The sequence below is a fragment of the Mesorhizobium sp. ES1-3 genome (assembly GCF_020164795.1).
Classification (GTDB): Bacteria; Pseudomonadota; Alphaproteobacteria; order Rhizobiales; family Rhizobiaceae; genus Mesorhizobium.
In genome coordinates this window covers 1-57,529 of sequence record NZ_JAIUGW010000022.1, presented here as the reverse complement: position 1 = coordinate 57,529, position 57,529 = coordinate 1, and the positions used below count along the sequence as shown (strand labels likewise).

The window sequence follows — 57,529 nt, the reverse complement described above, 5'->3', positions numbered from 1 at the left end:
GGATGGCCAGTGATAGTCAGGCAACTGCAAGGTGTCGGTAATTTCCCTTCCGAACGCCACACGTGCCAGTCCGGGGATTGCGAATGTCCTTATCACCAGGTTGCGGAATAACAGGCCCAGTCGCGTTCTTGGTGCAAGGGCTCCAGCAAATCGCTCGGCACCTTGCTGCTTCGCATTGATGTAATCCCGCAGGAATTCTTCGTATCGGGGAAAAGCTTCCTCGCACCGCCCGTCGGCCCTGAGCAACTCGCCTGCCAGCACATAGGCGGAAATCAAGGCCAGGGCCGATCCTTGTCCCGCCAAAAGGGACACGCAAAATGCGGCATCGCCGGTCAGGGCAATGCGGCCTCGAGACCAACTGTTCATCCTGATCTGGCTGACGCTGTCGAAATAGAGTTCGTCCGTACGATCCAACTCCTCCAGGATGCGAGGGCATTCCCAGTTTCCATCGCCATAACGCTCCCGCAGCATTTTCTTCTGCATGGCCAGCGCGACTGGCATGGCATCGCTGTCGACGGCAAAGACGAACAGAAAAAGCGTGCGGTTGTCACGAAGCGTGAAACGGCCGACCATTTGCCCAGGCCGCGCGTACATCAAGTATACGTCGTCATCGCGCGGACGATAGCCACCCGCCTCGAAGGCCGCGACAGCGTAGCCGAGTTTCTTCTCGAACCTGGCCTGGGGGCCGAAGGCCAGCCGGCGAACGGCCGAATGTAACCCATCGGCGCCGATCACCAGATCGAACTGACGCTCGGCTCCACCATGTAACCGAACCTTCACCCCGTCTGACTGCTCCTGAAGCCTGACGATCTCATCGTCGAAAATGACCTCGGTCGCGTTCTTGATCTTTTCGAACAGCAATCGCGAGAGATCGCTGCGCCCGAGCGTCACATATCTCCCATCCGTCAGATCGCTGAAGACGCCCGTGCCAAAACCGGCAAGCCGCTTTCCGCGATCATTCACGATGCGAACCTCGCGCACGTGGTAACCTACACGGTCGATGTCGGCACCAAGTCCCATTCGTTCGGCGATGCGGTATCCGAGGCCCCAGAAGTCAATGACATATCCTCCGGTGCGTAGCCTTGGCGCTCGCTCAATCAGCGTTGGCTGGAATCCAGCTGCATCGAGCCAAAAGGCGAGGGCCGGCCCTGCAATTCCTCCGCCGGAAATCAGCACCGTTCGGCTATCCATGCCAAAAAGCTAGCGGGCGCGACGTTCGAGGCAAGGGATCTATGGACCGACGGTCGCAGAAGCGCCTCCGGCCGCCGTCGCCTCTTCAATCATCGCATTGCCACGGTGTCATGATCTCGGCACGCCGATCGCCGTGCCCATCTCGTGGCCTGCTTCGATCACGCAACAACACGTTCGGTTACAATTTCGTGAGGATCCCGCCGATGAGTCGATTCGCCCCATTGGCGCCATAAACGGATCGCTAGTTTTCCTCGTTGCATCAAGCTCCCTAAGGCTTTGCAAGAAAACGACTATTTGCCAACATTGCGCGGGAGGCGGATGTGAATCCTGCATCTATTCGTATGTCTTTTCCCAACCCGACGACACAACTGGCTACAGCTCTGATAGGCCTCGGTCTGCTGTTGAACGTCGTCCCGGCGCGCGCCCAGCAGGCCGCGGCCTCGGGCGCGGCGCTTGCCGGCCAGATGCCGACCGGCCTGTGGCTGACGACGCCCTATCCGGAATTTTCCGCCCAGGTCGGCAAGGAGGTGAGCGTTCCCCTGAGCCTGGCCAACCATGGCCTGCCGCCCCAGCGTGTCGAGTTTGGCGTCGATGGCTTGCCGACCGGCTGGAAATGGGAAATCGACGGCGGCGGCAAACCAGTCTCCGCGGCGATCGCCGGCGCCGACAATACGGTCGGCCTGACACTGAAACTGACGCCACCGGCGGCCGGTGGCGTCAAGGCGATCGACTTCGCCGTCTCGGGCAAGTCCGGTGGCGAGGCCCTCAAACTGCCCATGCAACTGACCCTTGCCAAGACCGAGCCGGCGAAGCTGACACTGGAGCCGAAGCTGCCGGCGTTGCGCGGCACGGCCAAGTCGGCATTCGACTTCCAGGTCGAGATTAAGAACGAGGGACAGGAGGACACGACGGTCAATCTCCTGTCGCGGGCACCATCCGGCTTTCAGGTGACCTTCAAGCAGGGCTACGGATCGCAGGAATTGACCAGCCTGCCGCTGAAGGCCGGTGAGTCGAAGACGCTCTCGGTCGGTGTCCAGCCGCCGGACAATGCCCAGGCGGGCCACTACCCCGTCGACATCGCCGCCAGCGGCGGCAATGTCAGCGCCGATACGAAGCTGGTCCTCGACGTTACCGGCAGGCCAACGATCTCGCTTTCCGGTCCCCAAGGTCGGCTTTCCGGCAACGCCACGGCGGGTCAGGAACGGACCTTCACCTTTACGCTCTCCAACAATGGCTCGGCGCCCGCCCGCGACCTGAAATTGACGGCAAGCCCGCCTTCTGGATGGAAAGTGGCCTTCAGCCCCGAAAAGGTCGACGAGATCGCGCCTGGCGCTACGTCCGATGTCGGCGTCTCGATGACGCCGTCCGCGCAGGCGATTGCCGGTGACTACATGGTTTCGGTCCGTGCCAATGGCGAAGGGACTTCCGACGACGCCAATTTCCGCGTCACGGTGCGCACCTCGACGCTGTGGGGCGTCACCGGCCTCGGCGTCATCGGCGCCTCGGCGCTGATGCTGGCTTTTGCCGTAACCCGGTATGGCCGGCGATGAACACGGTCATCGAAGCGACCAGCCTGGTCAAGCGCTACGGGCGCATTGCCGCCGTCGACGGCATCGATCTTGGCGTCGGCAGGGGCGAGGTCTTCGGTTTGCTCGGCCCCAACGGTTCGGGCAAGACCACCACGATCCTGCTCTTGCTCGGTCTTACCGAACCGACTTCCGGCACAATTCGAGTTCTGGGCCTCGACCCGCTGCGCCAGCCGCTGGCGGTCAAGCGCAGGGTCGGCTATCTGCCGGATCAGATAGGCTTCTACGACCAGCTTACGGCGCGCGAAAACCTGGTCTACTCGGCGAGGCTCGCGGGCCTTGTCGCCGAGGAGGCGAACCGGCGCATCGCCGCGGCTCTGGAGCGTGTAAGGCTGGCCGATGTCGCCGATCGCCGCGTCGCGACCTTCTCGCGCGGCATGCGCCAGCGGCTCGGCCTGGCCGAAGTGCTCGTCAAGCAGGCCGAGATCGCCATCCTCGACGAGCCGACCTCGGGTCTCGATCCGCAATCGACGCAGGAACTGCTGGACCATATCCGCGAGCTTGCCGCCGATGGCGTCACAATCGTGCTCTCTTCGCATCTGCTTGGCATGATGCAGACGATCTGCGACCGTGTCGCACTTTTCCGAAAGGGCCGCATCGGGCTCATCGGCCGGGTCGACGACCTGACCTCGGAGGTACTCGGCGGCACGCATGTGGTCGAGGTGGAAGCCGAGAAAGCCGATCTGCGCCTCGTACTGGCGGGCACGCCGCATGTGTTGGGCGTGACACCTCTGAGGCCGGGGCGATGGCGCGTCCACGCCGACGCCGACATCAGGGCCAACATTGCCCGGCTGGTCGTGGCGGCGGGAGGCGCGCTTCATGCCATGAGCATTCGCCAGTCCGGTCTCGACGAGGTCTATGTCCGCTTTTTCGAGGGAGAGAGCCATGACGCAGCGGCGTGAAGGGTCGCCCTTTGTCGGCCTGTCGACGGTCGCGCTCAAGGAAGCGGCCGATCATATGACCAGCGTCCGCATCCACCTGGTCATGCTCCTCGTCGTCTTGACGGCGATCGGCTCGGTCTATGCGGCCATCGGCCAGATCAAGGCGACGCTGGGCGAGGACCCGTTCCTGTTCCTGCGCCTGTTCACCACGGCGCAGCCGCCGCTTCCTTCGTTTGTCTCCTTCCTCGGCTTTCTCATTCCCCTGGTGGCGATCGCGCTCGGCTTCGATGCCATCAACGGCGAATACAGCCGCCGCACCCTGTCGCGCATCCTGTCGCAGCCGATCTACCGCGACGCGCTGCTTGCCGGCAAGTTTCTGGGTGGGCTCCTGGTAATCGCCATCTGCCTGCTGGCATTGTGGCTGCTGGTCACCGGCCTCGGCATGCTGTTGCTTGGCCTACCCCCGAGCGGCGAGGAAGTCGCGCGCGGACTTGCCTTCCTTTTCGCGTCCTTCGTCTATGCCGGCGTCTGGCTGGCAATGGCGATGGCTTTCTCCACCCTTGTCAGATCGCCGGCGACATCGGCGTTGTGCGCACTCACCGTTTGGCTGCTGTTCACCGTATTCTGGCCGATGCTGGCGCCCCTGATCGCAGGTGTGGTCGTGCCGATCGATCCGCTCGATCCGATGACGGCGGTGCACCAGATCGGTCTCGAGCAGGCGATCGCCCGCGTCTCGCCCAACACGCTTTACGGCGAAGCCACGCTTGCGCTGCTCAACCCGGCGACGCGCTCGCTCGGCCTGCTGTTCGCCGACCAGATGAGTGGCGCCGTGATGGGCGCGCCATTGCCGTTTTCGCTGAGCATGGCGCTGATCTGGCCGCAGCTTGCCGGCATGATCGCGGTGCTTCTTCTGCTGTTCACGATCGCATACGTATCGTTCCAGCGTCAGGAGATAAGGGCATGACGGCGCGAGCGCGGCACTTGCCTTCGAACCGCGCAATACCGGGATATCCGTGAACAGTATCTTGAAGTCGGCGGACCCGACGATCGGCTGCGAAGTCGCGCGGGCGCGCCACTTTGGCGGGCCGCTTCGCCGCATCGCGGCGTCGCTCACCGTCTTCGCGGCCATCGGATTGACCATCGCCGGTTTCAGCGATGTCATCCAAGACCTCGATTACGAAGCTCTTGTCAGGGCGATGCGTCACATGCCCGCCGCCGCCATCGGCTGGTCGATCTGCGCGACGATCCTGAGCTTTGCCGCACTCGTCGCAAGAGACGTCTGTGCGGTTCGTTATGTTGGCGGCCGCACTCCTCTTTTGGCACCGTTTCTGGCGGGGTTCTGCGGCACCGCGCTGGGCAATGCCGTGGGCTTCGGCACCCTCACCGGCGCGGCGGTTCGATATCGTATCTATGGCGCTGTCGGCATCAGGTCGCGCGACATTGCCCGGCTGTTGCTATTCATTGCCGGAGGTTTCGGACTGGGACTTGCCGGGTTCGGCGGATTCGCCGGGCTGATGGAGCCGGTACCGGTCGCGCATCTCTTGGGATGGCGGCCGGAGTTGCTGAGACTGATATCGGCGATGGCTCTCTCGGCGGCGGTGGCCATCGTGTTCTTCGGTCCGCGCGGCACCTTGCGAATAGGCGCGTTTTCAATTGCCGGCCCGAGCAGGATGCTCACGGCGGCGCAACTGCTGCTGGCCGCGACGCGCCTGACCGGTGCCGCGGCGGCGCTGTGGATCCTTCTGCCCGGCGCACCGATCGATTTCTTGACCTTTGCCGCGGTGTTCTCGGCCGCCACCGCCTTGGGCGCGGTGAGCAATCTGCCTGGCGGGATTGGGGTCTTCGAGGCGGTCGTGCTTTGGGCTCTCAAAGGACAGGCTTCTCCCGATTCGATTGCAGCGGCCCTGTTGACCTATCGCGGCATTTATTTCGCCGTGCCGCTGGCGCTTTCCGCGGCACTGCTGGCAATCTTCGAGACCCGCCTTGCCATCGGCCACGAACGATCCCGCGACGATCGCCTTGTCCGAGCCGCCGCCGGTCTGGCACCGCGCTTCATGGGCGTCATATCTTTCGCGGCCGGAGTGATGCTGCTCATTTCCGGCGCAACACCTACTTTCGGGCACCGGCTGGCAATCCTGTCCATGCGGCTGCCGCTGTGGATTGTCGAGACATCGCACTTCCTCGGCAGTCTGTTGGGCCTTGTCTTCCTGTTTGTCGCTCGCGGTCTCTTCGAGCGGCGGGACGGCGCCTGGTGGATTGCACTGGCGCTGGCAATCGCGAGCCTGGGTCTGTCACTCGCCAAGGGGCTGGCCTATGGCGAGGCAGGTTTCCTTTCTTTCCTGATTGCTCTTCTTCTCACGACGCGGCGGCAGTTCGATCGTCCGGCCTCGATGCTCGAACAACCATTCACGATTGGCTGGTTCGTCGCGGTGGCAGTCATCCTGGTCGCTGCCCAACTGATCTTTTTTCTGGCCTTCCGCGACGTCGACTACACGGCTCACGACCTTTGGTGGCAGTTCGAATTCGACGCGCAGGCTCCGCGGGCATTGCGCGCCTTGCTCGGAGCAGCAGTCATCGCGATAGCATTTGGCCTGTGGGAATTGCTTCGGCCGCCCAAGGGCCTTGCCTCGCCGCCCAATGCCGCCGCGCTCGCGCATGCATCGCGCATCATCGACCTGCAGGGCCGCAGCGAAAGCCTGCTTGCGATGATGGGAGACAAGAGCTTGCTCTTTTCCACCTCCGGCAAGGCTTTCATCATGTACGGCAAGCGCGGGCGCAGTTGGATTGCGCTTTTTGACCCCGTCGGCCCGTGCGAGGAATGGACGGAACTGATCCGGCGTTTCATCGGGCTCGCTGACGGCCACGGCGGGCGGGCGGCTTTTTACCAGATACGCCCCGAGAGCCTGCCATATTACCTGGATGCCGGCCTGACCGTCATGAAGCTCGGCGAGGAAGCATGTGTGCCGCTCACCGACTTCAGTCTCCAGGGCGGTGCGAAAGCCCATCTTCGTTATGCGCTCAAACGCGGCGAGCGCGATGGACTAACCTTCGAATTGGTGCCGCCGGATCGTGTGGCTTTCATCCTCGCCGCGCTGGAAACGATCTCGTCGGATTGGCTCGAAACACGGCGGAACGGCGAAAAAGGCTTCTCGGTTGCCGCGTTCGAACCACGCTATCTCGAGTCCCAATGGGTCGCGCTCGTCCGTCAACATGGCGTGCCCACCTCTTTCGTCACCGTGATGACGACCAGTTCGGTTCGGGAAGCATCGACAGGGTTGATGCGGCACGCACGCGGCACGTCACCATACGCGATGGAATTCCTGTTCACGAATCTGATGCTTCAGCTCAAGGAACTGAATTGCCGTTGCCTCAGTCTTGGCATGGCGCCGCTCAGCGGCATCGAGTCTCCGCCCCTCTCTTCCCGCTGGAACAGGCTGGGGGCCATCATCCGGCACTATGGCAGCCCGTTCTACAACTTTCGCGGCCTGAGACTTTTCAAGGACAAGTTCAATCCGATATGGGAGCCGCGCTATCTGGCGGCGTCGGGCACGCTCAGTCCTTTCATGGCCCTTGCCGATGCCACCACTTTGATCGGCAGGGGGTTCAAGAGACCAAAGGAGCTTTCGAACCGTGAATAGGCTCTTCGCCTGCCTGCTTGCCGCAGCGGCAATGCTTTCTGCCACACCAGTCTTGGCGCTTGACGGTGGCCGCTTCGGCGACGTCCATGTCGCCTTGCCCGATGGACCGATGCGCGGATACGTCGTGGTGTTTTCCGATATCGGCGGCTGGAGTGCTGCCGATCAGACTACGTTGGACGCTCTGGGCAAGAACGGGGCACTGGCGGTCGGCGTCGATACAAAGCTCTATCTCGACAGAATCGCCGATGGCGATCGCCCATGTGACAATCTCGTCGGCGACGTGGAGGCACTCAGCCGCCAGTTGCAGCGCACGCATGGCGGCCTTGAATATCACTTTCCGATCCTCGCCGGCGCCGGAGAAGGCGGCACCCTTGCCGGGGCCATTCTGGCGCAAGCGCCGGTCAACACGCTGGCGGGCGCCGTATCGCTGGACCCCAGCATCGGCTTGAGCGGCAAGCGCCCGGTTTGCGCGGGCGCTCCGTCGACGCCCGGCGCCGGCGGCTACACCTATGGGCCGATTTCACCGCTGCACGGCTTCTGGGACGTCGGGCTGACGGCGTCTGAGCCCGCGAGCGCGAGAGAACACTTCGACCGGCTTCGCGCCGCGGCTACGCCATTGACCTTCCAGTCAGTCAACTCCGGTAGTCGGGATGACATGTTGGTTGAACTGGTCGGACCGCATCTGGACCAGGGAACGGCCCAGGGAGTGGCCGCCCTGCCGCTTATAGAATTGCCGGCTTCGAAACCCTCGGGGCTGATGGCGATCGTGCTGTCGGGCGACGGAGGCTGGCGCGACCTCGACAAGACCATAGCGGAGGATCTGCAAGCGCGAGGGGTTTCCGTGGTCGGCTGGGACAGCGTTCGCTATTTCTGGAACGAGAAATCGCCGGAGCAAACGGCGGCCGACCTGGCGAGTGTCATTTCCGCCTACGGCGCGAAGTGGCATGCCGACAAGGTGGCGTTGATCGGTTACTCGTTTGGGGCGGACGTCCTGCCGCTCGCCTATGACAGGTTGCCCGCCGATCTCAGGCAGCGTGTCGCGATTGTTTCGCTATTGGGATTTGCGGGCGAGGCCGATTGGAAGATTACCGTCGCCGGGTGGCTGGGAGCCCCGCCGAGTGCGAAAGCCACTCCTGTTGAACCAGCCATCGGGCGCATGCCGGCTGGGGCCATTCAATGCTTTTACGGTGAGGAAGAGACCGACTCGTTTTGCCCGCAATTGGTCTCCCGGGGCGCCGAGGTCATTCGGACAGCGGGCGGTCACCATTTCGACGGTGACTATTCGAGGCTGGCCGAACGTATCTTGGCTACCTTCGAGCGCCATGCCGCGAAGCAAAAGTAGCTCCCAATGTCGGCGGCTTCGTCATTGTGTACCGGTCAGGCTTTCGTGTGCCCGAAAGGCGGAAGACCAACCCGGGTTCAAAGGCCCAGATAGGCGCGGCGAACTTCGGGATCGTCGATGAGTTCCTTGGCCGCGCCCCGGTGCACGATATGGCCGGTCTCCATGACATAGCCACGGTCGGCGCCCGACAGCGCCAGATGCACGTCCTGTTCGACCAGAAGGATGGTCACGCCCTCGTCGCGGATGGTCGCCAGCACCGCCATCAACTGCTCGACCACGACCGGCGCCAGGCCAAGGCTCATCTCGTCGATCATCAGCAGGACGGGTGCCGCCATCAGCCCGCGCGCCATGGCGCACATCTGCTGCTCGCCGCCCGACATCGATCCGGCGAGCTGCTTCTTGCGTTCGCCAAGCCGGGGAAAGAGGGCGTACATGCGCTTGAGATCGCGTTCCACGGCCGCCTTGTCGCTGCGCCGGTAGGCGCCCATCAAGAGATTGTCCTCGACGGTCATGCGGTCGAACAATTGTCGGCCTTCCGGCACCTGCACGAGCCCTGACGCAAACGCTTCGTCCGAGGTCATCGGCACCAGATCCCGGCCGGAAAATTCGATCTTTCCGGTGGCAGCGATCACACGCGACAGGGCGCGGAGTAATGTCGTCTTGCCGGCGCCATTGCCGCCGACGAGGGCGACGATCTCGGCCTTGTGCACTTCAAGCGAAACGTTCCGCAGCACCGGCATGCCGCCATAACCGGCGCCAAGGTCGGCGACCTCCAGCAGCGGAGCCTGCCCTTTCTTCGCCGCGGCGCTCATGCGCGCCTCTTGCCGAGATAGGCCTCGACCACCGTCTTGTCGGAGAGCACCGCATCCGGCGCGCCGTCGGCGATCTTTTCGCCATGGTGCAGCACCAGCAGCCGGTCCGACAGGCTCTTGATCGCCTTGATGACGTGTTCGATCACCAGAATGGAAATGCCTTGATCTCGCACCTTGCGGATGACGTCGATCACCTCGTCGATCTCGACATGGTTCAATCCCGCCATCACCTCGTCGCACAACAGAAGCTTCGGCTGCATGGCCAGCGCCTTGGCGAGTTCCAGCCGCTTGCGTCCCGGGCCGCCAAGTTCGTCGGCGCGCTGGTCGACGGATTTGCCAAGCCCGACGAAGTCGAGGTAGCCGCGCGCCCTTTCGCGCGCGCGGTTGAGATCGGCTTCGCCACCGCCGTGGCCGAACAGCGCGCCGACGGCGACATTGTCCAGAACCGACAGGCCGGGAAAGGGCCGCATGATCTGGAAGGTGCGGCCAATACCGAGCCGAGCGCGCCGGTAAGCAGGCAGTTTGGCGATCGACTGTCCGGCGAAAATGATATCGCCGGAACTTGGCGCCAGCGTGCCGCTGATCAGGCTGACCAGCGTCGTCTTGCCTGCGCCGTTGGGCCCGATGACGCCGAGGATTTCGCCTTCGTCGAGCGTGAAGGAGACATCGTCGACGGCGATCAGCCCAGCGAAGCGGCGCGTGGCATGGCTGATTTGGAGGATCGTGCTCATATGCGATGTGCCCGGATGTTCTCGATGAAATAGCGCCATCCCGACTTGCGGAAACGACGCACCACGTCGGCCAGCCCACGCGGCATCAGCACCACGGCGGCCACCACCACGATGCCGAAGAACAGGCCGGCGACACTGGTCACCTCGCTCGACAGGAATTCCGACACCGCTGAAAGGGTGAAGGCACCGACGACAGGGCCAAGGATGGTGCCCGGCCCGCCGAATACGGCCATGATGATCATCTTGACGTTGAGGCTGATGTCGAAGGCGCTTTCGGGATCGAGAAAGGTGATCCAGTAGGCGTGAATGCCGCCGGCGAGCGCGCTGAATATGCCGGAGAGGGCAAAGGCGAGCACCTTGTAGAGCGTCGTGTTGACGCCCATGACGGCAGCACCTTCCTCGTTCTCCCGGATGGCGATCAACCCGAAACCAAAGCGGCTCCGTGTCAGCCAGAAGATGGTCAGCGTCGTCAGCACCAGCAGCCCGAGCGCCAGTTCGTAGAACAACGGGTCGTTGTTGAGCGGCGGCAGCACGAGGCCGATATTCTGGCCGGCCAATTCGATATTGGAGACAATGGCGATCATGACCTGCGCCAGCGCCAAGGTCGCGATCGCGAAATAGTGCCCTTTGAGCCTGAGCACCGGCAGGCCGAGCAGAAAAGCGAAGACGAGGGCCAGCGCCACGCCGAATACCAGCCCGATGGCGAAGGGTAGTTCCCACTGGACCATGGCGATGGCGACGCCGTAGCTGCCGAGGCCGTAAAACACCGAATTGCCGAACGAGGCATAGCCGGCATAGCCCCCGATGATGTTCCAGCCTTGCGCCAGAACAGCCAGCAGCAGTGCATTGATGCCGAATTGGACCAGCACGTCCGAACCGAACCACGGCACGGTGGCGAGCGCGGCGATCACGACCAACGCGATGATTATGCGGAGAGCGGTCATGCGGTTTTGCCCAGCAGGCCGCTCGGCCGCACGATCAGTACCGCGACCAGCACGCCGAAGCTTGCCACGTCGGCGAAAGTCGCGCCGATATAGAGCACCGCCAGTGACTCGATGATGCCGAGGAACAGCCCTCCGACCAGGACGCCGAACGGATTGTCCAGTCCGCCGATGATGGAGATGGCGAAACACTTGGCGGTCAATGCCGCGCCAATATAGGGATTTATCTGCGACACCGTGCCGTAAAGCCCACCGGCAGCACCGGCAAGTCCGATGCCGATGCCGAAGGTCACGGCATAAAGGTGACGCGGCTCGACGCCGTAAAGCCTTGCCGCCACGAGGTTCTGCGCGGTGGCGCGAATGGCGCGGCCAAGCTTGGAGCGCAGCAGGAAAGCCCACATGGCGAGCGTCAGCACGATGGCGACGCCGAACGCCATCAGTCGCGCCTGCGGCAGTACGACCGGACCGAGCGCGATGCTATTGCCGGCATAGGGCGGGTTGATGGTGCGGAAGTCGGCGGAAAAGGCAAGCTGTGCCAGATAGGTCAGCACCACCTCCAAACCGAAGGTGATCAGCAACGTGTTGAACATCGGCCCGCGCACGACAAGGTTGAGCAGGCCGCGCTGCACCGCGTAGCCGAGCGTGAACATGATTATGGCCGTCATCGGCAGGCCGAGGAAAGGGTCGATGCCGAGATAGGTGTAGAGATGCCAGGACAGGTAGGCGCCCAGCATGATGAAAGCGCCATGCGCCAAGTTGACGATGTTGAGCACGCCCCAGACAAGGGCGAGCCCGAGCGCCATGATGGCGTAAAGGCCGCCCAGCAGGATGCCGTTGATCAGGATTTGCGCCAGCAGATCCACGCCGTTCCCCTCAGTCCGACCTTGTCAAAGGTCAGCGCTTGTCCCAGGCCGGCATCGGATATTTCGGTTTCTCGACGAAACCGTTGGCGCCATAGATCGCCTTGAGCTCCGTTCCCTGAACCTGGATCACGGTCTGGGACAGGTTGATCTGACCGTTTTCGGCGAAGGCAATCTTGCCGTAAAGGCTGTCGAGGTTGAGCTTGGCGAGCGCATCGCGCACCTTGGCGGCGTCGGTGCCGCCGGCATCCTCGATCGCCTGTGCCAGTGCCTCGACATCGGCCGCGGCCGACGCGGCGTGGTAATCGGGATCGTAGTTGTATTTCGCCTTGTAGTCCTTGGCGAAGGTAGCGGCATCACCGAACCATTTGTCCTTCAGTTCCGCCGAAGGCAGCCAGGCGGTCATGCCGAAGGCATAGTCGGCGTCGGCGCCCAGCGCCTTGCGGAAGTCCTCGCTCGGCACGCCGACGGTGAAGGAGTAGAGCTTTGGCGCGACGGCGAGGCTTTTCGCCTGGCGCACGAAATTGAGAATTTCGGTTTCGTGGCCGGCTACCAGGACGACCTCGGCGCCATTGCTCTTGATCTGTGACAGCAGCGAATTAAAGTCGCTGGCGTTGGAACTGTATTTCTCGTCCATGGCAATCGTCAGCCCCGCATCCTTCAGCAATGGCCGCGTGCCATCCGCTACCGAGACGTCGAAAGCATCGTCGGCATAGAGAAGCGCGACGGATTTCGGTGCCGGGTCGAGTTCCTTCAGCATCTTCACCGTCGAGCCGAAATAGTTGCTCGCCGGCGCCAGCGTGCCGAATATGTATTTGAACTTGCGCGAGAAAATCTGGTCGGATGCGCCGCCGCCCTGAACCATCGGTATCCGGTACTTTTCCGAGACGGCCGAATCCGCCAGCGCGAAATTCGACGCGAACGGCCCGAGCAGCAGGGCGACCTTGTCCTGCGAGACCAACTGCGTGTACTGCCGCACGCTCAAATTCACATCCGACTGGTTGTCGTAGATTTTCAGCGCCAGCTTGTGTTTCTCGCCGCCCACGGTGACACCGCCGGCTGCGTTGATCTTGTCGATCGCGAACTCGTAGGCGTCCTTGTAATAGCGGCCGGTATTGGCCGAGGCGCCGGTCAACTGCACCGATGCGCCAAGCACGATGTCGTCCGCGGATGCCGCGCCCGATGAAAATGCGAGGGCCGCGCCGGCCAGCAAGGCGCCGGCCAGATGAAGCATGCTGTTTGACATGGTGTCTCCTCCCTAAGCGTCTTTTGTTGTGCCATCGGCAATGAGCCGCAGGCTGGTGGTGGCATCAACCAAAGCCGTTCGGGAACGCCATTGGCTAGAGCCTGAAACTGGAGTTCAAGCGCTCCGGGGCAAGAGGGGCGATACGACATTCGTTTGACGCGCGACCGTAGCCAGGCGTGGCCTCTATCGTCAGCGGTGCCGTTCCAGCAAGGGGATCGGCACGAGGTTCTGCGGCTGATACTGGGCCAGTTGTCGCAAACCCGCGGGATCGCTCAACGCGATGAGCCGCGCTTTGCTGGTGATCAGCTGTTCGGCGCGCAGCTGCTGCATGACCCGGTTAAGATGTGGCACGCTCAGCCCGAGTGCGTCCGCCATGACCTCCTGCGAGAAGGGCAGATCAAAACTCGTCTCTGGCGCAAGTCCTACCTCGACAAGGCGCGCATGAATCTCGAGAAGAAGGTGGGCCAACCGTTCGATCGGTGTGCGGCGGCCGAGATTGACAATGTGCTCCGCGTAGTTCGCTGCCTCCTGCGCGGCGAGCCAACTCAAGACCAGTCCGAATTGCGGCTGCTCGTAGCAGAGACGGATATAGGAATCGAGCGAGCAGACGGTGCACGTCAATTCCGTCAGTGCCACGACAGCATAGGTGGACCGATCGAAAAAGCTGACCGGAAACCCGATCACGTCGCCGGGCAGGATGAGCTTGAGGATCTGTCGCTTGCCGCTCCGCAGCAGTCTGTAGCGGATCGCGTAGCCCTCTTTGATAAAGCACAGGCTCCGGAACTGCGACCCATGGATGACGAGTTCCTCTCGCTTCCTGACAGTCACGTCGCGTTCGAAGATTGCTTCAAGACTGGCGAGGTCGGCCGCGTCCAGTTTCATGACGCGCGTCAGTCTGGTCATGATCGCGTGACCGGTCAGCGGCATACCAATGTTCCAAACTGCGAGAGGCCGATCGTCCACAGCATCCTGCGGTGGCTTGTTAATCTAGATCATTAATCCAAATCATCCAACGAAAGTTGCATTGACCGAACCGCTCCCGCGGCTGCGAATGCCAGTGCGATCCGGCTCGTTTCCACGGCCGGTGGAAAATGGGGCAACAACGAGTGCCCCTGGAGGTCTTGCCGAGGGAGGAATATCCGATGCTATTCGACGATCATAAACCAGCCAACCTGTCTCGCCGTACCTTGCTTCATGCTGGTGCCGGCTTTGCCGGCAGCTTCATGTTGCCGGCTTCCTTCATTCGTCCGGTTTATGCCGCGGACGACAAGCCCGCGATCGGCACATGGCCGGCAGGCTCACAGGGCGACACCGTCTATATCGGCGCCACCGTGCCGCGCACTGGCGCCTATGCCGTACAGGGTGAGGACGAGCTCAAGGGTATGCAGCTAGCCGTCGAGCACATCAACGCCGGTAGCGATCTGCTCAAGCAGATCGCGCCGAAGGTCGACAAGGGTGTGCTTGGCAAGAAGGTGGAACTTGTCGTCGCCGATTCCGGTGCCAAGCCCAACAATGCCGTGCAGTCTCAGCAGACGTTCATCAACGACCACAAGATCATCGCCATGACGGGGTCGACCTCGTCGGCAGTCGCGGTGGCGCTGAACAAGTTCGCGGAACGTGAGAAGATCCTCTATCTGGTGGCCATATCCGGCTCGAACGACACCACCGGCAAGGATTGCGCACGCTACTCGTTCCGCCAGTGCGTCTATGGTGAGACTTGCGCCAACGCGATAGGCCCGGTGCTGTTGAAGAACTTCGGCAAGGGCAAGAAAGCGGCGTTCATGACGCCCGACTACACCTATGGCCATACGGTAACCAAGTCGGTCAACGACTATCTGACAGCCAATGGCGGCTGGGAAATGGTGACCAATCAGATCTCGCCACTGGGCACGCAGGACTTCAGCCAATATCTCACCAACATCGCCAATTCCGGTGCCGAGTTCATCATCAACGTCAACTGGGGGCGTGACGCCGTGCTGTCGGTGCAGCAGGCCAAGCAATTCGGCCTGACGCCGAACATGAAGATGGTGATCCCTTACCAGATTCCGTTCCTGGCCAAGGAAGTGGGTGCCGAACTCACTGAAGGCGTGTTTGCCGCCACTGATTTCTGGTGGACGATGGAGGACAAGTATCCGCTCGCCAAGATGTTCGTCGACGAGTTCCAGAAGAAGTACAACTACCGGCCGGAATGGGGCGCCGAGAACAGTTACATGCAGTTCGCCATCTGGGCGCGCATGGTCTCGGAAGCCGGCACCTTCTATCCGCCGGACGTCATCAAACAATACGAGAAGGGCGAAACCTTCCCATCCATGGTCGGCGACGTGAAGTTCCGGCCCGAGGACCATCAGCTGATCCGTCCCGTCGTCATCGTCCGCGGCAAGGCGCCGAAGGACATGAAGAACGAGGAGGATTTCTGGGAGGTGCTCGACGTCGTGCCGGGCGAAGGACTGATGCAGAAGCCGGACGCCTTCGGCTGCAAGCTTGGCGATTACACCTGACGGTCACAACTGCCTTCTCCGCGTCATCGATGCGGAGAAGGACTTCATCCCGTATATGGCAGACCAAAGAGGGCGCGAAGCAGTGTCTTTGCGGCTTGAGGTCTGGCCGATTAACTATCGCATGGCAACGGATTGCCTGTCATTATGGCGGGCTGGACGGCGACGCGACAGGCTATTCATCAACCTCAAAGCGGGCGGCAGCGTGGTCAATTGGGCTAATTTCATTTCGCAATGCTTCAACGGGCTGGTGCTCGGCGCGCTTCTGGCGCTGATTTCCTCCGGTCTGACCATCATCTACGGCACGCTCGGCGTGCTCAACCTTGCGCATGGCGCGATGTTCATGCTCGGCGGCTATGCCGGTTGGGTCGCCTATGACTATACGGGCTCCTTCATTGTTGCGCTCATCGCCGGCTCCCTCTTCGTCATGCTAGTCGGCGTCCTTATGGAGCGGCTTATCATCCGCTACTTCTACGCTCGTCCGCAGGAGGATCAGATCCTCGTCACCTTCGGACTGGGCATCGTCTTCGTCGAGGGGGTGCGCTTCTTCTTCGGCAGCCTGTCAAAGACGGTGCCGCCACCGAGCCTGTTCCAAGGCATCACCAATCTCGGATTCATGGTCTACCCGACCTATCGTCTGGCGTTGCTCGGCATCGTTGCCGTGGCGTTGCTGGCGCTCTATTTCGTGCTCTACCGTACCCGCATCGGCATGATCGTGCGCGCTGGCATCGAGGATTCGGTCATGGTCGGCTCGCTGGGCATCGACGTCTACAAGGTCTTCATGCTGGTGTTCGGCATCGGCGCCATGGCGGCGGGCTTCGCCGGCATCGTCAACGCGCCGGTGGTATCGATCGCGCCTGATGTCGGCGAGGCGATCCTGGTGCAGACCTTCGTCGTGGTGGTCATCGGCGGCGTCGGATCGTTCCCGGGTGCGGTGCTCGGCGGCATCATCGCAGGCGAGATCATCTCCATCACCTCGATGTTCAATCCAGGCTATGCCTATGTCATGCTTTTCGTGGCGATGACTCTCGTGCTGGTGCTGCGTCCTTACGGACTGCTCGGCACGGCGGGCCGCGAGTGAACGCGGTCCGCTCATGAACATGAAACGCTCCTTCCTCGTCGAGGTGCTGACGGTGATCGCACTGATCGCCGCGCCTTTCGTTCTGCCGCATCTCGGCTTCGCGCCGACAACCATCAACCGCATCCTGATCTGGGGCCTGTTCGGGCTCGGTTTCGACATCCTCTTCGGCTACACCGGCCTGCTTTCCTTCGGCCAGTCCGCCTTCTACGGCACCGGCGGGATGTTCGCCGCCTACCTGTTGACCGAACTGAATTTTCCTTACGTCATGGTGGCGATCGTCATCGGCGCTGTCGTCGCCGGCTTCGTCGGCTATCTCGTAGGGATGGTCGCGCTCCGGCGCACCGGCATCTATTTCGCCATGATCACCGTGGCGATCTCGGAAGTGTTCTTCTTCGTCGAGTTCAACCCGCTATCGGCCTATACCGGAGGGGAGAACGGTCTGCCGGGCGTGCCGACGCCGAGCGTCTTTCTCGGTTTCACCACGCTTAGGTTCGATTCCGACTGGGCGACGTATACCTTCCTGGCATTCTGGTACTTCGTCGGCTTGGTGATTGCCCTGCGTATCGTGCGCTCGCCGGTCGGAGCCATTCTTTCCGCCATCCGCGACAATCCCCTGCGCGCGGCCGCGCTCGGCCACAACATCCACGCCTACAAGCATACCGCCTTCGTGGTCGCCGCGATCTACGCCGGCTTTGCCGGGGGCCTGCTCGGCGTCATGCAGGGCTTCATGCCGCCGGATGCGTTCATGTTCGATACATCAGGTCAACTCGTCATGCAGACCGCGATAGGCGGTGCCGGCACACTGTTCGGGCCTCTGGTGGGAGCGACCGTGTGGCTTTTCCTCAGCGATTTCTTCCAGAACACGCTCCACCTTGGCGCGACATGGAAGCTGGTGCTCGGCATTGTTTTCGTGCTGCTGGTCGTCTTCCTGAGGCGCGGTATCGTCGGCGCCATCGCGGACGTCTACGACCTGGCGACGGGCGCCAGGAAAACCGTTGAGCCGGTCGAGGCGGCAGCAATCACCCCGCCGATCGCGCCGGGTTCGTCGCCGGTCGTCGTCGAGGCGATGCCGGCGCGCCACCGTTCCACGGACCACGCTTCCGGTCCCATCTTGCAGGCTACGGGATTGAGCAAACGCTACGGCGGCCTGATGGCCAACAGCGATATCGACTTCACCATCAACCATGGTGAGACGCGGGGCATCATCGGACCAAATGGTGCCGGCAAGAGCACCTTCTTCAAGATGCTTACCTGCGAGGTGTCGCCGACCTCGGGCAAAATCGTGTTCGAGGGCCGCGACATCACCGGTATGAGCGTGACGGATGTCTGCCAGCTCGGACTGACCAAGAGCTACCAGATCAACCAGCTCTTCGACCGGCTGACCGTCAGGCAGAACCTTACAATCGCCACGCTTGGCGAAATCCGCGGCAAGTTCAGGCTCGACCTGTTCCGCAATATCCGCAAGATCCCGGGCCTCGACGAGCAGGTCGAGCGCACGCTGGCGCTGGTCAACCTGACGCACTGCCCGGACACGCTGGTCTCGCAACTCGCCTATGGCGAGAAGCGCCGGCTGGAGATCGGGCTGGCGCTGGCGACTTCGCCGAGCCTGCTGCTGCTCGACGAGCCGCTGGCCGGCATGAGTCCGCGCGAGCGCGTCGAAACGGTTGCGCTGCTGAAGTCGATCGCGCGCGGCCGCACGATGATCATCATCGACCACGATATGGATTCGCTGTTTGAACTGGTCGAGACGGTCACTGTGCTGCAAGAGGGTCGCATCCTCGCTCACGGCATCCCGGAGCAGATCAAGACCAATCCAAAAGTGCAGGAAGCCTATCTCGGCGGCGTTCACGGAGAGATTGCCTGATGAGCCTGCTTGAGGTCGAAGGTCTGAACAGCTACTACGGCGACAGCCACATTCTGTTCGACGTATCGCTGCGCGTGGAGAAAAACGAGGTTGTCGCGCTCCTTGGCAGGAACGGCGCCGGCAAGTCGACGACGCTGAAGAGCCTGATGGGTGTCGTCACGCCGCGCACAGGCAGCATCAAGTTCGATGGCGAGGAACTGGCGGGCAGGAAGGCGCACAGAATCGCGCAGCTCGGCATGCAACTCGTGCACGAGGATCGCCGCATCTTCGGCAGCCTGAATGTCGAGGACAACATCATCCTTGCGGGCCTGACCGCCGATAACAGGTGGCCGCTCGAGCGCATCTACGAGATGTTCCCGCGGCTGAAGGAGAGGCGCACCAGCCGGGGCACGGACCTCTCCGGGGGCGAACAGCAGATGTTGGCGATCGCCCGCGCGCTCGTGCGCGACCCAAAGATCATCCTGCTGGACGAACCGTTCGAAGGGCTTGCCCCGGTTATTGTCCAGGATCTCGTCAAAGCCTGTCGCGAACTGGCCGAGGCCGGGCAGACCATCGTGCTGGTCGAACAGAACCTGGCTGCGACCTTGGCGCTTGCAAAGCGCGTCTATATCATCAACAACGGCCACATTGCCCATGAAGGACCAGCCGCCGAGATCAAGGCGCAGCCGGAACTCTTGCAGCGCTACCTCGGCGTATAGACAGTGCCGACCCGCGATGAACAGTTTTCTTCAGTTGCCGGGCAACAGGCGCGCTTCCCGTGCGGCCTCGATGAATGCCATTCGGGCGGCTTCCGCCTTTGCTTCATCTTCCATCGCGGCTCGACAGGCGTGATGAGCGGCCAGAATCTTGGGTGAGCCGCCATGGCGCAGCCTTTCACGGAGCAGTTCATCCGCCTGGCGCGCGCTAATGATGTTTCTGATGCTTCCGAAGATGCCTACCGTCACCGATACAGGAGCGGCAAACCAACCCTGAGCCATAACCAGACCTCGTACGTTACATCGCAGACATGAACAGAACCGCTCGCTTGGGCGGACCAACGGTTTCTTGCCTTCCGGAATCAAAGCCGGCTAACTGACCGTTTGGGCTGTCTTCGATGCGGAATTTATGTCACAGCATGACATATATGCATGAGAGCGGCGCCCGACAAGGTGTTCGAATTTCCAAGGCCGATTCTCTGTGTCGGAACATTGGCTACCCAGGATGGCCAGGCTGACATGGGTTCCATGGCTCCCCATAGTCATGACGATCCTGCGACTTTGCGATGGACGATTGATCATCCATTCACCGGTGACCCATGCCCCAGGCATGGCGCAATGAGGCGGGGGTTCGGATTGGCCGTCCAAAGCCTCGGAGCATACGCGCGACAGTATCGACCAGAAATGCGTTGGTAGGCGCCGTCGAACCGTCCGGCAGCAGAAGATTGTTCTCGAAGCCGACCCGTGCATCTCCACCCAGCAACGCCCCGGCGGACACGCAGGCAGCCTCGTCGCGGCCGAAGGCGCAGACCATGAAGGAACGGAAGGCCGGAATGCCTGGCGAAAGAAACGGCAGCAGATCCGTGGGCGCCGATTGCTGCGATGTCGTATAGCGACCAAGGACGAAGAGCACGGGAATGTCGTCCCAGGGGATCATGCCCCGCCGCTGTAGATCGCAAAGGTACAGTGCCTCGCCGGGATCGTAGAGTATGATCTGCGGCAACACGCGTTCGCGCTTCAGCCAGCCGAGGAACGAGGCGAAAACCGGCTCGGCATCCCGGTCCGGGACAAGCTCGCGCAGTGCCAGCGAGACGGCTTCGGGCCTGGTCTCGCGCACCACTTCCATCTGCCTGCCGGGCTGATAGACGCCAAGCGCCTCGCTGGTGATTTGCACCACCATTGCATTGCCAACCGTCTGTCGAATGGCAGCGGTGGCGGCGCGATAGGCGTCGGGGTCGAGAATGTGCCGGCCATCCCGGTCGCGCACATGCAGGTGAATCATGGCCGCGCCGGCCTCGAGGCACTCGGCCGCCGTCCGCGCCAGTTCGGCCGGCGTCATCGGCAAGCCCGGATGGTCGGCCTTGCTGCGTCTGCCGCCATTCGGCGCGACGGCGATCGCGACGGGCCTGTCCGAGGATTGGGACTGCATGCGCATACCGGTGGCTGGACAATTGGATCACCAACATAACTTGTGAAACACTTGTTGCAAACAAAATCGATGCGCGGCAGACTGCCTCGATGGACCAGGGGCCTTTGGCGGAACGCATCGTCGCGGAGTTTGACGGCATGTCGGCGCAGCTGCAGACCGCGGCTCGCTACATGCTCGACCATCCGAGCGACGTGGCCTTGCTTTCCATGCGCGAGCAGGCGCGGCAGGCGGGGGTGCAGCCGGCCACCATGACGCGTCTGGCCCAGCATCTCGGCTTCGAAGGATATGATGTCGTGCGCGATTCCTACGCCGCGGCGGTGCGCAGCGGATATCCCGGCTTTGCAGGAAAAGCGGGGGCCCAGCTGCGCAGCCAGAAGCTCAAGGGCGACCGCGCTCAAGCCTCCGAGATGCTGGACTCGCTAGCCGCCCAGTTCGCCCAGCTTGCCAGGCCAGATATGCTGGACCGCATCGTGGCGGCGGCGAGACGGCTCTCGGCCGCGCGCCGGATCTATTGCCTCGGGCTGCGCTCCAGCCATCCTGTCGCCTGGCATATCCACTATGTCCTGTCGCTCGTTGGCGAGAAATCGGTGCTGCTCGACGGCGTGGCCGGAACGGGTTCCGACGCAATTGGCCGCGCCACCAATGACGATGTGCTGCTCGTGGCGAGCGTGCTCCCCTACACCCGCCAGACGGTCGAGGTCGCCGAATATGCGGCCGGACGCGGTGTCTGCGTCGTCGCGATCACGGACAGCGAGGTGGCGCCGCTCGCCCAGATCGCGGCGGAGGTCATCCTCGTTCCAACGCAGACCCCATCCTTCCTCCACACCATGGCGCCTGCCTTCGCCGTAGCGGAAATCCTGGCAGCGGTCGTCGCCGGCCATGGCGGCGAGCAGGCGCTGGCGGAGATACGACGTACCGACGAACACCATGCGGCGCTCAATGTTCATCTGAAACCGCGGCTCGGCAAGAAATGACCCATCTTCTCCATCGCACCACCAAAGGTTCGCTTCCGATCGCCGTCGGCGGCAAAGGCATCCAGATATTCGACAGCGACGGCCGCTCCTACATCGATGCATCCGGCGGCGCGGCGGTGTCGTGTCTCGGCCACGGCCATCCAGACGTCATCGCCGCCTTGCATGAACAACTCGAGCGCATCGCCTACGCCCACACCGGCTTCTTCAGCACGGAGGCGGCCGAACGTTTGGCCGACCGCCTGGTTGAAGACGCCCCGGCCGGGATCAGCCATGCCTATCTCTTGAGCGGCGGATCGGAAGCGGTGGAGGCGGCGCTGAAGATGGCGCGGCAATATTTTGTCGAGAAAGGCGAGCCGCGGCGGCGTCACGTCATCGCCCGCCGCCAGAGCTATCACGGCAACACTCTTGGCGCGCTCGCCACGGGCGGCAATGAATGGCGGCGGCGGCAATTTCAGCCGCTTCTCATCGAAACCCATCATATCGATCCATGTTTCGCCTATCGCCATCAACTGCCTGATGAAAGCGATGCCGACTACGCAGCGCGGGCAGCACAGGCCCTGGAGGACAAGATACTCGAACTCGGCTCCGGCGAGGTCATCGCCTTCGTCGCCGAGACGGTGGTCGGCGCGACCGCCGGCGCCGTGCCGCCGGTGGCGGACTACCTGAAGCGCGTCCGCGCCATCTGCGACCGTTACGGCGTGCTGCTCATCCTCGACGAGGTAATGTGCGGCATGGGCCGCACCGGCACGCTTCACGCCTGCGAACAGGACGGTGTCGTTCCCGATCTCATGACCATCGCCAAGGGGCTAGGCGGCGGTTATCAGCCCGTCGGCGCCGTGCTGCTCGGCCAGCATATCTTCGACGCCTTCGCCAACGGCTCCGGCTTCTTCCAGCACGGCCACACCTATATGGGCCATCCGATGGCCGCGGCGGCCGGCCTTGCCGTCCAGGAGGTGATCCGTCGCGACCATCTGCTCGATAACGTCAAGGCGATGGGCATGCATCTGCAACGGCGCCTGGGCGAACGCTTCGGCAATCATCATCATGTCGGCGACATTCGCGGCCGTGGCCTGTTCCAGGCGATCGAACTGGTCGCCGACCCCGGTTCGAAGGAGCCTTTCGATCCGGCGCTGAAGCTCAACGTCCGCATCAAGCGCGAAGCCATGAACAACGGCCTGATGGTCTATCCCATGGGCGGCACGATCGACGGCGTCAGAGGCGACCATGTGCTGCTCGCGCCGCCGTTCATTTCCACCAGCCAGGACATCGATGCCATCGTCGAACGGCTCGGCGATGCCGTCGATGCAGCCTTGCGCGCTCCCGACTTGGCGGGACGCGCCTGACCAGAGCCCGGCGCAAGGCCGGACCAAACCACCAGAGAGGTAGTCGAAATGCGTAGTCTGCTGAAAACCCTGATAGCCGCGGGCGCGGCGGGGTGTCTGCTTGCCGCCACACCCTCGTTCGCCGAGCAGAAGTTCATCACCATAGGGACCGGCGGCGTGACCGGCGTCTACTATGCCGTTGGCGGCGCCATTTGCCGGCTCATGAACAAGGACAGGCAGAAGACCGGCATACGCTGCTCGACCGAATCGACCGGCGGTTCGGTTTTCAACGTCAATTCGATCAATACCGGCGACCTCGATTTCGGCCTTACCCAGTCCGACGTGCAGTTTCAGGCCTATAACGGCGTCGGCAATTTCGACGGCAAGGCGATGAAGGATCTGCGCGCGGTCTTCTCGGTCCACCCCGAACCGTTCACCGTGCTGGCGCGGCCCGATGCGGGCTTGAAGACCTTCGAGGATTTCAAGGGCAAGCGCTTCAATGTCGGCAATCCCGGTTCCGGCACGCGGTCCTCGATGGAAGAGCTGTTGAAGCAGATGGGCTGGACCCTGAAGGACTTTTCGCTAGCCGCCGAGCTCAAGGCCGATGAGCAGGGCAGTGCGCTTTGCGACAACAAGATCGACGGCTTCTTCTATGGCGTCGGACATCCGTCAGCCGCGATCCAGGATCCGACGACCGCCTGCGGCGCCAAGCTCGTTCCGCTGACCGGCCACGCCGTCGACGCGCTGGTGAAGGCGCACCCCTATTATTCGGTCGCGACCATCCCCGGCGGCATGTACGCCAACAATCCCGATCCGACGACGACGTTCGGCGTGCGCGCCACCGTGGTCACGAGCGCCAAGACCCCGGACGACGTGGTCTACGAAATGGTCAAGGCGGTTTTCGAGAACTTTGACGACTTCAAGAAGCTGCATCCGGCTTTCGCCAATCTCGACCCCAAGGAGATGATCAAGGCCGGCCTCTCGGCGCCGCTGCATCCCGGCGCCGAGCGCTACTACAAGGAAAAAGGTTGGCTCTGAGCTTCAGCAGGGCCGGGCTGCCCGAGGGGCGGTCCGGCCACGGAGCCGAAAAGACCAAAATGAAAAAACAATCGGTCGAGGGGAACAATGACAGACCAGTTCCGCAAGGCAGGAGCACCTGAAGACGTCGATATCGACAGACTGAACGAGATTGTCGCGGAAGCGGATACGGGCGGCCGCAAGCCGACCGGCCTGGCCGCGCATCTGGTCTTGGCGGTCGCGCTGGCCTGGTCGCTGTTCCAGCTTTGGTACTCCTCGCCGATCCCTTTCATGCTCGGTTTCGGCGTCGTCAGCGACGGCATTGCGCGTTCCATTCATCTGGCCTTTGCGCTGTTCCTGGCGCTCGTCACCTTCCCCGCTTTCAAAAGCTCTTCACGCAGCCGCGTTCCATTGCCCGACTGGATCCTTGCCATAGCCGGCGCTGCGGCGGCGCTTTACCTCGTCGTCTTCTACGGCGAGATCGCCACCCGGCCCGGGCTCCCCACGACCGCGGATCTCGTCATCTCCATCATCGGCATCGTCATACTGATGGAAGCCGCCCGGCGAGCCGTCGGTCCCGCCATCACCGTCATCGCCGGGCTGATGCTGATCTACATTTTCGTCGGCCCCTATATGCCCGGCCTGCTGGCGCACAAAGGCGCGACGCTGTCGCGCGCCGCCTCGCAGATGTGGCTCACTTCCGAGGGTGTGTTCGGCGTCGCGCTCGGCGTCTCGACCAACGTCGTCTTCATGTTCGTGCTGTTTGGAACGCTGCTCGAGCGTGCCGGGGCAGGCGGCTATTTCATCCTGCTTGCCTTCTCCATCCTCGGCAAATATCGCGGCGGCCCCGCCAAGGCCGGGGTCGTCGCCTCAGGCCTGACAGGCATGATTTCCGGATCGTCGATCGCCAATGTCGTCACCACCGGCACCTTCACCATTCCCCTGATGAAGCGCGTCGGCTACACGCCGGTCAAAGCCGGCGCCATCGAATGCGCCGCCGGGGTCAACGGGCAGATCATGCCCCCCGTGATGGGGGCAGCCGCCTTCCTCATCGCCGAATATGTCGGCATTTCCTATGCCGAGGTGGTCAAGCACGCCTTCTTTCCCGCGCTGCTCACCTACGGCTCGCTCTTCTATATCGTCGACATCGAAGCGATGAAGATGGGCCTGAAGGGCCTGCCGTCGCGCAGCCGCCATCCCGCCTTGCAAGGGGCGCTGCGCTCGCTGATGGGCATCTGCGCCTTCGTCATCCTGGCCGGACTCGTCTATTACGGCATTGGCTGGACCAAGACCGTCTTCGGCAGCGCCGCGACTTGGATGATCGTCGCGGCGCTTGCCGTCGTCTATGTCTGTCTCGTCGCTTACAGGGCAAAGCATCCCGACCTGCCGCTCGACAGCCTCAAGGGCGATATCCTGGAAATTCCGCATTTCGGCGACACGGCACGGACGGGCCTGCATTTCCTGCTGCCGGTGGTGCTCCTCATCTGGTGCCTGATGGTCGAGGAGCTTTCGCCCGGCCTTTCCGCCTTCTGGGGCTCCGCCGCCTTGATGGTATTGGTCGTCACGCAGCGCCCGCTGACGGCGTTCTTTCGCAAGCAAGATCTCGCGCCGCGTTGGCGCGAAGGTTTCGTCGATCTCATCGAGGGGCTGTCGGCCGCCGCGCGCAACATGACCACGGTCGGCATCGCCACGGCGACGGCCGGCATCATCGTCGGCACGGTGCTCTTGACCGGTGTCGGGCTTGTGATGACCGAACTCGTCGAATTCATCTCGGCCGGCAGCTTCATCGTCATGCTGCTGTTCACCGCCCTCATCTGCATCATTCTGGGAATGGGCATGCCGACCACGGCCAGCTATGTCGTCGTCGCCACGCTGATGGCGCCGGTGATGGTCGACCTCGCCGCGCAGAACGACCTGGCCGTACCGCTGGTAGCCGTGCATCTCTTCGTCTTCTATTTCGGGCTGATGGCCGATGTGACGCCACCGGTCGGTCTGGCGGCGTATGCCGCGGCCGCGATTTCGGGCGCCGATCCGGTCAAGACCGGCTTTCAGGGGTTCAAGTACGAAATCAGGACGGCACTGCTGCCTTTCATCTTCATCTTCAACAACGGCCTGCTGATGATCGACATCCGGGGGCCGCTGGATTTCATCATGGTCATCGCCACGTCGGCGCTGGCAATGGTGGCCTTCGTGGCGGCGACGCAGAACTGGTTCCTGGTTCGCAACCGGTGGTACGAGGCCATTGCGCTGTTGCTGATCTGCTTCACGCTGTTTCGGCCGGGCTATTGGCTCGATCTGGTTGATGAGCCCTTTGTTGCAAAACCCGTATCGCAATTGAACCAGACGATCGATGCCACGCCCGCCGGTCAAGCGGTCCGTGTCAAGCTGAAGACGGTCAACATCAACGGCGACGAGATCGAGAAACTGATCAGGCTCGATCTCGCCGAAGGCAAAAATGCGGCGGAGCGGCTGGAAAGCGCGGGACTGACCGTGAGTGCGCTCGGCGACACGATGACAGTCGGGATCGTGCGTCTCGGCAGCCAGGCGGCAAAATTCGGTCTGCAGCCCGGAGACGAAATCATCGGGGTCATGGTGCCGAGCAGCCGGCCGTCACGCTACTGGTTCGTGCTTCCGGCGCTCTTGCTGTTCGGGCTGGTTTTCTGGCTGCAGAGACGCCGAAGGGCGGATAGCCTGGCGGCTGCAGCAGCACCTTAAAGCACGTCGCGTTCGAGCGGATTCATGCGACGCGGTTTGGGCCTCTGCCTCACGCATGTCGCTGGCTTCTGTCCGTCATCGCCTTTCCTGGTCACGGGCCGGGCGATGCGGCTGACGGATCCGCGGCCGCGCCGGAATTGCAAGGCGCTGAGCCCGAATATTGCCCCGAGAGCGGCCCACAGGAAGGTGCTGAAGGTGAGCGGACTGGTAAGCCAGTCCAGCATGGACACCGCGTCGCCCGGCGCGGCGTAGGCGAGATAGCCAAGACTGGTCGACAGTGCAACGCCAGCACTCACCGCCAGTATGGTTTCGAAAATCGGTCTCGACACAGCGCCAAGGAACGCAAAAATGTGGCGCCATTCAAGCGCAAACTATCAAATTCGATTGTTCCGCCGGCCTCGAATGGCCAAACCAGTCAATTGCCGCCGTACATGACCTTCGGCAGCCACACGACGATCGAATTGTCCCGGTTCATAAATCTCTGCTAGGCGGCTGCGACCATGGTTCTGTTCGACATCGGTGCTGCGCTGCCGCTGCTGATCCTCGGCATGTTGTCGCGCGAAACCCTGTTGCGCTGGCTCCGCCGCGATGGGCCGGTCGTTGCCGAAGGGCAGCGGGGCTTCGAGGTCGCGCCGGTCTCGCCCGAGGATCTCAAGGAGATCGCGGCGCTCCGGCAATTGCTGGAATGCCATGCGATGGAATTGTCCTTCGCCGCTGGCGAATGGACTGGGAGGGCAGGGTGGTGTCGGCCCATCACAAGCTCCACCCGATGGAAATCAGGATGATCAGCACGTCGGGGTGATCGCTTGTTGGTTGGTTTGGACGACCCCGGTCGAATTGTGCCGCCCTTTTACAGCACCTCGCCGGGATAAACGCCCCACAAACCGATTTGCCTGACAAAGCCAGACATCGGGCCCAACTCCACCGCGCACCATTGCCCGTCGCAGCGCGTCAGTTCCACGCGAACGCGAGGTTGGAGCAAGGCAGTTATGGGGCTGTCAATTGTCGGCTTCTTGCACAGCGCAACGTCGTCCTTGGCCCAGGGCGCGACGATGCCGGTCCTGCGGCCTGAAAGCAGCGGTCCATAGATCCATCCGCTGGTTCCGTCCCAATCCCTTACCCTGCGCCAATTGCCATATTGCTGGTATATTTCCAGCGGGATGCCCGGCCGCGTAAAGACCCATTCAATGTCGTAGCCGACACCAGGCCCGACACGCAGATTGGCGGACGAAGCTTTCAGCGAGACAAAGCGGGGTAGAGGAAGAGCACCGGCCTCTGCTCGCAGTCCCGTCGTCGTCGCGGATGCCGCAAGCGATGCGGTCACCAGAATGAAGCGAGCGAGCGCGACATACAAGTGATGTCTGATCTCCCCGCCGACCATTCGGAAACCGAAAGCAGCTCTCGATTTCATGCGCATTCACCATCGAATGTAGAAGGGGTCGATCATCACCGCCCGGCACCATCAGAAGCCATGGAAGGGGGCCACCCGAGCCGTGCTTCCGGTTCTGGCGTGTTGGGAACGTCGCTGAAAGCGTCCTTGCGGCGCTTGAGCTTCTCTGACCGCCGCCCGGCAAACTCTCGCTGCCGGGCGAACTCTAGCGTTGGGCTATGAACCGTTCGTCTGATTCTGGGAAACGTCGTGAGCGGGTATCGCATCCATCGCAGCCAACTTGTCAGCGCACAGATCCGCGGCGCCGGGAGCATCCTTCTTCATGCCGGCCAGTTTGACCCACCCGCCATCGCTGATGAAACCATCTCTTTGATAGGAGGATGTTTCCTTTAGCTTGGCCAGATTCTGGCTCGCGTCGGACGCCGTGACGAACTTTTGGACACAAAGATTGGCGACCAGTTCCGCCCTCGCCTTGATGGCTGAGGTCTTCGCCATTTCCGCCGCTGTTCCTGCCAGGGTCCAACCGCCGGCGGTAAAACCGACGATCATCGTCAGCACCGCGGCGCCTACTACCGACCAGAACCAGATTGTCTTGGAAGGTTGGTAGTCGTCGAAGCGTTGCGACAGTGTTTGATTGTCCTCCATGGCTTTCTCCTTTCGATTATGACCTGAACGCAACCCGATCGTTCGGGCTGGTGAAACGTTGCCGCGGGAAGCGGCCAGCAGTTAGGGAACGGGGAAGGGGAACCGGCTCTGACGGGCGGAGCTTCCGGACGCGAGCAAAAATCCGTTGGCGCCGGTCTTCGAACGCTCGCACTAGACCCAGCATTTCAGCATAGCGACGTAGCGCTCGGGCACCTGGAGATCTCCAAATGAGAAGGGCGGACGAAGTTCGCCTTGATGCTCCATATACCGAGGCCGATCGGAAACTATTCCAAGCCAGTCGCAATTTTGTGAATGGCAGGACGCCGACATGCTGGCTGTACGCTTGCATGGCCTGGCTGGCCAGGTGACCGGTTCACGGGCATGATCTATGGTATTTCGGAAAATTTATGATATTTTTTTGCGATGCATGAAAATACGCAGAATTCGACAATATCTGAAACAACGTACCGACAGATTCGCGCCGACATTATTTTCGGCCGACTCACACCCGGCGAAAAACTCAAGCTTGACAGGCTGAAAAACCTTTATGGCGCCAGCGTCTCTACCCTGCGCGAAATCCTAAACCGCTTGTCCTCCGACGGGCTGGTGACCGCCGAGGGGCAGCGTGGTTTCGAGGTCGCGCCAGTGTCACCTCAGGATCTGAAGGAAATCGCCGCCTTGAGGCAACTGCTCGAATGCTATGCGATGGAGTTGTCGTTCGCCTCCGGCGACATGGATTGGGAAGGCCGCGTGGTCGCGGCGCACCACAAGCTTCAGCAAATGGAAAGGCGCATGATTTCAGGCGACCATTCGATTGCCAAGGAATGGAAGCGCTATGACTGGGAGTTCCACCAGGCATTGATCTCTGCCTGCGGCTCCAAGGTGCTGATGGATACGCATGCCGCCGTATTCGACAAATATCTGCGGTATCAAATGGTTTCATTGACGTTTCGCGGTCAGATCGCCGCTGACGAGCATCGGCAGATGCTCGATGCGGCGTTGGCGCGCGACGCCATCACAGCCCAAATGGTGTTGCGCAAGCATGTCGAGGCAGGCGTCGAGCGCGGATTGCTGGCCAGCGCGCCCGAATTCCAGAAGAAGAAGGCCGGTTCGGCGTAACGCCCCAGCTCAAGCGATATTGTGTCTGATAAAATGACAAATCTATGATGATTGCACTGTTCGTGGGTTGAAGCCCCATTATGAACGTGGCATGGTTTGCCCAGACGGTTTGACCACCGCCCATGCAATTCAGGGAGGAAAGCATGACCATCACCCTCGATCGCCGCCGGTTCCTCGGCGGCTCCGCAATGGCATTTGCCGCCTTGTCCGTGATGTCGTCCGGCGCGAGGGCGCAGGACAAGATCACACTCCGACTCTCCTCGCCGGCGACGCCTGGCGACCAGCGCGCGGTGGCGCTGACCGACGTTTTCGCCCCCGCGGTCAGCGCCTTCGCCACTTTCGAGCCACACTGGAACGCCGAACTGTTCAAGCAAGGCACCGAGCTGGAAGCAATCGCCCGCGGCAATCTCGAAATGTCGATCACCTCGGCGCAGGAACTGGCCTCGCTCTATCCCGAATGGGGGATATTCACCGCCGGCTATCTGCATCGTGACGCCGCGCATCAAAAGAAGGTTTTCGCGGCCGACTTCATGAACCCGATGAAGAAGAAGGTGGAAGATGAACTCGGCGTCAAGCTCTTGACGGTGATGTATCTCGGCCGCCGCCAATTGAACCTTCGCATCGACAAGGAAATCAAGACCCCGGACGATTTGGCCGGCGTCAAGCTCAGAATGCCCGGAACCGACGCCTGGCAGTTTCTGGGCAAGGCGCTCGGCGCCAATCCGGTGCCCGTGGCGTTCACCGAAATCTACACCGCGTTGCAGACCGGTGCGATCGACGGGCAGGACAATCCGCTGCCATCCGACAAGGACTCCAAATTCTACGAGGTCACCAAGCAGATTTGCCTGACCAGCCACCTCGTGGACCTGAACTACCTCGCCTTTTCGAAGAAGGTCTGGGACGGCCTTGCACCGGATCAGCAGGCGGCGGTGCAGAAGGCGGCGGACGATGCAGCCGAGTCCGGACGGCAGAAGCAGCTGAAGCTGGAATCGGAACTCGAGCAGTTTTTCAAGGACAAGGGTTTGAAGGTCTACACACCCGACGTCGATGCCTTCCGCAAACATGTGCAGAAGGCCTATCTGGACTCCGACTTCGCCAAGGACTGGCCGGAAGGCATGGTCGACAAGATCAACGCCCTCTGAGCCGGGAAAGACCGATGTCGGCAACCATCCGCTGGTTGCAGGCGCGGGCCGATAACGTGGCGGTGGCGCTTCTCGCCGCCATGTTCATCGCCTTCATCCTGCAGATATTCACGCGCTACGTGATCAACGATCCGCTCGGATGGACACTGGAAGTATGCCTGACGACATGGCTGTGGCTGGTGTTCTGGAGTTCCGCATTCGTGCTCACCGAGCGCGACCATGTGACGTTCGACCTGTTCTACCTGATCGCCAGCCGCCGCATGCAGCGCGTCTTCGCGCTGATTTCGGCGGCGGCGATCGTCGCCGGGTTCCTGGCGGCGCTGCCGGCGACATACGAATACATCGCCTTCTACAAGATCAAGAAGAGCGCCACGCTGCGTATTCGGCTCGATGTGGTGTTCAGCGTCTACGGACTGTTCGCCGTCGCCGTCATCGTACGTTACGCCCTGCGCATATGGCAACTCGCTCGCGGCGGCGCGCCCGAACCGCATGACGAGGCGACACCGCTGTGACCGTCGCCTTCGCCCTTTGCCTGCTGGCGCTGTTCGTCCTTGCCGGGATCGGCACGCCGGTCGCCTATTCCATGATCGTGGCGGCGATCGTCTACCTTGCCGTGAAGGGCCAGGATCTGGGGCTTGCCGCCGAACAGATCATCCAGGGGCTCTATGACGGCTTCATCATCCTGGCCGTGCCGCTGTTCATCGTCGCCGCCAACATCATGAACGCCGGCACGATCAGCGAGCGGTTGCTGGCCTTCTGCATGGCGATCGTAGGGCGCCTGCGCGGTGGGCTCGGGCATGTCAATGTCGTCGCCAATCTGATCTTTTCCGGCATGTCGGGTTCGGCGGTTGCCGATGCGGCCGGCCTCGGCAAGATCATCATCGAAATGATGACGAAAGATGGTCGTTATCCGCGCGGTTACGCCGCCGCCATCACCGCCGCCGCTTCGACCATCGGACCGATCATCCCGCCGTCGATCCCGATGGTGATGTACGCGCTGGTTTCGGATGCCTCGATCGGTTTCCTGTTCCTCGGCGGCATCCTGCCCGGCCTGCTAATGGGCGTGGTGCTGATGGGCCTCAACGCGTGGGTCGCCCGCAAGCGCGATTTCGCGGTCGAGGAAGCCGTGCCTCTGCGAGCCTTGCCGAAGGTGACGCTCAATGCATTTCCGGCGCTGCTTATGCCGGTCATCCTGCTCTACGGCATCTATGGTGGCGCGACGACGCCGACCGAAGCGGCGGCCGTGGCGGCCGCCTATGCGCTGATCCTGGCCGGCGTCTTCTACCGTGCGCTGAGCTGGCGGAGACTTTACGCCATCCTTTCAGAAAGCGCGCGCTCGTCCGCGGCCGTCGGCCTGGTCATCGGCGGCGCCCTGATCTTCAACTACATCGTCGCCAGCGAAAACATTCCTGCCCACATGGCAGCCTCGTTGCAGGGACTGCACATATCCCCGCTCGCTTTCCTGTTCATGGTCAACGTGCTGCTGCTGCTGCTTGGTTGTCTGCTCGACGCGTCCACGATCATCCTGGTCATCGTACCGCTGTTCATCCCGACCTGCCGGCTGCTCGGGATCGACTTGGTGCATTTCGGCGTCGTCGTGGTGGTCAATACCATGATCGGGCTGATCACGCCGCCGTATGGCGTCGTGCTCTTCGTCATCAATGCGACGACGCGCATTCCGCTGCGCGAAATCATCAGCGAGATCTGGCTGTTCATCGGCGTGCTGGTCGTTGCGCTGCTGCTGATGATGCTGTTTCCGGAAATCGTATTGTGGCTGCCGAGGCAGTTCGGATACCAGGGATGAGCACGGCTCCGCACGATCGCCGAAGCGCCGGCCTCACCGGCCCGGTCAGGCTTGGGCTGATCGGCGACAACATAAAGCGCTCGCGTTCGCCGGACCTGCATCGTCTCGCCGGCCGACTCCTCGGTCTGGACGTCAGCTACGACCTCTTCATCCCGCGCGACATGGGCAAGGATTTCGACGCCGTATTCGACGCCTGCCGCGACAGCGGTCTTCGCGGCATCAATGTCACCTATCCCTACAAGGAGATGGTGGCCTCCAGGCTGCGCATAGACGACGACCTGACCAGACGGATAGGTTCGGTCAACACGGTGCTGTTCGGGCCGCGGGGCGCAAGCGGCTATAATACCGACCATACCGGTTTCATCGCCGCCTATCGCGAGACTTTTGGCGACACGGCGCCGGGCAACGTCTGCCTGATCGGAGCCGGCGGTGTCGGCAAGGCCGTGGCCTTCGGGCTGCTGGCGCTCGGCGCCGAGGCCCTGACTGTCGTCGACAGCGATGCAGAGAAGGCGCGCTCGCTTGCGACCGCGATCGCGACAGCCTCGCATGGCGCCGTCAAAACGTCATCCAGCGATGCTATCCGCACGGCGATGGGCGGAGCGGAAGGCGTCGTCAATTGCACGCCGCTCGGCATGATCGGCCATCCCGGGTCTCCGGTCCCGCCGGAATTGCTCGGAGCGCAGCGCTGGGCGTTCGACGCCGTCTACACGCCGGTCAACACGCTGTTCAAACGGCAGGCGGAGGCGGCGGGCCTCGAGGTGCTCAGCGGCTACGAACTGTTCTTCCATCAAGGCATCGACGCCTTCGGCATCTTCACCGGACAGGTGCCGGCCGATCTTGGCGCCTTGCGCCGAATGCTTCTCGAAACACCTCCCAACTGACCAAGGATTATCCGCAGTGTTCGACGATCATCCCATGCGCAAGAAAATCGGTGTCAGCGCGGCACTGGCGACGCCGTTCGACCATAGAGGCGCAATCGACTGGCCCCGTTTCGGCGCCCACGCCAAATACCTTCTGGGGCAGGGCATGCGGGTGGTGACTGCCTTCGGCACGACCGGCGAAGGCATTTCCATTTCGACCTCGGCCCGCGCTCCGCTCTATGAGCGTATGGCCGCCGCCGGGGTCGACGCGGGCGGTCTGGTCGAATGCGTTTACGGGCCGTCGTCGCAAGATGCGGGCGACCATGCCCGGCGATCGCTCGATGCGGGTTGCGCTGGCATCCTTCTGACACCTCCCTTCTATTTCAAGCAGCCGACGGAGGAAGGTGTCTACCGCTGGTTCGCGGAAGTATTGGAACGTGTCGGACCGGCTTGCCGCGATGTCATCCTCTACAACATTCCAGGTTTGACCGGCGTGAGCATCGGCCCAAGCCTCGTCGCCCGACTACGGCTTGCGTTTCCGCAAGCCATCGCCGGCGTCAAGGATTCCAGTGGCGACTGGCAGCAGACGACCGCTTTGCTGGCGGAACACCGGGATCTCGCCATCCTCGTCGGCCACGAAGGAGATCTGGCGCGCGCCGTGCGGGCCGGCGCCAGCGGCTCGATCAGCGGCGTGGCGAATTTCGCTCCCGACCTGATCGCGACGCTGGTGCGCGGGGAGGACGTCCCGCTGATCGATGGCATTCTCGAAAGATTGCTCAAATTGCCGGTCGTGCCGGCGGTCAAGGCCGTTCTGGCCGTAACGACGGGCGACCCTGTCTGGGCACGCGTGCGCGCGCCCCTCGACCCGATCCATGACGTGGGCGGTTTGAGGGCTTGCGAAGAAATAGCCGTGCTGGTTCGAGATCGGTTGCGGCCGGCGGAAGGCAGAGCGTCGCCAAGCGCTGGCTAATGCATGTCGCCCGGAAGTGTCCTCGGTTCCGGGATAACGACATGCATAAAATCAGAAGCTTACAGCAGGTCGGGCGAATCCCATTCGCCGCGACATGCTGTAGATCGGTCGAGAGGATCGCATATCCAATCCCCGGGCGACTAAACCGCGACTGGAGGGCTGGTCCGACCGTTTGCCACCTCCGCCTGCGAAATGACTCGCTGCAATCCCGATCGTCATCTGGGATAGATCTTCAGGCCGTCGGCTACGGAGTTGGCGACATGCTCCCTGGTGATGACGCCGACAACGTCGTCTTCTCGAGGAATTCCGTGTCCCTGCACGACGACGGCCATGAATGCGTTCTTCCGCCAAATCCGTTCGATCACGTCGGAGACGATCATGTTCTCGCCGACAATCGTGTAGTCACGGCTGGCGATGTCGGCGAGCGTGACACCGGTATGCGCGCTTTCGAGCCCGCGCCGCAGCCCGGTGTTGACGCGGAGCACACCGAAGATCTGGCCATTTTTGATGACCACCACATGACGAAGTCTGCCCTCCGCTTCATGCTCACGCAGAAAACCATCGAAGCTGTGCTCCGCCTGCAGCACCAGGATGTCCGCATCCATCACTTCGCGGGCATGGCGGACCAGGAACATGTTGGCGTGCAGCGCCTTGGGAATGGCACGCCCCCGGCGGACCAGCTTCAATGTGTAGATGTTTTCACGCGAAAGCAGTCGCCGGACGCCGACACTGGTGGCAACGGCCAGGATCATCGGCATGACGATGTCATACTCGCGGGTCATCTCGAAGGTCATGGTGATGGCGGTCATCACAGCCCCGGTACCGCCGCCAACCATCGCCCCCATGCCGACCATGGCAAAGGCCGGAATGCTGAGGGGGATCGGAATGCCTGTCGCCTGCAGCAGCGCGGCGAAGCAGCCGCCCAAAGTGGCGCCCATGAACAGCGAAGGCGAGAAGATGCCGCCGGAAGACCCCGAGCCGAGACTGATCGATGTGGCTGCCGCCTTGCAAGCCAACAAAAGACCCAGCAGCCATACAGTAGAGGTGTGACCGACCAGGATGCTCTCGATCGTCGCATAGCCCACGCCATCGACGTAATACTGTCCGAGCGTGATGAAGAGAACATACATCAGGAGCCCTAGCAGCAGCATTCCGAGTATGTGGCGCGTATATCGCCCGGGGATCTTGTCGAACCAGTCCTCGGCCAAATGCAGGCTGCGGATGAAGCCGGCGGCCGCCACTCCGGTCACACCGCCGAGGGCGGCATAGAGCACAAGCAGCACGACTGCATTGCCATCCGTGGTCAGGGCCTGCAATGGCGGCACGGCAAATGCCGGCTGCGGGCCAATGAACCAGCGGCCCACGAAGGTCGCGGCGCCAGTTGCTATGGCGACCGGAAGGAACGTGCTGACACTCACTTCGGGCATCATCAACTCGATCGCGAACATCACGCCCCCGATCGGCGTATTGAACGTAGCCGCTATACCCGCACCGGCACCCGCGGCGACCATCGCGATACGCTGGCCGACCGGCATGCGGATGATCTGCCCCAATGTCGACCCGAGCGCTGATCCGATCTGGATTATCGGACCCTCGCGGCCAACCGACGAGCCACTGCCAATGGCAATGGCCGAAGCCAGCGACTTTACCAACGCCACGATCGGCCGAATTTTCCCTTCCCGATAGTAAATGGCGTCCATGACCTCGGGCACGCCGTGGCCTTTTGCCTCGGGCGCGAAATTGCTGACGAGAAACGTGACCAGGACGGCACCGATCACCGGTGCCAGAATGATGAACCCGCCCCACCGGCTGGGCGCCGTGAACACGTTCGCGTCATATCCGACCGCGAAGGTGCCGTTGAAGAAGAGATTGTGGAGCAGCCCTATCAATTCCCGGAAGAGGACCGCGCCGAAACCGGTTACAATCCCAAGACCGAGTGCGAGGACAGTGAGAACCAGCAGGCTAAGCCGGTGGCTTTCTTCGTCTTCCATCGCTCCGCGATGCGAGGCATCTTGCGCGGAAGGTTTGCCGTCGTCTGATTCACCAGGTTTCGAGTTGCTGGACGTTGCCGTGTCGCCGCGTGCCATAAAAGATGCGCCCCGGAAAAGATGGACTGGAGGATGAAGGCCTGGGCCTTACCAACCGAACCCGCTGGGTGATCAAGCTCAGCTTGATATATATGTCATGCCATGACATACATTGGGGGCATTGAAAAGAGTGACGGCGACTGATCCTCCTGCTTTTTCGGAGCCATCCCGTGGCAAGGGCACCAAACGTGCGCGCGCCAAGTTGGAAAAAACGCCCCCCGACGCCAGTAGCGTGGATCCGTCCGATGAACGTTCCCGGAGCCTGGATGAGAATGCCTACCAAGGATTGGCTGGATTTCGTCATGCGCTTCGCCGGTTTTTGGCGTTCAGTGAAGTTGCCGCCTCGGCGGCTGGAGTCACGTCGCAGCAATACCAGGCGATGCTGGCTATCCGGGTACATCCTGATCAAGCCATTATGATCAAGGAACTCGCACGGCAGATGTTGCTTCAACCGAATGGCGCGGTGCAATTGGTGGACAGGCTTGTCGGCGCTGGCCTCGCCGAACGCCGACAATCCTCAACGGATCGCCGCAGCGTGCTTGTCGTCATGACGGACAAAGGGGCGGCGCTGCTTGAACGCCTGGCCGCCGATCACCTCCAGGAAATGTCCAAACACGAGCCGCTGCTCGCCGAGTCCCTCAGGCGACTGAGAAGCATGGAACGATCAGGTGACACCTCATAGCCATTCTCGCGAACATAACTGGCTGGATCCATACGCGCCGATCGATGTCCTCAAACCGGCGGCCGCCGATGTCTGGATTGTCGACGGACCAGAAATCGAGTTTGGTCTCGGCTGGCTGAAAGTGCCGTTCACCACCCGCATGACGGTTGTTCGGCTTCGTGGCGGCGACCTGGTTCTTCATTCGCCTGTGCGTCACACAGCGGCCCTCCAGACGGCGGTGGAGGCGTTGGGGCCGATCCGCTATCTCATCGCACCGAATTCGCTTCACTATTGGTGGCTGCCGGACTGGAAAGCTCGTTTGCCGGGCGCAACGGTCCTGGCGGTACCCGGCCTGCAAAAGGGGGCCAAGCGCCGCGTCGTCGTCGACATGGAGTTGACGGGCCATGATACGCCTTGGCCGGAAGAAATCGACATGCTGATTGTCAGTGGCGACGTGCTCACGGAGGCTGTATTTTTTCATCGCGCTTCACGAACCCTGATTCTCACCGACTTGATCGAGAATTTCGAGCCAAAACGCATCCATGGCTGGTTCTATCGCGTTCTCATGAAAATCGGTGGCGTTATCGACCCGGACGGAAAAGCGCCATTCGACATGCGATTGAGTTTCTTCCGACACCAGAAGCCATTGCGGTCGGCTGTTCGCCGCATGATCAACTGGCAGCCCGAGCGCGTGATCATCTCCCACGGGCGTTGGTATGAGGCGGATGGCGTCAAGGAACTCAAGCGCGCCTTCCGCTGGGTGCTGTGACGGCGGTGCCTGACAGGAAGTGCGGAACGCGTCCGAATCTACGGATTTTGCACCACGACAGGACTGATTGGACCGACGTATTTGTGAGCCCCATAACGATCGACCATGGTGCAGCTGGCTGCATTCAGACCGACGACATCGACCTCACGGCCACGCCGCCGTGCTTTCAATACAACGCGATCGAGTGCACCGACCGCGGATATATCCCAGAAGTGGGCGGCACTGACATCGATGACAATCTTCTCCACAGGGTTCGTCACATCGATGGACTCGACGAATGTGGCCGCCGACGCGAAGAACACTTGCCCCTCGACCGTGTAGGTGCGCACGCGCCCATCGGCCGAGAGCGTGGAAGTGACGCGGCTCAACCGCGAGACCTTTCCCGCGAAGAATAGGCCTGAGAGCAACACTCCGATCATCACACCGACGGAAAGATCGCCCGTCGTCACCACTCCCGCCACCGTTGCCAGCATCACAATGGACGACGGCAGTGGGTTCGTGCGCAGGCGCGCGAGCGAACGCCAGGAGAATGTGTTGATCGAAACCATGATCATCACCGCCGTCAGCGCTGCCACGGGTACGACAGCCAGCACGTCTTGCAGCAGCACGAGCAGCGCCAGCAGGAAGGCGCCAGCAGTGAGCGTCGAGAGCCGCCCACGCCCGCCGGAGGAGACATTGATGACCGACTGCCCGATCATCGCGCAGCCGCCCATGCCGCCGAAGAACGCGGAGGCGATATTCGCGATGCCTTGCCCCGCGCACTCGCGGCTCTTGTCGCTGGTGGTGTCCGTCATGTCATCGACGATCTGCGCCGTGAGCAACGATTCCAGCAGTCCAACAGCAGCAAGGGTCAGCGCCACGGGCAGTAGAATATGGAGCGTCTCGAGCGTAAGCGGCACGTCGGGCACGCCGAAGCTGGGCAGGGTTGTTGGAAGCTGGCCGAGACTGGCGACCGTTCGCACGTCGAGCTTGAGTACAAGGCTAACTATCGTGACTACGACGATTGCCACCAGCGGCGACGGGATCGTCTTCGTCAGCCGGGGCAAGAGGTAGATGATCGCGAGCCCGAGCGCGATAAGCCCATATGTCGCCTTCGGTACATCCATGAGCTGTGGCAACTGCGCCAGGAAAATCAGGATGGCAAGCGAGTTGACGAAGCCGGTCATGACAGACTGGGAGACGAACCGCATTACCCGTCCGAGCCTCAAAACCCCGGCGAAGATCTGGATTATGCCCATCAAAATGGTGGCGGCAAAGAGATACTGCACGCCATGCTCCCGCACGAGCGGGCCCATGAGGACAGCGGTGGCCGCGGTGGCGGCCGAGATCATCGCCGGCCGCCCACCGACAAAGGCGATAACGCAGGCGATGACGACCGAGGCGTAGAGCCCGACCTTGGGATCGACACCAGCGATGACCGAGAACCCGATCGCCTCGGGGATCAATGCCAACGCAACGACAATGCCTGAAAGCAAGTCAGCACGCAGGTTGAAAAACCAGTCACGATGAAGGGAGGAAGCAGCCATGGAGAGGGAATCCGCAAAGGTGCAAGCCGTCGCTCATGGCGGCCGACTGTCTGTCACTTTTGTTGCGTGATCCGGCGGATCGGCGGCCGGAAGAGCCACCCGGAATTTCACCGGGTCCAATCGAATGATCGAGCTTATAGTGGAGTATTTTTGCAACGCAACATTGAAGAACCTGGAAGGCGAAAAAATCATTTCGGTGCCGGGCGCGTGGGCGGTCCGGCGGATTATGCGCTTACATCGGTGCACGCTTTCTTCGCCTCCGCGTCCCGCTGGCCCAGGGGCTCGGTTCGCTCGGGTTTTTCCATATGACCATCTGCGCCGCGCGTCTTCCGATCAGGGCTGCCGATGCTAAGCCCGGGTACTCTTCTGTCATGTGTAAGATTGAGATTATATTTTGTGTGGCTAATATAGACTTTGGTAGATCCGAAACAACTCTATTAACCCCTTTATAAGTCACATGATGTGTGATGATGTTGATGGTATTGATTTATATCTCCGATTCGGTTGTGTAGCGGAACGATGGGGTCGAGGAGAGGGCGATGCTGGAGCACATCATGCCAGCAGTGGGGCTTCGTGGATTTGCTCGATCGCGGCGCGGCTTGGCTAGGCGGGCTGCGATACGCTGCCTTTGGTCGACTTGCTGATGCAAGGGCCTGCCGAAGATAGTTCCTTTTCAGATTTGACAGCGCAGGCGGGCAGCCAGCTTGCCGGCGCTCGGTCGGATTGGCTGCGGTATCAAACAAAATTCACACAGCGGAATCGAAGGAGTAGGCATGCCGTCATTTAGGGTCCGCGCTGTCCACAGGGAGACAGTTGGCTCTCCGAACTGCAATCTACGGGCCGCGCTTTCTTCCGCATCGCTGATCGCCCTAATGGCGATGCTGGCGTCCGCGCCGCGCAGCGCTTTTGCGGCCAACGAATGTGGCGCGCCGGTCGGCGGCGTGGTCACTTGCTCGGGGAGCAGCTATCCCGCGCCTGGCATCAGCTATAACGTGAACGGCCTGACGCTGATACTCAACAATCCCAATCTTGTTGCGCAAAAGACCACCGCCGGAACCGGCGCCGTCGCCATCGTCAGCGGGGCGAACAATATCAATGATATTGTCATCAATGCGCTTCTTTTTCAATCGGTTCAGTCCACGGCAACTTTGTCGAACGGCATTGATGCCGTGAATATCGGCACTGACGGCAATGCAATTGTGCGGATGGACACAGGCACCGTGACATCACGCATTTCTGCCGGCGGAGGTTCCCTCTTTGCGTTGATCGGCAACAGCGTGGGTGCCGGCAATGCCCAAATCACCCTTAATGGCGGGCAGGTCGTCAATACAGGGCTAGGCAATGGCGCTTATGCCCAAAACCAGGGCACGGGCAATGCCGTCATCACGATGAACGGCGGTTCGGTCAGCATCGTCGGCGCTGCTGGCGCTGGCCTGCGTGCCGGCATCACCAATGCTAGCTCTTTCGGTGCTGCCAGTGTCACCATCAATGGCGGCACCATCACAGCAAATCCGGGCACTGGCGTCTTGAGCCAGTCGGAGCTGGGCAGCGCCGGTATCACCATGACGGCCGGGACGGTCACGGTCCAAAGCGGCACCAACCCCGCCCTCAGCGCCGTGGTCAACAATGCTGCCGCCACCGCCACCGCCGGCATCGCCATAAGCGGCGGCACCGTCACGAACAACGGCAGTGGTGATGGCCTCTTCGCCAGCAACAAAGGCGCCGGAACTTACGACATCGGCGTCACAGGCGGCACGGTGACCGGCGGTTCGGGCACGGGCGCCGCGATTCATGGCGACGCCATTGCGGGCGGCACCATCACCATCGGCTCGGGCGCCACCGTCAACGCCGGGGCCTCGGGCGTCGCCCTCAACCAGACGGGCGGTGCGGCCACCATCACCACGGCCGGCAGTGTAGCCGGCAACATCAACCTCAGCGCTGCCAGCAATGTACTGGACATCACCGGCGGAGCAATCAACGGCAATATCAGCGGTGGCGGCAACAGTGCCCTGAAGTTTGATCTTGGCTCGGGCAGCTTCACCTACGCCGCCGCCTACGCGAACACCGGCATGAACAGCACCGCCATGAACTCGGGCTCGGCCGAGATTGATGGCAGCCTCGCCACCAACACGCTTGCCGTCAACGGCGGCAGCCTGATCCTCAGCGGTGCCGCTACGGTCTCGAGCGGGACGACGATCTCGGCGGGAACGCTGCAACTCGGCAATGACGGCACTTCGGGCTCGATCACAGGCGATGTGACGAACAACGGCACACTCGCCTTCGACCGGTCGGACGCCTATACCTTCGCGGGGCTGATCTCGGGCACCGGCGGCGTGAAACAGATCGGCAGCGGTTCGACGGTGCTGACCGGCACCAACAGCTATGCCGGACCGACCACGGTCGCGGCGGGCGGCCTCTATGTCGACGGCGACCAGAGTGCGGCCACCGGGCCGACCTCGGTGCAGATCGGCGCGGCGCTTGGCGGCAAGGGCACGATCGGCGGCAACGTCAGCGTTGCCGACGGCGCCACGCTGTCGCCGGGATCGGCCGACGGCACGCCGGGCACGCTGGCGATCGCCGGCGACCTGACGCTCTCCGGCGGCTCGATCCTGAACTACTCCTTCGGCGAGGCCAATGTCGCCGGCGGCGCGCTCAACGACATCACCACGGTCGGCGGCAATCTCGTCCTCGACGGCACGCTCAATGTCGACGTGCCGGCCGGCGGCAGCTTCGGTCCCGGCATCTACCGCGTCTTCGATTACAGCGGCACGCTGACCAACAACGGGCTTGCGATCGGCTCCATCCCGTCGTCGAACACCTTCGTCCAGACCTCGGTCGACCATCAGGTCAACCTCGTCAACACGGCTGGGCTCGACCTGAACTATTGGGATGGTGACGCCGGTCCGAAGTTCGATGGCACCGTCAATGGCGGCAACGGCACCTGGCAGGGTTCGTCGGGCAACGACAACTGGACCGAACAGACAGGCGTCGTCAACGCGGCCTATTCGGACGGCGCCTTCGCCATCTTCGCCGGCACCGCCGGCACGGTGACGGTGGACAACGGGCACGGCCAGGTGACGGCCGCCGGCATGCAATTCGCCACCGACGGCTATGTCATCCAGGGCGGTGACATCGGGCTCGTCGGGCCGCAGTCGACCATCAGGGTCGGCGACGGCACCAGTGCCGGCGCCGGCTACACGGCGACGATCGCCTCGGCGCTCAGCGGCGACACCCAGCTCATCAAGACGGACGCCGGAACGCTGGTGCTGACCGGCACCAACAGCTACACCGGCGGTACCGCCATCAATGGCGGCTCGCTGCGGGTCTCGGCCGATGCCAATCTCGGCGATGCGGCGGGCGGGCTTTCCTTCAACGGCGGCACGCTCGACACCACCGCCAGCTTCGCCAGCGGCCGCGCCGTCGACGTTCTCGGCCAGGGCACGCTTCTGACCGACGCCGCCACGACGCTGACCCTCGACGGGGTGCTCTCCGGCGCCGGCGCCTTGACCAAGAGCGGCGCCGGCACGCTGGCGCTGACGGCAGACTCTTCCGGCTTCACCGGCACCACCGCGATCGGCGGCGGCACGGTCAATGTCTCGGGCAGCCTGTGCGGCACGGTCAATGTGCTTGCCGGCGGGCGGCTCGAAGGCACCGGCACGGTCTGCGACACCACCAATGCCGCGGGCGGCACCATCGCCGCCGGCAATCCGGGCGTGCCGGGCACGCTCACCATCGCCGGCGACTACACCGGCAATGGCGGCACGCTGGAGATCGAGACCGTGCTCGGCGGCGATGCTTCGGCCACCGACCGGCTGGTCGTCACCGGCGACACGGCCGGCACCACGACGCTCAAGGTCGCCAATCTCGGCGGCGGCGGCGCGCAGACGGTTGAAGGCATCAAGATCATCGATGTCGGCGGCACCTCGGCTGGCACCTTCTCGCTCGCCGGCGATTATGTCTTCCAGGGCGACCAGGCGGTCGTCGGTGGCGCCTATGCCTACCGGCTCTACAAGAACGGCGTAAGTACCCCGACGGACGGCGACTGGTATCTGCGGTCGGCTCTGATCAACGGCCAGCCGCAGCCGCTCTATTCGCCGGCCGTGCCGATCTACGAGGCCTATGCCGGCGTGTTGCAGAGCCTGAACGAGCTCGGCACACTGCAGCAGCGCATCGGCAACAGATCGTGGGGCGAGGGTGCGACGCCCGAAGGGGCCGACGTGCCGGGACAGGGGCCGGTCGATGGCAAGGCCATCTGGGCCCGCATCGAGGCGGCTCATACGAAGCTCGATCCGAAGACGTCGACCTCCGGCACCGACTACGACGTGACGACCTGGAAGTTTCAGGCAGGTGTCGACGGCCAGCTTCACGAGAGCGAGGCCGGCGTCCTGATCGGCGGGATCGTGGTCAATTACGGCACCGCCTCATCCGATGTCTCGTCGACCTTCGGCGTCGGCTCGATCAAGGCCACCGGCTACGGCGTCGGCGGCTCGCTGACCTGGTTTGGCGACAGCGGCTTCTATGTCGACACACAGGCGCAGGCGACCTGGTATGACAGCGACATCCGCTCCGCCACGCTGGGCACCACGCTTGCCGACGGCAACAACGGCTTCGGCTATGCGCTGAGCGTCGAGACCGGACAGAAGGTCGCACTCACTGGCAAGTGGTCGTTGACCCCACAGGCGCAACTCGCCTACTCGTCGGTTCGCTTCGACACCTTCACCGACAAGTTCGGCGCGGTCGTATCGCATGGCAGCGACGACAGCCTGATCGGCCGCCTCGGTGTCTCCGCCGACTATGAGGGCCAGTGGGCCGACAGCGCCGGGCAGGTCAGCCGCACACACATCTATGGCATCGCCAACCTCTACTACGATTTCCTCGACGGAACCGATGTCGATGTCTCCGGCCTGCGGCTGATCAGCCAGAACCAGACACTGTGGGGTGGAGTCGGCCTTGGCGGCTCGCTGGACTTTGGCGACGGGAAATACGCGGTCTTCGGCGAGGCGATCGCCAAGACCAGTCTCGAGAAGTTCGGCGACAGCAATTCCATCGGCGCCAAGCTCGGCTTCAGCGTGCGCTGGTAGGCGAGCGCTGCTGCGACTTTCGGGTTGATGATGAGCGATGCGGCGCGGATCCGCGCATTGATCAGCGATCGATCTCGCCGAACACGATGTCGAGGGATCCGATGATTGCGGCGACATCGGCGATCATGTGACCCCTGGATAGGAAATCCATCGCCTGCAGGTGGGCAAAGGACGGCGCGCGTATCTTGCATCGATAGGGAACATTGCTTCCGTTCGAAACCAGATAGACGCCAAATTCCCCTTTCGGCGCTTCGACGGCGGCGTAGACTTCTCCGGCCGGCACACGAAGGCCCTCGGTATAAAGTTTGAAATGGTGGATGGTCGCTTCCATCGATCGTTTCATCTTGGCGCGCGGTGGCGGTGTGATCTTCTGGTTCGGAATTGCCACAGGCCCTTGGCCTTCGGGCGCGCGCAGCTTTTCCAGGCATTGCTTCATGATCCGGACCGATTGGCGCATTTCCTCCATGCGAACCAGGTAACGATCGTAACAGTCTCCATTCCTGCCGACGGGAATATCGAAATCCATCTCGGGATAGCATTCGTATGGCTGTGCCTTGCGCAGGTCCCATGGCGCCCCGGACCCGCGTACCATCACGCCGGAGAAGCCCCAGGCCCAGGCGTCGTCGAGGCCAATCGCGCCAACATCGACATTGCGCTGCTTGAAAATACGACTGTTGGTGAGCAGGCCGTCAAGATTGTCGCAGACCTTGAGGAACGGGTCGCAAAAATCCCAGATGTCGTCAAGCAGCGCGGCAGGCAGGTCCTGGTGCACGCCTCCAATCCTGAAATAATTCGCGTGCATGCGGGCGCCGGAGGCGCGCTCGTAGAAGACCATCAATTTCTCACGCTCCGCGAAACCCCAGAGCGGCGGAGTCAGGGCGCCTATGTCCATGGCCTGGGTCGTGACGTTGAGGAGATGCGACAGAAGCCGGCCGATTTCGCAAAACAGGACCCGGATAAGCTGCCCACGCCTTGGCACCGATATTTGGAGCAATTTCTCGGCGGCGAGGCAGAAGGCATGCTCCTGATTCATCGGTGCGACGTAATCCAAGCGGTCGAAATAGGGCAGGGCCTGCAGATAGTTCTTGTATTCTATGAGCTTTTCCGTGCCGCGATGGAGCAGGCCGATATGGGGATCGGCACGGTCGACGATCTCGCCATCCAGTTCCAGCACCAACCGTAGAACCCCGTGGGCCGACGGATGCTGGGGTCCGAAATTGATGGTGAAGTTGCGAACAGCGGCTTCGGCCATGGCGGCTCTCGGCGATATCTGCGTTTCATTGCTTCACGGCGCGGCCGTATCGTTCGGTGTGCCGATCAAGTTGTCGTCTGGATGATCAGGGTCAGCGTGCCATCACCATCGATGTTGGCGGCCACGACCTGTGAAGAGTTGAGCCCGTTCACCCTCAGCGCCGTTGTTGCCTGAGGCGATGCATCGATGGAGTTCTGCAGCCGCAGCAGATCTTCCGCGCTGGTCTGGGTAATCACGGCTTCCGCCTGCGCTTTGATTTCGGCGGGTAGATCCTCGACGGCGACAACGGCAACATCGGTGAAATTCTGGTCAGCAGTTCCTTGCCCGGGCAGCGGTATCTGATCCGGCTGGGGCTCCAAGGGCGTCATCTGAGGAACGGGTGTCCGAGGAACCTGCGGGTTGACGGCTTGCCCGTAGAGGGGCTGCGTGACGACCACTCCGGAAAGCGCGGCAACTATCATCAACATCCGCATCGTCGTTCCCTGCATTTTTTCGAAACGTCGAACACAACCCTTGTGCCGAGTGATGGTTCCCTGCCACGACGGCCGCCGCGCGATTTCAATCGTTTCCGTCTGTTCAATCGTTCCGCTTGCCGCCCGAGCGGCTCCTACGGAATCGTGCCATGGGTTGGTCTGGATTTTGCGCCCGAAACACCCGGCTGCATTCACGAGGGTGGAGAGCTCGGATATGCGCTGGTCCATGCTTTCGGCGCGGCATTCGACAATCCGGATCTGATAGTCGCCTGCATCGTCGGCGACGGCGAAGCCGAGACCGGTCCACTCGCCGCGGCGTGGCATTCAAACAAGTTCCTGAACCCGGCGTCGGACGGCGCCGTCCTGCCGGTCCTGCAATGGTTGGCACGACGGTAGGTCAGGCGCGGATGAGATAGGGATAGGCTGGCCGATCGCGGTCTTATCCCAGCTTGGCCTGTTCGGATCGCTGATGATGGTGATCTTGCTGGGTGTCCTGGTCAGCGGAACCGGTCGCGTGCGGCAGTGGATGGAGCCGGAAACGGATGCCGTGGTCACAAGCGTCAGAAACGCATCCCTCGCCAGCATAATAGCCAGCTCTGTGTCAGCTGGCAGCGCCGATCCGGGCATCCTCTTCTTCCTGGCGTTTGCCGTTGTCACCACAGCGGTGGCTCGCGCTCGGCGCAACGCCGCTGGTGCCACGCTAACTTGCCCAATGGATCATCGTCACGAAATCTTGGAAGCTGCTCCAGGCGGATCAATGTGAGTCCAGCAGGATGTACCCTGGCGACACGGGCCTCTCCGGCTGGCGACTGCTCAGGAACTTTTCGCCGCCTGACGATTTGGATATAAAGTCGAGTCCGAACAGAAGGGTGTTTTGCGATGACGACCAAACGGTTAGCGATCTGCGTTCTTGCTCTCGCAATGGGCTGCGGCATGTCCTCGTCGGCATTCGCGGGGGCCAGGCACCGTCACTATCAACAAGCCGAACAGGAACGCTACGTTCCGGCCAATGACGATCTCATCGATTTCCTGTTCGGCGGCCCGCGCTATTACGACCAGCAGTTGTTCACGACGGCTGCCGGGGCCTGTTCCTACCACCGGACAGGACCGGACGCGTTTGCGATAAACAAGATCAACGATCACCACTGCGGGAAATAATCGGCTGCCGGCCATCAGGCCAGCCCGTTGCGAACGGGACACGGTGCGCCGGCGCGGACAGGCGGCCGGCGTGACGTTGTCCAGGACGGCCAGCCCCCATCCCGAGCCGCGATCGCGCGCTTCTCCTGCGGGTACGGCGCTACGAGGCTCGCATCAGCTTGCCGTAGCGCTTGATCAGCCGGTCGCGCTTGAGGCGCGTCAGCCTGTGCGTCCAGAAGAGCCCGTCGAGCTGATCGATCTCATGCTGGTGGCAGACCGCCAGCAGGCCCTCGGCGTCCTCGAACCGCTCATTGCCATCCAGATCCTGATAGCGGACGCGTATGCGGGCGTGCCGATCGATATCCTCGGTGACGCCGGGCATCGAAACACTGCCTTCCGCATGACGGATCATCTCGGTCGAGGCCTGGATGACAGATGGATTTGCGTAGATTCCCGGCTTTGTGGCGGAAGGAAGCTGGATCACGACCAGGCGTTTCAAGATGCCGACATGCGGGCCTGTGATGCCGATCCCGGGCGCTGCGTGCATGGTGTCGATGAGGTCGCCGGCCAAACCGTGCAGGTCGCTGTCGAACAGCTTTACAGGCTCCGCCACGGCGCGGAGGAGGGGATTGGGAAACTTCAAGATCGGCCGAACCGCCACGGACCTCGTCCTATCTGCCAATCATCTTCGAGTGAGGCGGTAGGCGACCAGCGAACACTGGCATAGCTTAGCATGCCGTCATCACGGTTCCGCCAGGCCCGCACGAATTTCGGCATCGTGTTCACCGCGCGCAGGGCTCTTGGCCCATGTCTTTTGTTCCCATCCGGAAAAGCGCGGCGCGGCCGCCGCCTGAAGCGCGCCGTCCACTGTCTGCCAGGTGCCGCGCGCGGTCATGTGCGGATGCAGTGCTGCTTCATGGGGGCTGAGGACTGGACCGACGCAGGCGTCGGACCCTTCGAACAGTTTGCCCCATTCGTCGCGAGGTCTCGTGGCAAAGATCGCTGCCAGCCGGTCGCCGAGTTCCGGCCACAGATCGCGATCGAACTGATCGGCGAATTGCGGATCGGCCGACAGGCCAAGCCTGTCGAGGAAGTCCGCGTAGAATTTCGGCTCGATGCACTGGACGCTGACGAACCCGCCATCCGACGCGCGGTAGACACGGCACCAATGTGGACCATCGAGCAGGCTTTGGCCGCGCTCGGCTGCGAGCGCGCCGGACTGGCCGAGCGACATCAGCAGGTTCATCATGTGGGCCGAGCCGTCGACGATCGCGGCATCGACGACGGTGCCTTTGCCGCCGGCGCGGGCATTCATGATGCCGGCCAGCATGCCGATCGCCAGATAGAGCGCGCCGCCGCCTATGTCGCCGACCAGCGTCGGCGGCGCCATGGGTGGTTCTCCCGGCAAGGAGGCGTACCAGAGCGCGCCCGATACGCCGACATAGTTCATGTCGTGTCCCGCGGCGGAGGCCAGCGGTCCGTCCTGGCCCCAGCCCGTCATGCGGCCGTAGACCAGGCGCGAGTTGTCGGCGAGGCAGGCATCCGGGCCGAGCCCGAGACGTTCCATGACGCCGGGCCGAAACCCCTCGATCAGCCCGTCTGCGGTGGCGATCAGGCGCATCAGCACGGCCACGTCCCCGGCATCCTTGAGGTCGAGGGCGATGGAGCGCTTACCGCGATCGAGCAGCGAGCGCTTGGGCGCGCCCGGCATGGACGCCAGCTTGCGATGGACGACGATGACATCGGCGCCAAGATCGGCGAGCAGCATGCCGGCGAAGGGCGCCGGCCCCAGCGCCTCGATCTCGACGATGCGGATTCCCCTGAGCATCCCATCCTCCACAGCGGTCAACTCTTTGGTGCTTTGCGAACTTTGGCACCGAGAGGGCGACGGTGTGTAACCCCGCTCTTTTGCCATTGAAGCACGTGCCGCTCGCATATACTTCACGGCGATGAAGAAAATCGGTTTCCTGTCGTTCGGGCACTGGACGCCCTCGTCGCAATCGCAGGTACGTTCGGCTTCGGACGCGCTGCTGCAATCCATCGATCTCGCGGTCGCGGCCGAGCAGCTCGGCGCGGACGGCGCCTATTTTCGCGTCCATCATTTCGCCCGCCAGCTCGCCTCGCCATTTCCGCTGCTGGCGGCCGTCGGCGCCAAGACCAGCCGCATCGAGATCGGTACGGCCGTCATCGACATGCGTTACGAAAATCCGCTTTACATGGCCGAGGACGCGGGTGCCGCCGACATCATCGCCGGCGGACGCCTGCAGCTCGGCATCAGCCGCGGCTCGCCCGAGCAGGTGATCGACGGCTGGCGTTACTTCGGCTACGTGCCGCAGGAAGGCAAGAGCGACGCCGACATGGCGCGCCATCACGCCGAGGTTTTTCTCGACACGCTGCGCGGCGAGGGGTTCGCCCAGCCCAATCCAAGGCCGATGTTCCCCAATCCGCCCGGTCTGCTCAGGCTCGAGCCGCATTCGCAGGGCCTGCGCGAGCGCATCTGGTGGGGTGCGGCCACCAACGCCACCTCGGAATGGGCGGCCAAGCTCGGCATGAATTTGCAGAGCTCGACGCTGAAATTCGACGAGAGCGGCAAACCGTTCCATGTCCAGCAGGCCGAGCAGATCCGCATCTATCGCGAGGCCTGGAAGGCGGCGGGGCATAAACGCGAACCGCGCGTTTCGGTCAGCCGCAGCATCTTCGCGCTGGTCGACGACCGCGACCGCGCCTATTTCGGGCGCGGCAACGAGAGCCGCGACCAGATCGGCTTCATCGAGGAAAACACGCGAGCGATCTTCGGCCGCAGCTACGGCGCAGAACCGGACGTGCTGATCAAGGAGCTGGCGCAGGACGAGGCGATCGCCGAGGCCGATACGCTGCTGCTCACGGTTCCCAACCAGCTCGGCGTCGACTACAACGCCCATGTCATCGAGGCGATCCTCACCCATGTCGCGCCGGCGCTCGGCTGGCGCTGACCCATGCGGCGAGCGGTCGTCGGTCCATAGATCGAGGGAGGTTGCCGCATGCCGAAGAAGGCTTTGATTGCCTGGGGCGGCTGGGAAGGCCACACGCCGGAGCGCAGCGCCAATGTCGTGCGCGACATGCTCCGGCGTAACGGGTTCGCGGTCACGCTCGGCCAAGGCACGGCGATGTTCGCCGATCCGGACCTTGCTTCATTCGACCTCATCGTGCCTGTCATCACCATGTCGACGATCGAAAAGGCCGAACTGAAGAACCTGACGCAGGCGGTTCGCCAAGGGAGCGGGCTCGGCGGTTTTCACGGCACGATGGGCGACAGTTTCCGCAATGAGCCGGACTACCAGTTCATGACCGGCGGCCAATGGGTCGCGCATCCCGGTGACATCATAGACTATCGTGTCGTCATCACCCGGCCGGACGACCCGATCACCAGCGGCGTCAGTGGTTTCGCCTATCGGTCGGAGCAATATTACATGCATGTCGATCCCGGCAACGAGGTGCTGGCGACAACCACCTTCACCGACGCGCATTTCCCCGGGATTGGCGGCGTCATCATGCCGGTCGTCTGGAAGCGCCGCTATGGCGCCGGCAAGGTCTTTTACAGCTCGCTTGGCCATACGGCCGACGAGTTCGCGGTGCCGGAAATGGCGCTGATCATGGAGCGCGGTTTGCTGTGGGCCGCGCGGGGGTAGAGCGGTTCAGCGTTCAATTGAATCGCCGACCCGCTCTAACTCTTTGTTTTTACGGAATTCCGGACGGAAAACCGTTACACACTTTTCCTGGAATTGCTCTAGCCTACCAGTCGGCGACGCGATCGCCTCCGGTAAATTGCGCGCTTTTGGCGGTGTATTCGAACAGTTCGATCTTCACGCCGTTGGGGTCGCGCAGCCAGGCCTGGTAGGTGTCGTCGCAAGCGTGTTTCCTGGCGGTGACATCGACGCCCATGGATGCGATGTGGGCGATCGCGGCGTCGATATTCTCCACTTCCAGGCAGAAGTGGTTGATCTGGTCCGTCTCGCTGAACCGGGCTCCATCCTTCTGGAAAACCTCGACATGGCTGCGGCCGCCGCAATTGAGGTAGAACCCGAAAACCGCGCCGTCGCGCAGGAAGTTGAACTGGACGTCCATGCCCAGGACATCGTGATAGAAGCGCCGCGTCTCTTCGAGGTCGTTGGCGAAGATGCAGACATGGGCGAGTTGCTTCACTTTGATCATAGCTGGCCCTGCGGTTGTGCGGGTAAGAGCCGCATCGGGTCATTCAAGGATGGAGCCAAGGGTAATGTACATACCCCAAATACCCAAACCGATGCCCAATCCAAAAACTGTAAGTGTCAGCCGTGTTTCGCTTATCGACGTCGACGGTTTCAGCTTCTCTCGAAGAATTACCCATCCAGATAAGGCAGTAATCATAGTGGCTATGATGAACATTGCTATGAAGATGCTTTTGGGATAGAGGGGCCGCAACAAAATACCTGCAACGCCAATCGCAAAATTAACAGCAATCAGGGCCTTGTAACGGAGAGGTAGACGCTGCTGGTTCATCCCGGCTACTCCTCACTCAATCCCGCCGGCAACCGCGTAGGCACCGGCGATGCGCCCATCCCGCAGCCGCACCACCGCAGTCACGATCGAGCCGTAGGAGCCGCGCCAGACACTGTGGAACCGCTGGTGCTCAGTGGTCGGCACGAGCGCCCGCCCTGTGAGACGCGCGCCGTTTTGTTGCATCGCGACGGGCTCCCCGTTGACATGCACCTTGATGCTCGCCGTTTCAACATTCTCGCCAATCATTTCGATCGTGATGGCGATCTCATCCAGATCCCCAGAAGCCCGCGTCTCGGCCGCAAGCTTGATGGTGAGCGCAGGCGCCTTGCCATCGCCGGCTCGGGCAGGACGATGCGAAAACACATCGTCGGCCAGCTCGGGCGTGCGCGGCGGGCGGGTGCGGCGCTGGGTCGACCGTTCGTAATCGCCGGCCATGCGAAGCAGCCTTTCGTCGTCATAGGCCTTGCCGGCGAAGGTGAGGCCGACAGGCATGCCGATATCGGCCATGGTGCCCATCGGCACGGTGACGGTCGGAATACCGAAATGGCGCCAGACCAGATTGCCGTTGGCGACCCAGGTGCCGTTGCGCCAGGCGAGCGCGGCGGACGCCTCGTTGACGTCGGCATCGGCCGGGCCGACATCGGCGGCGGCCGGCAGGATCACGGCATCGAGGCGGTTGGCGTCGAGCCAATCCTCGAAGTCGATGCGCCTTGTTGCTTCAAGTCCCTTGATGCCGTCTTCGATCGTGGGAATGTCGGCCAAGGGCGCGACTCCCGATTTCGCGCGTTCGACATACTCCGCCAGGTCGAAGCCGCCCTCATAACGGTCCGGCAGCGTGCCCGGCGGCTGCGGAAAGATTTTCGGGCCGTCGACCGAGACGAGATCGGGCAAGGCAGGGTCGGCATTGGCGCGCAGGAAATCGTCCCAGCCCCAGATGCAGAGATCCCAGAGTTCGCGCTCGGCGAAGTCCCGCGGCACCAGCCCGCGCTCGACCATGGTTTGCGTGCCGGGCCGGTCGCGCTCGTAGTTGGAGACGACGGGAAAATCGACCTCGACCACCTCGGCACCGAGCCGCCGCAGATCCGCCGCCGCCTGCTCCCACAGATCAAGCACCGAGGCGCGGGTTTCGATCAGACGGTCAGCCTCGACGTCGCGACCGATATACATTTTGGGTACGCCGAGCCGTTTGCCCCGGAGTGATCCTTCCAGCGTCAGATCCGTGTAGCACGGTGGGCGCGTCTCGGAACTCTTGGGCAGCGCGACCCAGGGCTGCGCGCGCCAGAAATCGCCTCGCGTTTCCGGATCGTCGGCGACGATGACATCGAGCAGTTCCAGCATGTCTGGCACGCTGCGCGTGTGCGGCACCACCACGTCCATGGTCGGCACCAAGGGCCAGTTGCCGCGCACGGAGATGACGCCGCGCGAAGGCGTGTAGGCGACGAGCGCATTGTTGGTGGCGGGCGCGCGGCCGGACGACCAGGTTTCCTCGCCGAGCCCGAAGGCGCAGAAGCTGGCCGCCGTCGCCGTGCCCGAGCCATTGGACGAGCCCGACGCGAAGGCGGCGGTCAGGCAGCCGGCATTGTAGGGGCTCTCGGCGCGGCCATAGACGCCGCGCTGCATACCGCCATTGGCCATCGGCGGCATGTTGGTGAGGCCGATCAGCACCGCGCCGCCGGCACGCAGCCTGGCGATGGTGAAGGCGTCCTCGTTGGCGACGAGATGCTCGAAGGCCGGCGAGCCGGCGGCGACCGCCAGGCCCTTGACCTTGTAGCTGTCCTTGGCGGTGTAGGGGATGCCGTCGAGCGGTCCGAGCAGGGTGCCTGCGCGACGCCGCTGGTCGGAAGCGGCGGCTTCCCCGAACATATCGGGGTTGAGCACGGGCACGGCGTTCAGCGCGATGCCGTGCCGGTCGAAATGCGCGATGCGCCTGACATAGGCGGCGACCAGTTCGACCGAGGTGACGAGACCGTCATCCAGTGCGCGGCGCAGTTGCTCGATCGTTGCTTCGACGAGATGAAAGCTGGTGTCGGTCATCATTGTTCCCAGGCTACCGTCTGTACGCCATGTGTCTGTAGGCCATGGATGAGCGAGGCCGCCGGCTTCGGCAAGCGCCAATCGCAATTCGTTGCGGGCCAGGCTCAGGCGCGCGCCTCGGCATCGCTCCGGCGCCTGACATGGTCGATGAACGCGCGCAGCTTGGGCAGGACCTGACGCTTTCCCGGGTAGTACAGGAAAAGCCCAGGCAAGGTCACGGCAAAGGGTCTCAGCACCTCCCGCAACCGGCCGTCGGCGATCGGCACGCTGGCGAGCGGTTGGGGTACCTGGGCAAGCCCGGCGCCTCGCATCGCCGCGCCCAGAAGCGTCGGATAATCATGCGCGATCAGCGGCCCGGAGACGATGGCCTCGACCGACTTGTTGCCGTCGACAAAGGGCCAGGGCGCGATCGACCCGTTTGACCGGCGCATGCGCAGGCAGGCATGGCCGCGCAGATCCTCGACGCGTTGCGGCACGTTTCGCTGGCGCAGATAATCAGGGCTGGCGACGACCACGAATGGCAGCGGCGGCGTCAAGCGCACCGCGATCATGTCGGCGTCGACAAATTCGCCGGGCCGGATGCCTGCGTCGAAGCCTTCGGCGGCGAGATCGACGAGTTCTCCACTGGCCACGATCTCCAGCTCGATTTCCGGATAGGCCTGGCAGAAGGATGCGATGAGCGGCTCCAGCAGGATCGGCACCACCGACGGCGGCACCGAGAGGCGCAGCAGTCCGGTCGGCCGCTGGCCGAGGTCGCGCGCCACCTCGCTCGCGGCGACCAGTTCCTCGAATGCGGGTCCGGCGCGCGACAGAAAGCGCTCCCCGGCTTCGGTCAGGCCGACGCTGCGGGTCGTACGGATGAAAAGCGCTGCGCCGATGCGCGCCTCGAGCGTGCGGATCGCCTGGCTCATCGCCGACGGCGTCACCTTGAGCTCGGCCGCCGCCTTGCGGAAATTACGATGCCGGGCGACGCTCAGGAAGGCCTCGACGCCGTCGAGCGCTCCCTGCCTGACTGTGAAGTTCTGCTTCATGGCGCATCGACATTATCGCGGATAGTCGCTGTTCGAAAGCGCTTCTATCTCTGCAGCAACGAGGTAAATCCGGAGGAAACCGCAATGACAGATAATCTCGACGGCGTGCGCGCTCACTACCGCGCCAGCGGTCTGACCGAGCGTCTCAAGACGGCACTGGCCGCTTTGGGACCAGAGGACCAACGGCTCATGCCGGAACGGCTGGCCGGGCTCGACCAGTTCCACACCCGTGGGCTCGCTGCAACCGCCGAGCTTGCCGGCTTGGCCGGGATTGGCCCGGAAACGATGGTCCTCGATGTCGGCTCGGGACTTGGCGGGCCGGCCCGTTTCCTGGCGGCGACCCATGGCTGCCGGGTGACGGGCGTAGACCTCAGCGAGCCGTTCGTCGAGGCCGCACACTATTTGACCGAGCGAATGGGGCTGAGCGAACAGGTGACGTTCGAGGGCGCCAGCGCGCTGGCGCTTCCCTTCGACGATAGCCAGTTCGACGTCGCGTTGCTGCAGCATGTGGCGATGAACATCACCGAGCGCGGACGGCTCTATGGTGAGATCAGGCGGGTGCTGAAGCCGGGCGGCCGGTTTGCCACCTACGACGTCGTGTTGAACGGCGGCGATCCGCATTATCCCGTTCCCTGGGCACGAAGCCCGGCGGAGAGTTTCTTGCTCACCGCGGCCGAGACGCGGACGCGGATCGAGCAGGCAGGCTTTGAAACCCTGGTGTGGCAAGACGACACGGAGGCAGCCAAGGCGTGGTTTTCGCAATTGCGGGCGTCCGGACCGCCTCCTTTGCTCAATCTCGGCGTCGTCATGGGGCCGGACTTCGCGGGAGTTGCCGCCAACCTTGGACGCAATCTCGGGGAAGGCCGGTTGGGCATCCTGACAGCCGTCTTCGAAGCCATTCCGGGCAAGACCTGAGGGAGGCGGGAATGTCGCCGGCAATGATCTTCGATATCCATCTCGCTCTGGGCTACGTGCCATGGTTGCTGTGCTTCGGCGCCTATGTCTGGCCGAGGCTCAAGGCGATGGACCACCTCGAGGCGCAACGCGCGATCGCCACCCTGCACAGCTTCCGCTTCTTCGGGCTTGTCTTCATGCTTCCGGGTGTCGTCGGGCCCAATCTGCCGGCTGGTTTCGCCGTCCTCGCGGCTTATGGTGACTTCGCCACCGGCCTGCTGGCCATGCTGGCGCTTCTGACGGCCCGGAGACATCAGCTATTCTGGCCGCTCGTCGTCGCCTTCAATCTCGTGGGAACCGTCGACATCGTCGTCGACTATTATCACGGGGTCCAGCTCGACCTTCCCGATCTGGCAGGAGAACTGGGCGCCGCCTACGCGATCCCGATCCTCTATGTGCCGCTGCTGATGATCACGCACGTCGCCGCGTTCTATCTGCTGATGCGCCGCCGGCCCGAGCCGGTTCAGGGCGCCCACCCCTGATCGGCCGCACGCGGCCGGAAAGAATCGCTTTTTTATGCAACCTCTGATGGACGCGTGCGTTACAGCCTCCCCGGGAGGAGGTTTGCGATTTTGGAGCGTTTCGAGATCCTGTACGAGCCGACAGGCGCGTATTCCATTTTCGACAGATACACCGAATTGCCGGTTACGGTGGAAGGCAGGAGCTTGATCGGGCTCCATCGGCACGAAGTGCCGCTGGCTCTGCTCGCCAGCATGGAGCCCGATGACAGCGGGGTGCCGTCGCTCTCGCTGTCGAGCGGCCGTCTCTCATACGAATATCAGCGAGACGCTTGCAAGCGTGAATGAACGCTCTCATAAGTTGCGACAAGGCATACAGCATGTAAGAAAATGGTGCCGTTACCATCGCATGAAAGGGGAATCATGCCTGACCAGAATGCGCTTGTCCGCGCGGCTGCTTTCGCAGAAAACCGGGGCCTCCGTGATTTCGATGAAGGAGTGTATCGAGGAACTGCCGGCGACAGCTGGCGCGGCGCTGACCATCGAAGACCTGCAGGATCTGCTGCTGGAAATGGCGGAGGAGCGTGGAATGATGGTAGCTCGATCTTTAGAGCATTCCAGGAAAAGCGTGAAACGGTTTCCCGGGAAAGGCGAGTTAGAACCGTTTACCGTGACCTTGAGACGGCGAGCGGCTCAGCGTGCCGATTAGGTAAGTAGCCATCCTAGGGCGTAGTGACGATTTAACTACCTGAGCCAGATAGCGATAGCGGCAAGTTTGACAAAGCCCATGAAGTTGGC

At 62.5% G+C, this 57,529-nt stretch carries 53 protein-coding genes, 2 pseudogenes and 1 other annotated feature (1 of these 56 cut by a window edge); of the genes and pseudogenes, 32 read left to right on the top strand and 23 right to left on the bottom strand.

The features are described 5' to 3' along the window. Positions 1-1,176, bottom strand: the 5' portion of a protein-coding gene (locus LB536_RS24180) for an FAD-binding domain (RefSeq protein ID WP_318013494.1). It extends 6 nt beyond the left edge of the window; 1,176 of the gene's 1,182 nt are visible here — the first part of the coding sequence; its start codon is at positions 1,174-1,176; its stop codon lies beyond the left edge, outside the window. Between the two features lie 416 nt (positions 1,177-1,592). Here LB536_RS24180 and LB536_RS24175 point away from each other — a divergent pair, with 416 nt between their 5' ends. The 5 genes from LB536_RS24175 to LB536_RS24155 are packed head-to-tail and all read left to right on the top strand — an operon-like array spanning position 1,593 to position 8,638. Then, positions 1,593-2,741: an NEW3 domain-containing protein gene (locus LB536_RS24175; protein ID WP_224597026.1), complete on the top strand. Its 1,149-nt coding sequence runs from the start codon at positions 1,593-1,595 to the stop codon at positions 2,739-2,741. After that, positions 2,738-3,679, top strand: coding sequence for an ABC transporter ATP-binding protein (locus LB536_RS24170; protein WP_224597022.1), 942 nt, complete (start codon positions 2,738-2,740; stop codon positions 3,677-3,679). The genes LB536_RS24175 and LB536_RS24170 overlap by 4 nt, the downstream gene beginning before the upstream one ends. Then, positions 3,663-4,622, top strand: coding sequence for an ABC transporter permease (locus LB536_RS24165; RefSeq protein ID WP_140760856.1), 960 nt, complete (start codon positions 3,663-3,665; stop codon positions 4,620-4,622). Before LB536_RS24170 ends, LB536_RS24165 begins: the two co-directional genes overlap by 17 nt. Positions 4,623-4,671: 49 nt before the next feature. Then, the gene (gene mprF, locus LB536_RS24160; protein ID WP_224597020.1) at positions 4,672-7,296 is read left to right on the top strand and encodes a bifunctional lysylphosphatidylglycerol flippase/synthetase MprF; all 2,625 of its coding nucleotides are present in this window, start codon (positions 4,672-4,674) and stop codon (positions 7,294-7,296) included. Between the two features lie 31 nt (positions 7,297-7,327). Next, complete coding sequence (locus tag LB536_RS24155) at positions 7,328-8,638, top strand: virulence factor family protein (protein WP_224597017.1); 1,311 nt, start codon at positions 7,328-7,330, stop codon at positions 8,636-8,638. Positions 8,639-8,715: 77 nt separating this feature from the next. Here the strand turns inward: LB536_RS24155 and LB536_RS24150 are convergent, their stop codons facing one another. From LB536_RS24150 to LB536_RS24125, 6 genes are all read right to left on the bottom strand, one after another. Beyond that, positions 8,716-9,450, bottom strand: coding sequence for an ABC transporter ATP-binding protein (locus LB536_RS24150; RefSeq protein ID WP_224597014.1), 735 nt, complete (start codon positions 9,448-9,450; stop codon positions 8,716-8,718). Beyond that, positions 9,447-10,181, bottom strand: coding sequence for an ABC transporter ATP-binding protein (locus LB536_RS24145; RefSeq protein ID WP_140760851.1), 735 nt, complete (start codon positions 10,179-10,181; stop codon positions 9,447-9,449). The genes LB536_RS24150 and LB536_RS24145 overlap by 4 nt, the downstream gene beginning before the upstream one ends. Further along, on the bottom strand, positions 10,178-11,125 hold the full coding sequence (locus tag LB536_RS24140) for a branched-chain amino acid ABC transporter permease (protein ID WP_140760849.1): 948 nt from the start codon (positions 11,123-11,125) through the stop codon (positions 10,178-10,180). The genes LB536_RS24145 and LB536_RS24140 overlap by 4 nt, the downstream gene beginning before the upstream one ends. Beyond that, the gene (locus LB536_RS24135; protein ID WP_224597011.1) at positions 11,122-11,985 is read right to left on the bottom strand and encodes a branched-chain amino acid ABC transporter permease; all 864 of its coding nucleotides are present in this window, start codon (positions 11,983-11,985) and stop codon (positions 11,122-11,124) included. The genes LB536_RS24140 and LB536_RS24135 overlap by 4 nt, the downstream gene beginning before the upstream one ends. A gap of 31 nt (positions 11,986-12,016) precedes the next feature. Beyond that, positions 12,017-13,216 (bottom strand): amino acid ABC transporter substrate-binding protein, encoded by a 1,200-nt coding sequence (locus LB536_RS24130; protein ID WP_411966582.1) that lies wholly within the window; start codon positions 13,214-13,216, stop codon positions 12,017-12,019. 201 nt (positions 13,217-13,417) lie between these two features. Beyond that, on the bottom strand, positions 13,418-14,155 hold the full coding sequence (locus LB536_RS24125; protein WP_224597005.1) for a Crp/Fnr family transcriptional regulator: 738 nt from the start codon (positions 14,153-14,155) through the stop codon (positions 13,418-13,420). A gap of 215 nt (positions 14,156-14,370) precedes the next feature. On the opposite strand from LB536_RS24125, the gene LB536_RS24120 reads away from it, so the two are divergent. The 4 genes from LB536_RS24120 (at position 14,371) to LB536_RS24105 (ending at position 19,366) form a co-directional block, all read left to right on the top strand. Then, on the top strand, positions 14,371-15,726 hold the full coding sequence (locus LB536_RS24120; RefSeq protein ID WP_411966580.1) for a substrate-binding protein: 1,356 nt from the start codon (positions 14,371-14,373) through the stop codon (positions 15,724-15,726). A 202-nt stretch (positions 15,727-15,928) separates the two neighbouring features. After that, positions 15,929-16,804: a branched-chain amino acid ABC transporter permease gene (locus LB536_RS24115; RefSeq protein ID WP_224597003.1), complete on the top strand. Its 876-nt coding sequence runs from the start codon at positions 15,929-15,931 to the stop codon at positions 16,802-16,804. 13 nt (positions 16,805-16,817) lie between these two features. Beyond that, complete coding sequence (locus LB536_RS24110; RefSeq protein ID WP_224597001.1) at positions 16,818-18,668, top strand: ABC transporter permease subunit; 1,851 nt, start codon at positions 16,818-16,820, stop codon at positions 18,666-18,668. Continuing rightward, positions 18,668-19,366, top strand: a complete 699-nt coding sequence (locus LB536_RS24105) for an ABC transporter ATP-binding protein (protein WP_224596998.1) — start codon at positions 18,668-18,670, stop codon at positions 19,364-19,366. Before LB536_RS24110 ends, LB536_RS24105 begins: the two co-directional genes overlap by 1 nt. A gap of 30 nt (positions 19,367-19,396) precedes the next feature. Here the strand turns inward: LB536_RS24105 and LB536_RS24100 are convergent, their stop codons facing one another. Further along, entirely contained in the window at positions 19,397-19,645 is a 249-nt protein-coding gene (locus LB536_RS24100; RefSeq protein ID WP_140760835.1) for a DUF982 domain-containing protein, read from the bottom strand. Between the two features lie 304 nt (positions 19,646-19,949). Further along, on the bottom strand, positions 19,950-20,792 hold the full coding sequence (locus LB536_RS24095) for a 3-keto-5-aminohexanoate cleavage protein (RefSeq protein WP_224596995.1): 843 nt from the start codon (positions 20,790-20,792) through the stop codon (positions 19,950-19,952). 89 nt (positions 20,793-20,881) lie between these two features. On the opposite strand from LB536_RS24095, the gene LB536_RS24090 reads away from it, so the two are divergent. The 4 genes from LB536_RS24090 to LB536_RS24075 all read left to right on the top strand — a co-directional run bounded on the left by LB536_RS24090 (position 20,882) and on the right by LB536_RS24075 (position 26,820). After that, complete coding sequence (locus LB536_RS24090; RefSeq protein WP_224596992.1) at positions 20,882-21,766, top strand: MurR/RpiR family transcriptional regulator; 885 nt, start codon at positions 20,882-20,884, stop codon at positions 21,764-21,766. Further along, a complete protein-coding gene (locus LB536_RS24085) occupies positions 21,763-23,109 on the top strand; it encodes an aspartate aminotransferase family protein (RefSeq protein WP_224596989.1) in 1,347 nt (448 codons plus the stop codon). Before LB536_RS24090 ends, LB536_RS24085 begins: the two co-directional genes overlap by 4 nt. A gap of 48 nt (positions 23,110-23,157) precedes the next feature. Continuing rightward, positions 23,158-24,126 (top strand): TAXI family TRAP transporter solute-binding subunit, encoded by a 969-nt coding sequence (locus tag LB536_RS24080; protein WP_224596986.1) that lies wholly within the window; start codon positions 23,158-23,160, stop codon positions 24,124-24,126. Positions 24,127-24,213: 87 nt separating this feature from the next. Beyond that, entirely contained in the window at positions 24,214-26,820 is a 2,607-nt protein-coding gene (locus tag LB536_RS24075; protein ID WP_224596983.1) for a TRAP transporter permease, read from the top strand. Here the strand turns inward: LB536_RS24075 and LB536_RS24070 are convergent. Continuing rightward, positions 26,817-27,116, bottom strand: coding sequence for a hypothetical protein (locus LB536_RS24070; RefSeq protein WP_224596981.1), 300 nt, complete (start codon positions 27,114-27,116; stop codon positions 26,817-26,819). The genes LB536_RS24075 and LB536_RS24070 overlap by 4 nt on opposite strands. Positions 27,117-27,377: 261 nt before the next feature. On the opposite strand from LB536_RS24070, the pseudogene LB536_RS24060 reads away from it, so the two are divergent. Next, positions 27,378-27,610, top strand: a pseudogene (locus LB536_RS24060) (GntR family transcriptional regulator); the annotation flags it as partial. Positions 27,611-27,670: 60 nt separating this feature from the next. Here LB536_RS24060 and LB536_RS24055 read toward each other — a convergent pair. Then, positions 27,671-28,231: an SH3 domain-containing protein gene (locus LB536_RS24055; RefSeq protein WP_224596978.1), complete on the bottom strand. Its 561-nt coding sequence runs from the start codon at positions 28,229-28,231 to the stop codon at positions 27,671-27,673. A 195-nt stretch (positions 28,232-28,426) separates the two neighbouring features. Then, positions 28,427-28,855: a hypothetical protein gene (locus tag LB536_RS24050; RefSeq protein ID WP_140760813.1), complete on the bottom strand. Its 429-nt coding sequence runs from the start codon at positions 28,853-28,855 to the stop codon at positions 28,427-28,429. Positions 28,856-29,278: 423 nt separating this feature from the next. Here LB536_RS24050 and LB536_RS24045 point away from each other — a divergent pair, with 423 nt between their 5' ends. The 6 genes from LB536_RS24045 to LB536_RS24020 all read left to right on the top strand — a co-directional run bounded on the left by LB536_RS24045 (position 29,279) and on the right by LB536_RS24020 (position 34,750). Then, on the top strand, positions 29,279-29,974 hold the full coding sequence (locus tag LB536_RS24045; RefSeq protein WP_140760811.1) for a GntR family transcriptional regulator: 696 nt from the start codon (positions 29,279-29,281) through the stop codon (positions 29,972-29,974). Between the two features lie 143 nt (positions 29,975-30,117). After that, the gene (locus LB536_RS24040) at positions 30,118-31,116 is read left to right on the top strand and encodes a sialic acid TRAP transporter substrate-binding protein SiaP (RefSeq protein WP_140811446.1); all 999 of its coding nucleotides are present in this window, start codon (positions 30,118-30,120) and stop codon (positions 31,114-31,116) included. A gap of 14 nt (positions 31,117-31,130) precedes the next feature. Next, entirely contained in the window at positions 31,131-31,628 is a 498-nt protein-coding gene (locus LB536_RS24035) for a TRAP transporter small permease (RefSeq protein WP_224596975.1), read from the top strand. After that, on the top strand, positions 31,625-32,920 hold the full coding sequence (locus LB536_RS24030) for a TRAP transporter large permease (RefSeq protein ID WP_140811445.1): 1,296 nt from the start codon (positions 31,625-31,627) through the stop codon (positions 32,918-32,920). Before LB536_RS24035 ends, LB536_RS24030 begins: the two co-directional genes overlap by 4 nt. Further along, on the top strand, positions 32,917-33,801 hold the full coding sequence (locus LB536_RS24025; protein ID WP_224596973.1) for a shikimate dehydrogenase family protein: 885 nt from the start codon (positions 32,917-32,919) through the stop codon (positions 33,799-33,801). The genes LB536_RS24030 and LB536_RS24025 overlap by 4 nt, the downstream gene beginning before the upstream one ends. Before the next feature lie 34 nt (positions 33,802-33,835). Then, a complete protein-coding gene (locus tag LB536_RS24020; protein WP_224596971.1) occupies positions 33,836-34,750 on the top strand; it encodes a dihydrodipicolinate synthase family protein in 915 nt (304 codons plus the stop codon). A 215-nt stretch (positions 34,751-34,965) separates the two neighbouring features. Here LB536_RS24020 and LB536_RS24015 read toward each other — a convergent pair whose 3' ends face one another. Then, complete coding sequence (locus LB536_RS24015) at positions 34,966-36,741, bottom strand: chloride channel protein (RefSeq protein WP_224596970.1); 1,776 nt, start codon at positions 36,739-36,741, stop codon at positions 34,966-34,968. A gap of 208 nt (positions 36,742-36,949) precedes the next feature. On the opposite strand from LB536_RS24015, the gene LB536_RS24010 reads away from it, so the two are divergent. Next, entirely contained in the window at positions 36,950-37,519 is a 570-nt protein-coding gene (locus LB536_RS24010) for a MarR family transcriptional regulator (RefSeq protein WP_224596968.1), read from the top strand. Beyond that, the gene (locus LB536_RS24005) at positions 37,506-38,267 is read left to right on the top strand and encodes a DUF4336 domain-containing protein (RefSeq protein WP_224596966.1); all 762 of its coding nucleotides are present in this window, start codon (positions 37,506-37,508) and stop codon (positions 38,265-38,267) included. The genes LB536_RS24010 and LB536_RS24005 overlap by 14 nt, the downstream gene beginning before the upstream one ends. A 38-nt stretch (positions 38,268-38,305) precedes the next feature. Here the strand turns inward: LB536_RS24005 and LB536_RS24000 are convergent, their stop codons facing one another. Then, positions 38,306-39,793 carry a SulP family inorganic anion transporter gene (locus LB536_RS24000; protein ID WP_224596965.1) on the bottom strand — a complete coding sequence of 496 codons (1,488 nt, stop codon included), beginning with the start codon at positions 39,791-39,793 and terminating at the stop codon, positions 38,306-38,308. Between the two features lie 65 nt (positions 39,794-39,858). Beyond that, positions 39,859-39,914 (bottom strand) — a sequence feature (sul1 is cis-regulatory element that is thought to sense ions involved in sulfur or methionine metabolism; They are found in Alphaproteobacteria). Positions 39,915-40,662: 748 nt separating this feature from the next. Next, positions 40,663-40,920, bottom strand: a complete 258-nt coding sequence (locus LB536_RS23995) for a hypothetical protein (RefSeq protein WP_224596964.1) — start codon at positions 40,918-40,920, stop codon at positions 40,663-40,665. Positions 40,921-41,013: 93 nt separating this feature from the next. On the opposite strand from LB536_RS23995, the gene LB536_RS23990 reads away from it, so the two are divergent. Continuing rightward, entirely contained in the window at positions 41,014-44,874 is a 3,861-nt protein-coding gene (locus LB536_RS23990) for an autotransporter outer membrane beta-barrel domain-containing protein (RefSeq protein ID WP_224596963.1), read from the top strand. Between the two features lie 61 nt (positions 44,875-44,935). Here the strand turns inward: LB536_RS23990 and LB536_RS23985 are convergent, their stop codons facing one another. Next, positions 44,936-46,126: an NADH-quinone oxidoreductase subunit D gene (locus LB536_RS23985; RefSeq protein ID WP_224596962.1), complete on the bottom strand. Its 1,191-nt coding sequence runs from the start codon at positions 46,124-46,126 to the stop codon at positions 44,936-44,938. A gap of 65 nt (positions 46,127-46,191) precedes the next feature. Next, on the bottom strand, positions 46,192-46,494 hold the full coding sequence (locus LB536_RS23980) for a hypothetical protein (RefSeq protein ID WP_224596960.1): 303 nt from the start codon (positions 46,492-46,494) through the stop codon (positions 46,192-46,194). A 273-nt stretch (positions 46,495-46,767) separates the two neighbouring features. Between LB536_RS23980 and LB536_RS23975 the strand changes: the two are divergent. From LB536_RS23975 to LB536_RS23965, 3 genes and pseudogenes are all read left to right on the top strand, one after another. Next, positions 46,768-46,974, top strand: a pseudogene (locus LB536_RS23975) (phosphoketolase family protein); the annotation flags it as partial. A gap of 94 nt (positions 46,975-47,068) precedes the next feature. Then, positions 47,069-47,362 (top strand): hypothetical protein, encoded by a 294-nt coding sequence (locus tag LB536_RS23970; RefSeq protein ID WP_224596958.1) that lies wholly within the window; start codon positions 47,069-47,071, stop codon positions 47,360-47,362. A 116-nt stretch (positions 47,363-47,478) separates the two neighbouring features. After that, positions 47,479-47,757 carry a hypothetical protein gene (locus LB536_RS23965; RefSeq protein ID WP_224596957.1) on the top strand — a complete coding sequence of 93 codons (279 nt, stop codon included), beginning with the start codon at positions 47,479-47,481 and terminating at the stop codon, positions 47,755-47,757. A gap of 139 nt (positions 47,758-47,896) precedes the next feature. Here the strand turns inward: LB536_RS23965 and LB536_RS23960 are convergent, their stop codons facing one another. Then, positions 47,897-48,397, bottom strand: a complete 501-nt coding sequence (locus tag LB536_RS23960; protein ID WP_224596954.1) for a peptide deformylase — start codon at positions 48,395-48,397, stop codon at positions 47,897-47,899. Positions 48,398-48,478: 81 nt separating this feature from the next. After that, complete coding sequence (locus LB536_RS23955) at positions 48,479-49,564, bottom strand: CaiB/BaiF CoA transferase family protein (RefSeq protein WP_224596952.1); 1,086 nt, start codon at positions 49,562-49,564, stop codon at positions 48,479-48,481. A 121-nt stretch (positions 49,565-49,685) separates the two neighbouring features. On the opposite strand from LB536_RS23955, the gene LB536_RS23950 reads away from it, so the two are divergent. Beyond that, positions 49,686-50,708 carry an LLM class flavin-dependent oxidoreductase gene (locus LB536_RS23950; RefSeq protein WP_224596949.1) on the top strand — a complete coding sequence of 341 codons (1,023 nt, stop codon included), beginning with the start codon at positions 49,686-49,688 and terminating at the stop codon, positions 50,706-50,708. Positions 50,709-50,756: 48 nt separating this feature from the next. Then, entirely contained in the window at positions 50,757-51,404 is a 648-nt protein-coding gene (locus LB536_RS23945) for a ThuA domain-containing protein (RefSeq protein WP_224596947.1), read from the top strand. 103 nt (positions 51,405-51,507) lie between these two features. Here the strand turns inward: LB536_RS23945 and LB536_RS23940 are convergent, their stop codons facing one another. The 4 genes from LB536_RS23940 to LB536_RS23925 all read right to left on the bottom strand — a co-directional run bounded on the left by LB536_RS23940 (position 51,508) and on the right by LB536_RS23925 (position 55,319). Then, on the bottom strand, positions 51,508-51,927 hold the full coding sequence (locus tag LB536_RS23940; protein ID WP_224596945.1) for a VOC family protein: 420 nt from the start codon (positions 51,925-51,927) through the stop codon (positions 51,508-51,510). Between the two features lie 39 nt (positions 51,928-51,966). Continuing rightward, a complete protein-coding gene (locus tag LB536_RS23935) occupies positions 51,967-52,254 on the bottom strand; it encodes a hypothetical protein (protein WP_224596943.1) in 288 nt (95 codons plus the stop codon). A 12-nt stretch (positions 52,255-52,266) separates the two neighbouring features. After that, entirely contained in the window at positions 52,267-54,288 is a 2,022-nt protein-coding gene (locus LB536_RS23930; protein ID WP_224596942.1) for an amidase, read from the bottom strand. A gap of 104 nt (positions 54,289-54,392) precedes the next feature. Continuing rightward, positions 54,393-55,319 (bottom strand): LysR substrate-binding domain-containing protein, encoded by a 927-nt coding sequence (locus tag LB536_RS23925; protein ID WP_224596940.1) that lies wholly within the window; start codon positions 55,317-55,319, stop codon positions 54,393-54,395. Between the two features lie 84 nt (positions 55,320-55,403). Between LB536_RS23925 and LB536_RS23920 the strand changes: the two genes are divergently transcribed. From LB536_RS23920 to LB536_RS23905, 4 genes are all read left to right on the top strand, one after another. Continuing rightward, positions 55,404-56,234 carry a class I SAM-dependent methyltransferase gene (locus tag LB536_RS23920; RefSeq protein WP_224596938.1) on the top strand — a complete coding sequence of 277 codons (831 nt, stop codon included), beginning with the start codon at positions 55,404-55,406 and terminating at the stop codon, positions 56,232-56,234. A gap of 11 nt (positions 56,235-56,245) precedes the next feature. After that, positions 56,246-56,755 carry a hypothetical protein gene (locus LB536_RS23915; protein WP_224596936.1) on the top strand — a complete coding sequence of 170 codons (510 nt, stop codon included), beginning with the start codon at positions 56,246-56,248 and terminating at the stop codon, positions 56,753-56,755. A gap of 90 nt (positions 56,756-56,845) precedes the next feature. Next, positions 56,846-57,079 carry a hypothetical protein gene (locus tag LB536_RS23910; protein ID WP_224596935.1) on the top strand — a complete coding sequence of 78 codons (234 nt, stop codon included), beginning with the start codon at positions 56,846-56,848 and terminating at the stop codon, positions 57,077-57,079. A 94-nt stretch (positions 57,080-57,173) separates the two neighbouring features. Then, positions 57,174-57,440, top strand: coding sequence for a hypothetical protein (locus tag LB536_RS23905; RefSeq protein WP_224596934.1), 267 nt, complete (start codon positions 57,174-57,176; stop codon positions 57,438-57,440). Positions 57,441-57,529: the final 89 nt, after the last annotated feature.

Bases quoted from the DNA above. Each gene is read 5' to 3' on its own strand.
- LB536_RS23925 (WP_224596940.1), bottom strand. From the start codon at position 55,319: ATGAAGCAGAACTTCACAGTCAGGCAGGGAGCGCTCGACGGCGTCGAG.
- LB536_RS23980 (WP_224596960.1), bottom strand. From the start codon at position 46,494: ATGACGCCCTTGGAGCCCCAGCCGGATCAGATACCGCTGCCCGGGCAA.
- LB536_RS23970 (WP_224596958.1), top strand. From the start codon at position 47,069: ATGATGGTGATCTTGCTGGGTGTCCTGGTCAGCGGAACCGGTCGCGTG.
- LB536_RS24145 (WP_140760851.1), bottom strand. From the start codon at position 10,181: ATGAGCACGATCCTCCAAATCAGCCATGCCACGCGCCGCTTCGCTGGG.
- LB536_RS24170 (WP_224597022.1), top strand. From the start codon at position 2,738: ATGAACACGGTCATCGAAGCGACCAGCCTGGTCAAGCGCTACGGGCGC.
- LB536_RS23930 (WP_224596942.1), bottom strand. From the start codon at position 54,288: ATGACCGACACCAGCTTTCATCTCGTCGAAGCAACGATCGAGCAACTG.
- LB536_RS24085 (WP_224596989.1), top strand. From the start codon at position 21,763: ATGACCCATCTTCTCCATCGCACCACCAAAGGTTCGCTTCCGATCGCC.
- LB536_RS23940 (WP_224596945.1), bottom strand. From the start codon at position 51,927: ATGATCAAAGTGAAGCAACTCGCCCATGTCTGCATCTTCGCCAACGAC.
- LB536_RS24155 (WP_224597017.1), top strand. From the start codon at position 7,328: ATGCTTTCTGCCACACCAGTCTTGGCGCTTGACGGTGGCCGCTTCGGC.
- LB536_RS24025 (WP_224596973.1), top strand. From the start codon at position 32,917: ATGAGCACGGCTCCGCACGATCGCCGAAGCGCCGGCCTCACCGGCCCG.
- LB536_RS24105 (WP_224596998.1), top strand. From the start codon at position 18,668: ATGAGCCTGCTTGAGGTCGAAGGTCTGAACAGCTACTACGGCGACAGC.
- LB536_RS24000 (WP_224596965.1), bottom strand. From the start codon at position 39,793: ATGGCTGCTTCCTCCCTTCATCGTGACTGGTTTTTCAACCTGCGTGCT.
- LB536_RS24040 (WP_140811446.1), top strand. From the start codon at position 30,118: ATGACCATCACCCTCGATCGCCGCCGGTTCCTCGGCGGCTCCGCAATG.
- LB536_RS24050 (WP_140760813.1), bottom strand. From the start codon at position 28,855: ATGGAGGACAATCAAACACTGTCGCAACGCTTCGACGACTACCAACCT.
- LB536_RS24130 (WP_411966582.1), bottom strand. From the start codon at position 13,216: ATGCTTCATCTGGCCGGCGCCTTGCTGGCCGGCGCGGCCCTCGCATTT.
- LB536_RS24080 (WP_224596986.1), top strand. From the start codon at position 23,158: ATGCGTAGTCTGCTGAAAACCCTGATAGCCGCGGGCGCGGCGGGGTGT.
- LB536_RS24110 (WP_224597001.1), top strand. From the start codon at position 16,818: ATGAACATGAAACGCTCCTTCCTCGTCGAGGTGCTGACGGTGATCGCA.
- LB536_RS24165 (WP_140760856.1), top strand. From the start codon at position 3,663: ATGACGCAGCGGCGTGAAGGGTCGCCCTTTGTCGGCCTGTCGACGGTC.
- LB536_RS23920 (WP_224596938.1), top strand. From the start codon at position 55,404: ATGACAGATAATCTCGACGGCGTGCGCGCTCACTACCGCGCCAGCGGT.
- LB536_RS23915 (WP_224596936.1), top strand. From the start codon at position 56,246: ATGTCGCCGGCAATGATCTTCGATATCCATCTCGCTCTGGGCTACGTG.
- LB536_RS24045 (WP_140760811.1), top strand. From the start codon at position 29,279: ATGCATGAAAATACGCAGAATTCGACAATATCTGAAACAACGTACCGA.
- LB536_RS23955 (WP_224596952.1), bottom strand. From the start codon at position 49,564: ATGCTCAGGGGAATCCGCATCGTCGAGATCGAGGCGCTGGGGCCGGCG.
- LB536_RS24075 (WP_224596983.1), top strand. From the start codon at position 24,214: ATGACAGACCAGTTCCGCAAGGCAGGAGCACCTGAAGACGTCGATATC.
- LB536_RS24125 (WP_224597005.1), bottom strand. From the start codon at position 14,155: ATGCCGCTGACCGGTCACGCGATCATGACCAGACTGACGCGCGTCATG.
- LB536_RS24020 (WP_224596971.1), top strand. From the start codon at position 33,836: ATGCGCAAGAAAATCGGTGTCAGCGCGGCACTGGCGACGCCGTTCGAC.
- LB536_RS23985 (WP_224596962.1), bottom strand. From the start codon at position 46,126: ATGGCCGAAGCCGCTGTTCGCAACTTCACCATCAATTTCGGACCCCAG.
- LB536_RS24090 (WP_224596992.1), top strand. From the start codon at position 20,882: ATGGACCAGGGGCCTTTGGCGGAACGCATCGTCGCGGAGTTTGACGGC.
- LB536_RS24120 (WP_411966580.1), top strand. From the start codon at position 14,371: ATGCTATTCGACGATCATAAACCAGCCAACCTGTCTCGCCGTACCTTG.
- LB536_RS23950 (WP_224596949.1), top strand. From the start codon at position 49,686: ATGAAGAAAATCGGTTTCCTGTCGTTCGGGCACTGGACGCCCTCGTCG.
- LB536_RS23945 (WP_224596947.1), top strand. From the start codon at position 50,757: ATGCCGAAGAAGGCTTTGATTGCCTGGGGCGGCTGGGAAGGCCACACG.
- LB536_RS24150 (WP_224597014.1), bottom strand. From the start codon at position 9,450: ATGAGCGCCGCGGCGAAGAAAGGGCAGGCTCCGCTGCTGGAGGTCGCC.
- LB536_RS23935 (WP_224596943.1), bottom strand. From the start codon at position 52,254: ATGAACCAGCAGCGTCTACCTCTCCGTTACAAGGCCCTGATTGCTGTT.
- LB536_RS24140 (WP_140760849.1), bottom strand. From the start codon at position 11,125: ATGACCGCTCTCCGCATAATCATCGCGTTGGTCGTGATCGCCGCGCTC.
- LB536_RS24095 (WP_224596995.1), bottom strand. From the start codon at position 20,792: ATGCAGTCCCAATCCTCGGACAGGCCCGTCGCGATCGCCGTCGCGCCG.
- LB536_RS24100 (WP_140760835.1), bottom strand. From the start codon at position 19,645: ATGGCTCAGGGTTGGTTTGCCGCTCCTGTATCGGTGACGGTAGGCATC.
- LB536_RS24015 (WP_224596970.1), bottom strand. From the start codon at position 36,741: ATGGAAGACGAAGAAAGCCACCGGCTTAGCCTGCTGGTTCTCACTGTC.
- LB536_RS24035 (WP_224596975.1), top strand. From the start codon at position 31,131: ATGTCGGCAACCATCCGCTGGTTGCAGGCGCGGGCCGATAACGTGGCG.
- LB536_RS24055 (WP_224596978.1), bottom strand. From the start codon at position 28,231: ATGAAATCGAGAGCTGCTTTCGGTTTCCGAATGGTCGGCGGGGAGATC.
- LB536_RS23965 (WP_224596957.1), top strand. From the start codon at position 47,479: ATGACGACCAAACGGTTAGCGATCTGCGTTCTTGCTCTCGCAATGGGC.